Annotated in this window: 56 protein-coding genes (1 of these 56 cut by a window edge); 43 read left to right on the forward strand and 13 right to left on the reverse strand. The window is 64.3% G+C overall.

Annotated features, from left to right (window positions below):
* Window positions 1-159: 159 nt before the first annotated feature.
* Window positions 160-2,319: a phosphoribosylformylglycinamidine synthase subunit PurL gene (gene purL / locus ACXAG6_RS12405; RefSeq protein WP_475337963.1), complete on the reverse strand. Its 2,160-nt coding sequence runs from the start codon at window positions 2,317-2,319 to the stop codon at window positions 160-162.
* 263 nt (window positions 2,320-2,582) lie between these two features.
* Here purL and ACXAG6_RS12410 point away from each other — a divergent pair, with 263 nt between their 5' ends.
* Window positions 2,583-3,287 carry a hypothetical protein gene (locus ACXAG6_RS12410; RefSeq protein WP_475337964.1) on the forward strand — a complete coding sequence of 235 codons (705 nt, stop codon included), beginning with the start codon at window positions 2,583-2,585 and terminating at the stop codon, window positions 3,285-3,287.
* A 362-nt stretch (window positions 3,288-3,649) separates the two neighbouring features.
* On the opposite strand, the gene ACXAG6_RS12415 is transcribed toward ACXAG6_RS12410, so the two are convergent.
* Window positions 3,650-4,555, reverse strand: a complete 906-nt coding sequence (locus ACXAG6_RS12415; protein ID WP_475337966.1) for a LysR family transcriptional regulator — start codon at window positions 4,553-4,555, stop codon at window positions 3,650-3,652.
* Window positions 4,556-4,712: 157 nt separating this feature from the next.
* On the opposite strand from ACXAG6_RS12415, the gene ACXAG6_RS12420 reads away from it, so the two are divergent.
* The 5 genes from ACXAG6_RS12420 (at window position 4,713) to ccmE (ending at window position 11,512) form a co-directional block, all read left to right on the forward strand.
* Window positions 4,713-8,111: an indolepyruvate ferredoxin oxidoreductase family protein gene (locus ACXAG6_RS12420; RefSeq protein ID WP_475337967.1), complete on the forward strand. Its 3,399-nt coding sequence runs from the start codon at window positions 4,713-4,715 to the stop codon at window positions 8,109-8,111.
* Between the two features lie 169 nt (window positions 8,112-8,280).
* A complete protein-coding gene (locus tag ACXAG6_RS12425) occupies window positions 8,281-9,159 on the forward strand; it encodes a lysophospholipid acyltransferase family protein (RefSeq protein ID WP_475337968.1) in 879 nt (292 codons plus the stop codon).
* 6 nt (window positions 9,160-9,165) lie between these two features.
* The gene (murI, locus tag ACXAG6_RS12430) at window positions 9,166-9,978 is read left to right on the forward strand and encodes a glutamate racemase (protein WP_475337970.1); all 813 of its coding nucleotides are present in this window, start codon (window positions 9,166-9,168) and stop codon (window positions 9,976-9,978) included.
* A 36-nt stretch (window positions 9,979-10,014) separates the two neighbouring features.
* Window positions 10,015-11,043: an N-acetyl-gamma-glutamyl-phosphate reductase gene (argC, locus tag ACXAG6_RS12435; protein ID WP_475337971.1), complete on the forward strand. Its 1,029-nt coding sequence runs from the start codon at window positions 10,015-10,017 to the stop codon at window positions 11,041-11,043.
* A gap of 10 nt (window positions 11,044-11,053) precedes the next feature.
* Window positions 11,054-11,512 carry a cytochrome c maturation protein CcmE gene (gene ccmE / locus ACXAG6_RS12440; RefSeq protein ID WP_475337972.1) on the forward strand — a complete coding sequence of 153 codons (459 nt, stop codon included), beginning with the start codon at window positions 11,054-11,056 and terminating at the stop codon, window positions 11,510-11,512.
* Window positions 11,513-11,581: 69 nt separating this feature from the next.
* Here ccmE and ACXAG6_RS12445 read toward each other — a convergent pair whose 3' ends face one another.
* From ACXAG6_RS12445 to ACXAG6_RS12455, 3 genes are read right to left on the reverse strand one after another with little or no spacing between them, the layout of a single operon-like run.
* Window positions 11,582-12,664: a hypothetical protein gene (locus ACXAG6_RS12445; RefSeq protein ID WP_475337974.1), complete on the reverse strand. Its 1,083-nt coding sequence runs from the start codon at window positions 12,662-12,664 to the stop codon at window positions 11,582-11,584.
* On the reverse strand, window positions 12,661-13,161 hold the full coding sequence (locus ACXAG6_RS12450) for a GNAT family N-acetyltransferase (RefSeq protein ID WP_475337975.1): 501 nt from the start codon (window positions 13,159-13,161) through the stop codon (window positions 12,661-12,663). The genes ACXAG6_RS12445 and ACXAG6_RS12450 overlap by 4 nt, the downstream gene beginning before the upstream one ends.
* Window positions 13,158-14,162 (reverse strand): GlxA family transcriptional regulator, encoded by a 1,005-nt coding sequence (locus ACXAG6_RS12455; RefSeq protein WP_475339056.1) that lies wholly within the window; start codon window positions 14,160-14,162, stop codon window positions 13,158-13,160. The genes ACXAG6_RS12450 and ACXAG6_RS12455 overlap by 4 nt, the downstream gene beginning before the upstream one ends.
* Before the next feature lie 189 nt (window positions 14,163-14,351).
* Here ACXAG6_RS12455 and ACXAG6_RS12460 point away from each other — a divergent pair, with 189 nt between their 5' ends.
* A complete protein-coding gene (locus tag ACXAG6_RS12460) occupies window positions 14,352-15,719 on the forward strand; it encodes a class II 3-deoxy-7-phosphoheptulonate synthase (protein WP_140014387.1) in 1,368 nt (455 codons plus the stop codon).
* A 94-nt stretch (window positions 15,720-15,813) separates the two neighbouring features.
* On the opposite strand, the gene ACXAG6_RS12465 is transcribed toward ACXAG6_RS12460, so the two are convergent.
* Together ACXAG6_RS12465 and ACXAG6_RS12470 are read right to left on the reverse strand one after the other, a co-directional pair.
* Window positions 15,814-16,875, reverse strand: a complete 1,062-nt coding sequence (locus ACXAG6_RS12465; RefSeq protein ID WP_475337977.1) for an ATP-grasp fold amidoligase family protein — start codon at window positions 16,873-16,875, stop codon at window positions 15,814-15,816.
* Window positions 16,876-17,033: 158 nt separating this feature from the next.
* Window positions 17,034-17,810 carry a PAS domain-containing protein gene (locus ACXAG6_RS12470; RefSeq protein WP_475337978.1) on the reverse strand — a complete coding sequence of 259 codons (777 nt, stop codon included), beginning with the start codon at window positions 17,808-17,810 and terminating at the stop codon, window positions 17,034-17,036.
* A gap of 145 nt (window positions 17,811-17,955) precedes the next feature.
* Between ACXAG6_RS12470 and ACXAG6_RS12475 the strand changes: the two genes are divergently transcribed.
* The 11 genes from ACXAG6_RS12475 (at window position 17,956) to phoB (ending at window position 27,965) form a co-directional block, all read left to right on the forward strand.
* On the forward strand, window positions 17,956-18,840 hold the full coding sequence (locus ACXAG6_RS12475; protein WP_475337979.1) for a YicC/YloC family endoribonuclease: 885 nt from the start codon (window positions 17,956-17,958) through the stop codon (window positions 18,838-18,840).
* Between the two features lie 14 nt (window positions 18,841-18,854).
* The gene (gene gmk / locus ACXAG6_RS12480; protein ID WP_475337981.1) at window positions 18,855-19,499 is read left to right on the forward strand and encodes a guanylate kinase; all 645 of its coding nucleotides are present in this window, start codon (window positions 18,855-18,857) and stop codon (window positions 19,497-19,499) included.
* A complete protein-coding gene (locus tag ACXAG6_RS12485) occupies window positions 19,496-20,020 on the forward strand; it encodes a gamma carbonic anhydrase family protein (RefSeq protein WP_475337982.1) in 525 nt (174 codons plus the stop codon). Before gmk ends, ACXAG6_RS12485 begins: the two co-directional genes overlap by 4 nt.
* Window positions 20,021-20,069: 49 nt before the next feature.
* Window positions 20,070-21,065: a sensor histidine kinase gene (locus ACXAG6_RS12490; RefSeq protein WP_475339057.1), complete on the forward strand. Its 996-nt coding sequence runs from the start codon at window positions 20,070-20,072 to the stop codon at window positions 21,063-21,065.
* Window positions 21,066-21,206: 141 nt separating this feature from the next.
* Entirely contained in the window at window positions 21,207-21,536 is a 330-nt protein-coding gene (locus ACXAG6_RS12495) for a nuclear transport factor 2 family protein (protein WP_475337983.1), read from the forward strand.
* A 245-nt stretch (window positions 21,537-21,781) separates the two neighbouring features.
* Window positions 21,782-22,822: a substrate-binding domain-containing protein gene (locus ACXAG6_RS12500; RefSeq protein ID WP_475337985.1), complete on the forward strand. Its 1,041-nt coding sequence runs from the start codon at window positions 21,782-21,784 to the stop codon at window positions 22,820-22,822.
* Window positions 22,823-22,940: 118 nt separating this feature from the next.
* Window positions 22,941-24,404, forward strand: coding sequence for a phosphate ABC transporter permease subunit PstC (gene pstC, locus ACXAG6_RS12505; protein WP_475337987.1), 1,464 nt, complete (start codon window positions 22,941-22,943; stop codon window positions 24,402-24,404).
* Window positions 24,404-25,732 carry a phosphate ABC transporter permease PstA gene (pstA, locus tag ACXAG6_RS12510; RefSeq protein ID WP_475337988.1) on the forward strand — a complete coding sequence of 443 codons (1,329 nt, stop codon included), beginning with the start codon at window positions 24,404-24,406 and terminating at the stop codon, window positions 25,730-25,732. Before pstC ends, pstA begins: the two co-directional genes overlap by 1 nt.
* Before the next feature lie 14 nt (window positions 25,733-25,746).
* Window positions 25,747-26,544, forward strand: a complete 798-nt coding sequence (gene pstB, locus ACXAG6_RS12515) for a phosphate ABC transporter ATP-binding protein PstB (RefSeq protein ID WP_475337990.1) — start codon at window positions 25,747-25,749, stop codon at window positions 26,542-26,544.
* 4 nt (window positions 26,545-26,548) lie between these two features.
* Window positions 26,549-27,271: a phosphate signaling complex protein PhoU gene (phoU, locus tag ACXAG6_RS12520; RefSeq protein WP_140014377.1), complete on the forward strand. Its 723-nt coding sequence runs from the start codon at window positions 26,549-26,551 to the stop codon at window positions 27,269-27,271.
* A gap of 1 nt (window position 27,272) precedes the next feature.
* A complete protein-coding gene (gene phoB, locus ACXAG6_RS12525) occupies window positions 27,273-27,965 on the forward strand; it encodes a phosphate regulon transcriptional regulator PhoB (RefSeq protein WP_140014376.1) in 693 nt (230 codons plus the stop codon).
* 113 nt (window positions 27,966-28,078) lie between these two features.
* Here the strand turns inward: phoB and ACXAG6_RS12530 are convergent, their stop codons facing one another.
* The gene (locus ACXAG6_RS12530) at window positions 28,079-28,288 is read right to left on the reverse strand and encodes a hypothetical protein (RefSeq protein ID WP_140014375.1); all 210 of its coding nucleotides are present in this window, start codon (window positions 28,286-28,288) and stop codon (window positions 28,079-28,081) included.
* Between the two features lie 268 nt (window positions 28,289-28,556).
* Here ACXAG6_RS12530 and ACXAG6_RS12535 point away from each other — a divergent pair, with 268 nt between their 5' ends.
* From ACXAG6_RS12535 to ACXAG6_RS12595, 13 genes are all read left to right on the forward strand, one after another.
* Window positions 28,557-29,501 (forward strand): AAA family ATPase, encoded by a 945-nt coding sequence (locus ACXAG6_RS12535; protein ID WP_475337991.1) that lies wholly within the window; start codon window positions 28,557-28,559, stop codon window positions 29,499-29,501.
* Entirely contained in the window at window positions 29,498-30,397 is a 900-nt protein-coding gene (locus ACXAG6_RS12540) for a DUF58 domain-containing protein (protein ID WP_475337992.1), read from the forward strand. The genes ACXAG6_RS12535 and ACXAG6_RS12540 overlap by 4 nt, the downstream gene beginning before the upstream one ends.
* A gap of 4 nt (window positions 30,398-30,401) precedes the next feature.
* Window positions 30,402-30,785 (forward strand): hypothetical protein, encoded by a 384-nt coding sequence (locus ACXAG6_RS12545; protein WP_475337993.1) that lies wholly within the window; start codon window positions 30,402-30,404, stop codon window positions 30,783-30,785.
* Window positions 30,778-31,728, forward strand: a complete 951-nt coding sequence (locus ACXAG6_RS12550) for a VWA domain-containing protein (RefSeq protein WP_475337995.1) — start codon at window positions 30,778-30,780, stop codon at window positions 31,726-31,728. Before ACXAG6_RS12545 ends, ACXAG6_RS12550 begins: the two co-directional genes overlap by 8 nt.
* Complete coding sequence (locus ACXAG6_RS12555) at window positions 31,725-32,615, forward strand: vWA domain-containing protein (RefSeq protein ID WP_475337996.1); 891 nt, start codon at window positions 31,725-31,727, stop codon at window positions 32,613-32,615. Before ACXAG6_RS12550 ends, ACXAG6_RS12555 begins: the two co-directional genes overlap by 4 nt.
* Complete coding sequence (locus ACXAG6_RS12560; RefSeq protein ID WP_475337997.1) at window positions 32,612-33,286, forward strand: hypothetical protein; 675 nt, start codon at window positions 32,612-32,614, stop codon at window positions 33,284-33,286. The genes ACXAG6_RS12555 and ACXAG6_RS12560 overlap by 4 nt, the downstream gene beginning before the upstream one ends.
* A 20-nt stretch (window positions 33,287-33,306) precedes the next feature.
* The gene (locus ACXAG6_RS12565; protein WP_475339058.1) at window positions 33,307-34,458 is read left to right on the forward strand and encodes a hypothetical protein; all 1,152 of its coding nucleotides are present in this window, start codon (window positions 33,307-33,309) and stop codon (window positions 34,456-34,458) included.
* Window positions 34,459-34,554: 96 nt separating this feature from the next.
* Entirely contained in the window at window positions 34,555-34,785 is a 231-nt protein-coding gene (locus tag ACXAG6_RS12570) for a hypothetical protein (protein WP_475337999.1), read from the forward strand.
* A 175-nt stretch (window positions 34,786-34,960) separates the two neighbouring features.
* Entirely contained in the window at window positions 34,961-35,686 is a 726-nt protein-coding gene (locus ACXAG6_RS12575; protein WP_475338000.1) for a response regulator, read from the forward strand.
* Window positions 35,687-35,690: 4 nt separating this feature from the next.
* The gene (locus ACXAG6_RS12580; RefSeq protein WP_475338001.1) at window positions 35,691-36,854 is read left to right on the forward strand and encodes an FIST N-terminal domain-containing protein; all 1,164 of its coding nucleotides are present in this window, start codon (window positions 35,691-35,693) and stop codon (window positions 36,852-36,854) included.
* The gene (locus tag ACXAG6_RS12585) at window positions 36,854-39,133 is read left to right on the forward strand and encodes a PAS domain-containing hybrid sensor histidine kinase/response regulator (RefSeq protein ID WP_475338002.1); all 2,280 of its coding nucleotides are present in this window, start codon (window positions 36,854-36,856) and stop codon (window positions 39,131-39,133) included. Before ACXAG6_RS12580 ends, ACXAG6_RS12585 begins: the two co-directional genes overlap by 1 nt.
* Window positions 39,134-39,161: 28 nt before the next feature.
* Window positions 39,162-39,791, forward strand: coding sequence for a hypothetical protein (locus ACXAG6_RS12590; RefSeq protein ID WP_475338004.1), 630 nt, complete (start codon window positions 39,162-39,164; stop codon window positions 39,789-39,791).
* Window positions 39,788-40,129: a hypothetical protein gene (locus ACXAG6_RS12595; RefSeq protein WP_140014363.1), complete on the forward strand. Its 342-nt coding sequence runs from the start codon at window positions 39,788-39,790 to the stop codon at window positions 40,127-40,129. The genes ACXAG6_RS12590 and ACXAG6_RS12595 overlap by 4 nt, the downstream gene beginning before the upstream one ends.
* A gap of 1 nt (window position 40,130) precedes the next feature.
* On the opposite strand, the gene ACXAG6_RS12600 is transcribed toward ACXAG6_RS12595, so the two are convergent.
* Window positions 40,131-40,934: a quinoprotein dehydrogenase-associated SoxYZ-like carrier gene (locus ACXAG6_RS12600; RefSeq protein WP_475338005.1), complete on the reverse strand. Its 804-nt coding sequence runs from the start codon at window positions 40,932-40,934 to the stop codon at window positions 40,131-40,133.
* Window positions 40,935-41,046: 112 nt separating this feature from the next.
* Between ACXAG6_RS12600 and ACXAG6_RS12605 the strand changes: the two genes are divergently transcribed.
* Entirely contained in the window at window positions 41,047-42,063 is a 1,017-nt protein-coding gene (locus ACXAG6_RS12605; RefSeq protein WP_475338006.1) for a quinoprotein relay system zinc metallohydrolase 2, read from the forward strand.
* Between the two features lie 3 nt (window positions 42,064-42,066).
* On the opposite strand, the gene ACXAG6_RS12610 is transcribed toward ACXAG6_RS12605, so the two are convergent.
* Window positions 42,067-42,675 (reverse strand): hypothetical protein, encoded by a 609-nt coding sequence (locus ACXAG6_RS12610; protein ID WP_475338008.1) that lies wholly within the window; start codon window positions 42,673-42,675, stop codon window positions 42,067-42,069.
* A 144-nt stretch (window positions 42,676-42,819) separates the two neighbouring features.
* Between ACXAG6_RS12610 and ACXAG6_RS12615 the strand changes: the two genes are divergently transcribed.
* The 7 genes from ACXAG6_RS12615 (at window position 42,820) to ACXAG6_RS12645 (ending at window position 49,148) form a co-directional block, all read left to right on the forward strand.
* Window positions 42,820-43,947, forward strand: coding sequence for an S-(hydroxymethyl)glutathione dehydrogenase/class III alcohol dehydrogenase (locus ACXAG6_RS12615; protein ID WP_475338009.1), 1,128 nt, complete (start codon window positions 42,820-42,822; stop codon window positions 43,945-43,947).
* Window positions 43,947-44,780, forward strand: a complete 834-nt coding sequence (gene fghA, locus ACXAG6_RS12620; RefSeq protein ID WP_371706927.1) for an S-formylglutathione hydrolase — start codon at window positions 43,947-43,949, stop codon at window positions 44,778-44,780. The genes ACXAG6_RS12615 and fghA overlap by 1 nt, the downstream gene beginning before the upstream one ends.
* 34 nt (window positions 44,781-44,814) lie before the next feature.
* On the forward strand, window positions 44,815-45,234 hold the full coding sequence (locus ACXAG6_RS12625; protein ID WP_475338010.1) for a c-type cytochrome: 420 nt from the start codon (window positions 44,815-44,817) through the stop codon (window positions 45,232-45,234).
* 115 nt (window positions 45,235-45,349) lie between these two features.
* Window positions 45,350-47,146, forward strand: a complete 1,797-nt coding sequence (locus ACXAG6_RS12630) for a methanol/ethanol family PQQ-dependent dehydrogenase (protein ID WP_475338012.1) — start codon at window positions 45,350-45,352, stop codon at window positions 47,144-47,146.
* A gap of 127 nt (window positions 47,147-47,273) precedes the next feature.
* Complete coding sequence (locus ACXAG6_RS12635; protein ID WP_475338013.1) at window positions 47,274-47,801, forward strand: c-type cytochrome, methanol metabolism-related; 528 nt, start codon at window positions 47,274-47,276, stop codon at window positions 47,799-47,801.
* Window positions 47,782-48,618 (forward strand): substrate-binding domain-containing protein, encoded by an 837-nt coding sequence (locus ACXAG6_RS12640; RefSeq protein ID WP_475338014.1) that lies wholly within the window; start codon window positions 47,782-47,784, stop codon window positions 48,616-48,618. The genes ACXAG6_RS12635 and ACXAG6_RS12640 overlap by 20 nt, the downstream gene beginning before the upstream one ends.
* The gene (locus tag ACXAG6_RS12645; RefSeq protein WP_475338015.1) at window positions 48,615-49,148 is read left to right on the forward strand and encodes a PQQ-dependent catabolism-associated CXXCW motif protein; all 534 of its coding nucleotides are present in this window, start codon (window positions 48,615-48,617) and stop codon (window positions 49,146-49,148) included. Before ACXAG6_RS12640 ends, ACXAG6_RS12645 begins: the two co-directional genes overlap by 4 nt.
* Before the next feature lie 53 nt (window positions 49,149-49,201).
* On the opposite strand, the gene ACXAG6_RS12650 is transcribed toward ACXAG6_RS12645, so the two are convergent.
* Genes ACXAG6_RS12650 through ACXAG6_RS12660 form a run of 3 tightly spaced genes read right to left on the reverse strand, consistent with a single transcriptional unit; the run spans window position 49,202 to window position 51,433 of the window.
* The gene (locus ACXAG6_RS12650) at window positions 49,202-50,008 is read right to left on the reverse strand and encodes a quinoprotein dehydrogenase-associated SoxYZ-like carrier (protein WP_475338017.1); all 807 of its coding nucleotides are present in this window, start codon (window positions 50,006-50,008) and stop codon (window positions 49,202-49,204) included.
* On the reverse strand, window positions 50,005-50,964 hold the full coding sequence (locus ACXAG6_RS12655; protein ID WP_475338018.1) for a YncE family protein: 960 nt from the start codon (window positions 50,962-50,964) through the stop codon (window positions 50,005-50,007). The genes ACXAG6_RS12650 and ACXAG6_RS12655 overlap by 4 nt, the downstream gene beginning before the upstream one ends.
* A complete protein-coding gene (locus ACXAG6_RS12660) occupies window positions 50,930-51,433 on the reverse strand; it encodes an SRPBCC family protein (RefSeq protein WP_475339059.1) in 504 nt (167 codons plus the stop codon). The genes ACXAG6_RS12655 and ACXAG6_RS12660 overlap by 35 nt, the downstream gene beginning before the upstream one ends.
* A 311-nt stretch (window positions 51,434-51,744) precedes the next feature.
* Between ACXAG6_RS12660 and ACXAG6_RS12665 the strand changes: the two genes are divergently transcribed.
* The 4 genes in view from ACXAG6_RS12665 to ACXAG6_RS12680 are tightly spaced (at most 13 nt apart) and all read left to right on the forward strand, a layout consistent with a single transcriptional unit that may run on beyond the window.
* Complete coding sequence (locus ACXAG6_RS12665) at window positions 51,745-52,914, forward strand: ABC transporter substrate-binding protein (RefSeq protein ID WP_475338019.1); 1,170 nt, start codon at window positions 51,745-51,747, stop codon at window positions 52,912-52,914.
* Window positions 52,911-53,885 (forward strand): YVTN family beta-propeller repeat protein, encoded by a 975-nt coding sequence (locus tag ACXAG6_RS12670; RefSeq protein ID WP_475338020.1) that lies wholly within the window; start codon window positions 52,911-52,913, stop codon window positions 53,883-53,885. The genes ACXAG6_RS12665 and ACXAG6_RS12670 overlap by 4 nt, the downstream gene beginning before the upstream one ends.
* A gap of 11 nt (window positions 53,886-53,896) precedes the next feature.
* A complete protein-coding gene (locus ACXAG6_RS12675; protein ID WP_475338022.1) occupies window positions 53,897-54,337 on the forward strand; it encodes a cupredoxin domain-containing protein in 441 nt (146 codons plus the stop codon).
* 13 nt (window positions 54,338-54,350) lie between these two features.
* Window positions 54,351-54,616, forward strand: partial view of a PepSY domain-containing protein gene (locus ACXAG6_RS12680; RefSeq protein WP_475338023.1) — the 5' portion only. 1 nt of this gene lie beyond the right edge of the window; only the first 266 of its 267 coding nucleotides appear in the window; it begins with the start codon at window positions 54,351-54,353; its stop codon straddles the right edge of the window (only 2 of its three bases are visible, at window positions 54,615-54,616).

Below are 54,616 nucleotides of genomic sequence, written 5' to 3' on the forward strand. Positions count from 1 at the left end.
CGCGTCTCCACCGGCAACACAATGGCCTCTACCGTTGTGATCGGCGAGCGCATGGCCGACATTCTTATCGGCTAAGGCGCGCGGGCGCGGGGGGGGGGGGGGGGGGGGGCCCCCCCCCCCCCACCCCCGGGAGTATTTGCGGCAAGAAAATAGGGCGGGTCACGCGAAACTTGCAGCGAAGGTGCTGCGATAGGTTTCGGAGAGTTCGGAGAGCGGGGCAGAACTGCCGCCGAGGCTTACCGTATCGCCACCGAACTTGCCGACGGTGGTTAGCGGCACGCCAGCCTGACCTGCGGCGACCATGAGCGCCTCGGCCTTGTCGAAGGAGCAGGCGATGAGGTAGCGGGCCTGATCCTCGCCGAAGAGGGGGCCGTTGCCCGCTGCGTCGATCTGCACGCCCACGCCTGCGGCTTCGGCCATTTCGAAGGCGGCAAGGGCAAGGCCGCCATCGGCGAGGTCGGTGCATGCGTCGATGTTGGCGGCATTTGCGCGGATGAAATCGCCGTGCAGCTTTTCGGCGGCGAGGTCGACATGGGGGGCGTCGCCGTCTTCGCGGCTGAAGGCTTCAGCCAGCAGGGCGGTTTGGCCGAGGTGCGCGCCCTCGGGGCCGATCAGCAAGGCAACGTGGCCCGCACGGGCGGTGCCGTCGATCAGCTGGTCGAGCGTGTCGAGCAGGCCCACAGCGCCGATGGTGGGGGTGGGCAGGATGCCTTGGCCATCGGTCTCGTTGTAGAGCGAGACATTGCCGGAGACGATGGGGGTGTTCAGCGCCTCGCAGGCTTCGCCGATGCCCTTCAGCGCGCCGACGAATTGGCCCATGATCTCGGGCTTTTCGGGGTTGCCGAAGTTGAGGTTGTCGGTCGTTGCCAGCGGCAGGGCACCCTTGGCGGTGAGGTTGCGATAGGCCTCGGCCACCGCCTGCTTGCCGCCCTCGTAGGGGTTTGCCTTCACGTAGCGGGGGGTGACATCGGAGGTGAAGGCGAGGGCCTTCTCGGTGCCGTGGACGCGCACCACGCCGGAGCCCGCGCCGGGGGCGACGACCGTATCGGCCATGACCATGGTGTCATATTGCTCCCAGACCCATGCCTTGTGGGCGTAGTTCGGGGAGGCGAGGAGGCTTTTGAGGCCGTCGATGGCGTCGATCTCCGGCACCGGGTCCATCTCAGCGGCCGGGGGCGTTTCAACCCAGGGGCGGTCATACTCGGGGGCGGAGCCGGAGAGCGTGGCCAGCGGCAGATCGGCCTTGGTTTCGTTGCCGTGGAGCACGAGGAAGCGGTCTTCGGCAATGGTTTCGCCGACGATGGCAAAGTCGAGATCCCATTTTTCGAAGACGGCGCGGGCCTCGGCCTCTTTCTCGGGGTTCAGCACCATGAGCATGCGCTCCTGGCTTTCCGAGAGCATCATCTCATAGGCGGTCATGTTGGTTTCGCGCTGGGGAACGGCATCGAGGTTGAGCTTGATGCCGAGGCCGCCCTTGTCGCCCATCTCGACGGCGGAGCAGGTGAGGCCGGCGGCGCCCATGTCTTGAATCGAGATCACCGCGCCGGTTTGCATCAGCTCCAGCGTGGCTTCCATAAGGCGCTTCTCGGTGAAGGGGTCGCCGACCTGCACGGTGGGGCGCTTCTCTTCGATGGTGTCGTCGAACTCTGCCGAGGCCATGGTGGCGCCGCCAACGCCATCGCGGCCGGTTTTTGCGCCGAGGTAGACCACGGGCATGCCGATGCCACTCGCTGCCGAGTAGAAGATGGCGTCGGTGTCGGCCAGACCGGCGGCGAAGGCGTTGACGAGGCAGTTGCCGTTGTAGGCGGGGTGAAACCGGACCTCGCCGCCCACGGTGGGCACGCCGAAGCAGTTGCCGTAGCCGCCGATGCCCTCGACCACGCCGTTGACCAGCTGGCGGGTTTTGGGGTGGGACGGCTCGCCGAAGGACAGCGCGTTCATCGCCGCGATGGGGCGCGCACCCATGGTGAAGACATCGCGCAGGATGCCGCCAACGCCGGTGGCCGCGCCTTGGTGGGGTTCGATGTAGGAGGGGTGATTGTGGCTCTCCATCTTGAAGACCACGCATTGACCATCACCGATATCGACGATGCCAGCATTTTCGCCGGGGCCGCATATGACTTGCGGGCCCTCGGTGGGCAACTTGCGCAGGTGGAGCTTGGAGGACTTGTAGGAACAGTGCTCGTTCCACATGGCAGAAAAGATGCCCAGCTCGGTGAAGGTGGGCTCGCGGCCGATGATTTCGAGGATGCGCTCGTATTCGTCGGGCTTCAGGCCGTGGGCTTCGATCAACTCGGGCGTGATGGCGGGTTCGGTCATGGAGGCTCCCCTGATGCTCATGCGCCTTTTAGGAAAAGGGCCGTGGGAGGGAAAGGCGCAATTTTGGGTGGGGCAGGGCGGGGCGGGACTCAGATTGGGCTGGCAAGATTATGACTTAGTTTTTTGTAACTGTCGCGGGGTTGGGAACAATCAGGCGCAAACGCGGCAAATGTGTCTAAAATTTTCAATGAATGGACGCAATTAGGACCGAATGCTGTCTCAGGGTTGAGTTGGGTGGAACAGACCTCACGAAAGGTAGAAGCATGACTTACTCGAGCAAGACTGGACTGAAGGGCGGAACGGCAATTATTGCAGCGGCCCTTTGCTTTGCACTTCCTAACTCCGCTGAGGCGCTTGGCCTTGGCGGCGGCGGTGGCGGCGGTGGCGGCATTGGCGTGGATGCCGATGTGTCGATCGGCGGCGGCGGCGGCATTAGTGCTGATGTGGATGTGTCGATTGGCGGCGGCGGAGGCATTGGTGCCGATGCGGACGTGAATATTGGCGGCGGCAGCGGCGTTGATGTTGACGCAGATGTCGCAGTTGGCGGCGGCAGCGGCACTGGTGGCACGGGTGGCGCAGATGTTGAGGTGGATGTTTCAATCGGTGGCGGCGGGACGACCGGAACCAACCCCGATGCACCTGAGGTTACGGCAGGTGTGCCGGGTGCCAGAACTGGCCTTTCCGCGGAAGAGCAGGCTGCACTTAAAAGGTTGCAGCTCGCCAAGAAGCTGGCTGCTTACAAAGGCACCGCGCTGCTCTCTTCCGATGGCCAAATTCTGGGCCGGGTGATTTCTGTCAGCTACTCCGGAAAAGGAGTGACGATCGTGGCGCAGCTTTCGGGGCCTGTGGTTGGCCGCCATGCGGGCAAGACCGTTCGTCTGACGTCTGATCCGCGGGCGCTGAACGACAAGAGCGTGAGACTGCGCCTAAGCGAGCGTCGTTTCCTTAAGGGGCTGCGCAACCTTTAAGGTGCTGAAAGTAAGAACAAGGGCACTGTGGCTTTTCCGGCTGCGGTGCCCGTTTCTATTTTGGAAACGGACTGTTTGGGGAAGCGAAAGCGAAGGCTTGCAAGACGATTTGATTCGGTGCACGCTCCGCGCAATTCGGCCCCCGCCCGGGCCCCTCACATCGCTGGATCACCAGACCGTTGGACAAAAAAAGAGGCCGAGACAAGCTCGGCCTAAGTCCAACAGGGAGGTAAAAGACGCGCTGGCCTGAGCCGGTGCGCCTGATGTCTTCACATATGGTGACGCAGCGCTTTCGTTCAAGCCAAAAAATGCCGCATCAGCGAATGGCAGCCATGACTGTGGCGCATGGCACACAGGGTGAGCTATTCGGCAGCAGCCTCTCGCACAGCCCTGCGTTGTGCTTGAATTTCGCTGGTCACGAAGTCGCGGAATGCGGCTATCCGCTTGGATTGACGCAATTCTTCGGGGTAGGCGAGGAAAACCGGAACCTCGGAACTTTCCTCCTCGGTGAGCACCCGGACCAACCCAGGCGTGTCGAGGGCGACATAATCGGGCAACAGGCCGATACCAAGGTCGTTGATCACCGCTTGCAGCACACCGAAGTAGTTGTTGACGGTGAGTCGCTTGGTCACGTCATGGGTGAGCAGGGCCTGAATCATCTCGGCACCGGCCCGCACCTGGGTGGAATGTGAGGCCTGAGAGATCAGCCGGTGCTGGGAAAGATCGTCCAGATCCTTTGGCACGCCGTTCCGCGCCACATAGCCTTCGGACGCATAGAGACGCATGCGCACGCCCATCAGGCGGCGGCGGATCAGGTCGGCTTGGGAGGGTTCTTTCATGCGGATGGCAACATCGGCCTCGCGCATCGGCAGGTCCAGCACGCGCTCTTCAAGATTGAGGTCAATCGAAAGATCTGGGTAGCGCTCGTAGAGCGCGGGCAGGCGAGGCGTGAGCCAGAGAGTGCCGAAGCCGGTGGTGGCTGTGACCCTGAGTTCGCCAAACACCTCTTCTTCGCTGTCACGAATACGCGCGGCCGCGGTATCAAGCCGGCGGTTCATCACCTGCGTGGCGTCAAACAGCAGCTCGCCTTGCTCGGTGAGAATCAGCCCGCGGGCGTGGCGGTGAAACAGGGTGGCGTTCAGGCTCTCTTCAAGAGCGCGAATCTGCCGGGAGACCGCCGATTGCGACAGCCCCAGCGTCTCACCCGCGTGGGTAAGTGACCCGGCATCAGCCACGGCGTGAAATATTCTAAGCTTGTCCCAATCCATTGGTAAAGGTTCACTATGTTCAAAGCGGTTGCGGCGCAGCATCCTTATGCACGTCATCAGCCTATGCGCAAATCATTAACGAGCACAGAATTGTGTTTGTAGGTCAGAGATTATGACCTAATATCACATTATGCCCGCTACTGGGAGGAAGCGCGTAATGACTAGGCAAGATGTAAGTCTCACCGACCGTTTCGATCTGGAAAAATCGCCGGTTCTGCTCAATGGCACGCAAGCGTTGGTGCGCTTGATGCTGATGCAGAAGGCGCGTGACAGGGCCGCCGGGTTGAATACGGCGGGCTATTGCACCGGATATCGCGGCTCGCCGCTGGGGGGAGTCGATCAGTGGATGACCCGTGCGGGCAAGCTGCTGGCCGAGAATGATGTGCGCTTCGAGCCGGGGTTGAACGAAGACCTCGCGGCCACCGCGCTTTGGGGCAGCCAGAATGCCGAGCTGCGGGGCGAGGGGCGCTATGATGGCGTGTATGGCCTTTGGTACGGCAAGGGGCCTGGGGTGGACCGCTCAGGCGATGTGATGCGCCATGCCAATATGGCGGGCACCAGCCCGCATGGCGGCGTGCTGATGGCCATGGGCGATGACCATACCGGAGAAAGCTCGACCGTTTGCCACCAGTCCGACTGGGCGCTGGTGGATGTGCATATGCCGGTGCTGAGCCCCGCGGGCGTGCAGGAGATCCTTGATTACGGGCTCTATGGCTGGGCGCTGAGCCGCTATGCGGGCGTTTGGGTGGGCCTGAAGGTGATGAAGGACACCGTTGAGGCGACGAGCGTGGTGGATGGCCGGGCGGACCGGCTGAACTTTGTGACGCCCGAGTTTGCGCTGCCGGAAGGCGGGCTGAACATTCGGCTGGGCGATCATTGGATTGCGCAGGAAGAGCGGCTGTTGGCGCACAAGAGGTTTGCCGCTGAAGCCTTTGCGAACGCGAATAAAATAGACCATCGGATGCATGGCAAGCCGGGCGCGAAGATTGGCTTTGTTGCGGCTGGGAAGAACTGGCTCGACCTCTGCCATGCGTTGGAGCTTTTGGGCATTGACGCGGATGAAGCCGAACGGCTTGGAGTGACGACCTACAAGGTGGGCCAGGTCTGGCCGCTGGATATGAAGGGCTTCCACGATTGGGCCGAAGGGCTGGATGTGATCGTGGTGGTCGAAGAGAAGCGCAAGCTGATTGAGGTGCAGGTGAAGGAGGCGATCTTTGATGATCGCCGGGGGCGGCGTGTGTATGGCGGGATGAAGAATGGCGAGGTGCTGTTTCCGACCCATTTTGCGCTTGATCCCAATGACATAGCGCTCGAACTTGGGCAAATTCTGATCGAGGAAGATTGCGGCACCGACCGGATCAAGGCGGGGATGGCGCGGATTGAAAGCGCGCGGCTGGCCGACAATGCGCCTGATATCGCGGCCCGGTTGCCCTATTTCTGCGCCGGGTGCCCGCATAACTCCTCCACCAAGCTGCCCGAGGGCTCCGAGGCGGGGGCGGGCATTGGCTGCCACTTCATGGCCCGCTGGATGGACCGCTCGACCGACCGTTTCACCCATATGGGCGCGGAAGGGGCGAACTGGATGGGCGAGGCGCCGTTTTCCAAGCGCGAGCACCTGTTCCAGAACCTCGGGGACGGCACCTACAACCACTCCGGCACTCTGGCCATTCGGGCCGCCCTGGCGGCGGGCACCAACATTACCTTCAAGATCCTGTTCAACGACGCGGTTGCAATGACCGGGGGGCAGCCGAATGAAGGCGGCCTGTCACCCCAGCAGATCGCCCGTGAAGTGCTGGCGATGGGGGTTAAGGAGGTGGCGCTTGTCTTCGATGAAAAGGAGGATGTTAATCTTGAGGCCTTTCCGGCGCAGGTGACGCGGCACGAGCGTGCCGAGCTTGAGGGCGTGCAGGAGAAGTTTCGCAAGATCAAAGGTGTATCGGCCATTATTTATGTGCAGACCTGCGCGGCGGAAAAGCGGCGGCGGCGCAAGCGCGGCACCTTCCCCGATATCGACAAGCGGGTGTTTATCAACACCGAGGTCTGCGAGGGCTGCGGCGATTGCGGGGTCCAGAGCAACTGCGTGGCGATCCTGCCGAAAGAGACCGAACTGGGCCGCAAGCGCGAGATCGACCAAAGCGCCTGCAACAAGGATTTCTCTTGCCTCAACGGGTTTTGCCCCAGTTTTGTGACGATTCAAGGCGCGAAGGTAAAGAAGGCACCCGAAAAGGCGGTGGATCTGCCTGACCTGCCGGAGCCGGTGCTGCCTGCAATCGAGGGCACCCATAACATGGTGATTACGGGCGTTGGCGGCACCGGGGTGGTGACCGTAGGCGCGGTGCTGGCCCAGGCTGCGCATATCGACGGCAAGGGCGTTGGCATGATCGAGATGGCCGGGCTGGCGCAGAAGGGCGGCGCGGTTCACATCCACATGCGGATTGCCGAGAAGCCGGAACTGATCAACGCAATCCGCGTGGGCACCGGCGAGGCCAATGCGGTGATTGGCGGCGATCTGGTGACCACGGCAGGCTCCAAGACCTTGGGGCTGATGCGCGAGGGGCAGACCGGGGCGGTGGTGAACGGGGCGGATATCATCACCGGGCATTTCACCCGCGACATCAACTTCAAGCTGCCCCATGACCGGATGGTGCTGGCGCTACAGGCGCGCCTGAAGAATGGCCTGCAAGTATTTGACGCACAGGCGCTTTCTCGCGTGCTTCTGGGCGACAGCATCTATTCCAACATGATGATACTCGGCGCCGCGTGGCAGGCCGGGTTGGTGCCGGTGAGCTATGCGGCGCTGATGCGTGCCGTCGAGTTGAACGGGCAGGCCGTGGAGGGCAACAGGCGGGCCTTCGAGATCGGGCGATGGGCGGTGGTTGAGCCTGAGGCGGCTGCGGGGATGCTTGCGCCCGAGGCGGCGCAGGAGAAGACCCTGGCCGAGCGGATTGACTATCGCGCGCGCCACTTGGAGGCCTGGGGCAATGCCGAAACCGCCCGCCGTTACAGGGCGCTGGTGGACCGCGCCCCGGATGACGCAATGAAGCTGGCGATTGCCAAGGGCTACCACAAGCTGATCGCTTATAAGGACGAATACGAGACCGCTCGGCTGCTGCTGGAGACCGAGGCCAAGGCGGCGGAGGTCTTTGAAGGCGAGATGCGCTTCAGCTACCACCTCGCCCCGCCGATCTTTGGCACCAAAGGGCCCGGCGGGCGCCCGAAAAAGCGGGCCTTCGGGCCTTGGATGCGGCAGGGCTTCAAGCTGCTGGCGGCGATGAAGCCCCTGCGCGGCACTCTATTTGACCCGTTCCGCTTCGCCCATGAACGCAAGCTTGAACGTGCCCTGATCGTGCAATACGAGACCGACATGGCCGATATCCTCGCCGGCCTGAACGACCACAACCGCGCCCCGGCGCTGGCGCTCGCCGAACTCCCGCTGACCATCCGCGGATTCGGCCCGGTAAAGCTCGCCAACGCCGAAAAGGCCGCCAAACGACGCGAAGAACTGCTCGAAGCCTTCCGCAACCCCGAAGCGCCCATGCGCCAGGCTGCGGAATAACCTGTTCATTTTCTTGCTGAAAATATCTCCGGGGGGGTGCGGGGGGCTGGCCCCCCGCTGCGCAACGCTCCCAAAAGGGTGTCACACAGGCTTTACGCACCCGTCATAAAGCCTTCCCAGATCGGCCACCGCGCCCTATCTGAGCGCCATTAAAAAGAGGACGCGCCCCATGGATCAACGCCACCAGGTCGCCCGTGATATCACCTACGCCAATTCGGTGCGCTCCAAGCCGGGCCGTGCCTTTGTGAAGCTGCTGGAAAACGCCACGGGGCGGATCGGGCTGATCAAGCGGGCCGACGGCTACGAGAGCGACGTGGCGCAGGGCGAGGACTTTTGGGATGTGATCCGCCGCCGTTATGGGCTGAGCCTTCGCGTTACCCGGGGCAGCCTTGAAAACATCCCCGCGACCGGCCCGCTGGTGCTGGTGGCCAACCATCCCTACGGCATCCTCGACGGCCTGATGATGGGCCATATCCTGAGCGAAACGCGGGGCGATTTTCGGATTCTGGCGCATCAGGTCTTCAAGCGGTCCGAAGAGCTGAACCGGATCATCCTGCCGATCGACTTTGACGGCACGCGCGAGGCGCAGGCCACCAATCTGGCCACCCGCAAGGCTTCGCTCGATTATCTGGGGCAGGGCGGGGCGATTGGCGTGTTTCCGGGCGGCACGGTGAGCACCTCGGCGCGCCTTCTTTCGCGCCCGCTCGATCCGGGCTGGCGGCGCTTTACCGCCAAGATGATCGCCAAATCGGGGGCAACGGTGGTTCCGGTGTTCTTTGAGGGCGCCAACAGCCGGTTGTTCCAGATGGCCAGCCATATTCACTCGACCCTGCGGATTGCGCTGCTGATCAAGGAGTTCCGCGCCCGCATCGACGAGCCGGTGGATGTGGCCATTGGCCAGCCGATCCCGCGGCATGAAATCGACAGTCGCGCCCGCGATCCCAAAGCTCTGATGGATTTCTTGCGCGAGGCCACGTATAGCCTGTCGAACACGCCTGTTCGTGCACGCGAATACGGCAAGGAATTTGAGGATTTTCACAAGGCGTAACCTGCCATGGCGGTTGGTATTTTCGACTCAGGGATCGGCGGGCTCACCGTGCTGGACGCGGTGCAAAAGCGGCTGCCCGACCAGGCGTTTGTCTACTATGGCGACCACGCCCACAGCCCTTACGGCGTGCGCGATGCCGACAATATCCATGACCTGACCCGCGGCGCGGTGGAGCGGCTCTGGGCCGAGGGCTGCGACTTGGTGGTTCTGGCCTGCAATACGGCGAGCGCGGCGGCCTTGCGGCGGATGCAGGAGGCCGGTGTGCCCGAGGGCAAACGGGTGCTTGGTGTGTTCGTGCCGCTGATCGAGGCGCTGACCGAGCGGCAGTGGGGCGACAACTCGCCCCCGCGCGAGGTGGCGGTGAAGCATGTGGCGCTGTTTGCCACGCCCGCCACGGTGGCCTCCCGCGCATTTCAGCGCGAGCTGGCCTTCCGGGCCATCGGCGTGGATGTCGAGGCGCAGGCCTGCGGCGGGGTGGTGGATGCCATCGAGGATGGCGACATGATCTTGGCCGAGGCGCTGGTGCACAGCCATGTGGACGCGCTCAAGCGCAAGATGCCCAAGCCTGAGGCCGCCATTCTGGGCTGCACTCATTATCCGATCATGGAAGAGGCCTTTCAGGAGGCGCTTGGCCCCGAGGTCAGCGTTTATTCGCAAGCCACGATCGTGGCGGAGTCTCTGGCCGATTATCTCACCCGCCATCCCGACAAGCTGGGCAGCGGGGAGGAGACGAAATTTCTGACCACGGGCGATCCGCGCAAGGTGACGGATCAGGCCACACGCTTCTTGCGACGAAAAGTTGAATTTCAGCCTGCCTGACTTCAGCTTACACATCGCAAGACCAAGGAAAGACCAATGACCGCAAAGATCGCCATTCTGGGCGCCTCCGGCTATACCGGCGCCGAACTCGTGAGGATTATTGCCACCCATCCGGGCATGGAGGTGGCCGCGCTGGCTGCCGAGCGCAAGGCAGGCATGGAGATGCGCGACGTGTTCCCGCATCTGGCCCATCTTGACCTGCCCAAGCTGGTGAAGATTGACGAGATCGATTTTTCCGCCATCGACCTCTGCTTTTGCGCCTTGCCGCATGTGACCAGCCAGCAGGTGATCCCCGGTTTGCCCGAGGGGTTGAAGGTGGTGGACCTCTCCGCCGACTTCCGGCTGCGCGATCCGGCGGAATATGAAAAGTGGTATGGCCAGCCGCATCAGGCGGTGCAGTTGCAAGAGCAGGCGGTTTACGGGCTCACCGAGTTTTATCGCGACGAGATCAAGGGTGCCCGGTTTGTGGCGGGCACGGGCTGCAATGCGGCGACCGGGCTGTTCAGCCTGCTGCCGCTGTTCAAGGGCGGTCTGATCGACCCTGACTCGGTGATCATCGACATGAAGGTTGGGGTTTCTGGCGCTGGACGGGCGTTGAAGGAGAACCTGCTGCATGCCGAGCTGAGTGAAGGCTGGATGCCCTACGCGGCGGGCGGCAAGCACCGGCATTTGGGCGAGTTCGACCAAGAGTTTTCCAAGGCGGCGGGGCGCGAGGTGCGGGTGCAGTTTACCCCCACGCTGATCCCGGCGAACCGGGGCATTCTCTCGGCGGCTTACGTGCAGGGGGACGCCAAGGCGATTCACGCGGCGCTGGTTGAGGCATATCAAGACGAGCCGTTCTGCCATGTGCTACCCATGGGGCAGGTGCCTTCGACCCGCTCGGTTCGGGGCAGCAACATGGTGCATCTCGGTGTGGCCGCAGAGCGGGCCGAGGGCCGGGCGACGGTGTTTGCCGCGCTTGATAACCTGACCAAGGGCTCCAGCGGGCAGGCGGTGCAGAACGCCAACCTGATGCTGGGGCTGGAAGAAACCGAGGGGCTGATGATGGCCCCGTTGTTCCCGTAGGGAGGGGCTGATGGCCGGTCTTAAGGGGCTGAAAAAGAAGCGTCGGGTGCAGGTGATCTTCGTCGCCATTGCAGCACTGGCACTTTCTGCCGGGCTGATCGGCTATGGCTTTCGCGATGGGATCAACTTTTTCCGCTCCCCCAGCCAGGTAATGGAGAGCCCGCCCGCGCCCAATGAAGTGTTCCGCATCGGCGGGCTGGTGGAAGAGGGCTCCATCGTCCGCGGCGAGGGTGAGACGGTGCGGTTTTCGGTGACGGATGGCGGCGCGGTGGTGCCGGTGGAGTTTACCGGCATCCTGCCTGACCTCTTTGCCGAGGGGCAGGGCATGGTGGGAACCGGCAGCTATGACGGGAAGGTCTTTGTGGCCAGCGAGATTCTGGCCAAGCACGACGAGACCTATATGCCCAAAGAAGTCGTGGACGCGCTGAAAGAGCAGGGCGTTTACGTGGAGCCTGAGCCGGACTCTTGATTTTGGCGCGCGCAGGCAAGCATAGGCCTTGCGCACCCTAGGCGTTTCTTCTGCAGAACGATCCGAGCGCTAGTCGGCGCGCGGCGCGATGTGGCGCACGCGGGTGGTGTAGGGCTGCGTTTCGGCCAGATGGGTTGCCCTGTCTGCGAGATCTTCCGGTGATGGAATGAGAAAGCCGGGCCCCTGCGACGGGTCGCGGGGGCTGCCGGCGGGCCTGTTGCCCGTATGTTGGGGCACGGGCGCGGCCAGCGCCGTGGCCAGCGCTTCGGCAGGGCGCCACGGGGCGAGCTCAGCGGCGAGATCGAGCCCATCGAGGCGGGCGCAATGCTTCGGCGCGCAAGAGACTTCAACATAGGGCGCGTAGAGATAGAGCCCGTTCAGGACGGCGGTGCCGTTATCCGCCCGGATGAAGGAGCCATAGACTAATTCGGCGTGGTCTGGATGGTTGAAGGATGCGTAGCTTAGCCGATCGTTGAAGACATGGGCCTGATGCGGCGCACCGTCCATCGTTGCGCGGATCGCGCCGATGATGGCGGGGACCACCGCGCCATCGTCGGCCCAGAGCATGGGCGGGCGCAGGGCGCGATAGTGGGTAAAGGCCAAGGGCTTGGGCGGCACATCGACGAAGCGGCGGGTCGGGTCGGCGGCGATCTGGGTGCGGAGGGCGGTCAGCTCAGCTTCGGTCATTTCCGCGTCGGTTAGGGTGACGGGGGTGGCGTGGGGCAGGAGCGGGGCGAAATCCATCCGCGAGACATTGCAATAGGCCATGGCGGCCACCTCCTGCCCGTCGCGGACGGCCCAGATGATCTTGGCGTCCGTGTCGCCCTCGCAGTAGTTGGGCGACGGGCCGGTGTTGGTGAGTTGGCCGAGGAAGCGGGGGCCGTAGAAGCCTATTTCGGTGTCGTTTAGTGGCGCGGGATCGTCGACGAGATACCATCCGCGCGGGCCGTCGTGGAAAACGAGAAAATCGACCGCGGTCAGATCTTCGGAGAGCACGCGGGAAAGGGGTGCCTTCGGCAGGTTTGACGTGTCTTCGCGGCCCCAATTGGAAAAGGCGGTGGCGATGCCCCAGAGGATCGCAGCGCCCCAGAGGGCGAAGCCGGCGGTGGCGAGGCCGAGGATAAGGCCGATGATGACAGGCAGGCGCTTCATGGGGCGGGGCGATCCAGCCGGTAGTAGGTGCTGTCAGACCATTCGCCATTGATGCAAAAGGTGTTCTTGGCGTGGTGGGTGACGGTGAAGCCGACCTTCTCCAGCACCCGGCCTGAGCCGATGTTGCGCGGGTCGATATCGGCAGTGAGAGCGTCACAGGCGGGGTGGCGGGCGAAGGCTTCGACGGTAACGGCTTGCAGCGCCTCGGAGGCAAAGCCCTGGCCCCATGCCGCGCGGGAGAGGATGTAGCCGACCTCCCATTTGCGCCAGAGGCCGACGCGCCCGATGAGTGTGCCTTGGTGGAGGATCATCCACTCCGGCCCAAGTTCGCGCTCGCCGCGCATGAAGCCTTCAAGCCGGTCGGCGGTGGCGTCGATGGTTTCATCCGGCGGGGTGGACCAATGGCGCATCACGTCCGGGTCGGAAAAAATGGCGTGGAGCGCGGGCAAGTCGCAGGGCTCGGCCGGGCGCAGGATGAGCCGCGCAGTCTGGATCATACCGAGAGGCGCGCGCCGTGGGAGCCGCGCTCGCGGTAGGGGGTGGTTTGATATTGCGCGCGGTAGCACTTGGAGAAATGCGAGGGCGAGGTGAAGCCGCAGGCCAGCGCCACGTTGATGACCGACATATTGGTTTGCATCAGCAGGTTGCGGGCCTTCTGGAGCCGGAGTTCCATGTAGTAGCGCTTGGGGGAGCGGTTGAGGTAGCGGCGGAACAGGCGCTCAAGCTGGCGGGTGGACAGAACGACATCTTCGGCCAGTTTGGCGGGCGAGATGGGCTCTTCGAGGTTTTGCTCCATGATCTGGATCACGCGGCTCAGCTTGGGGTGGCGCACGCCGATGCGTGTGGGGATGGAGAGGCGCTGGGTGTCCTGATCGGTGCGGATCGAGGAATAGATCAGCTGGTCGGCCACGGTGTTGGCCAGCTCCTCGCCATAGTCTTCGGCGATGATCTGTAGCGCGAGGTCGATGGAGGCGGTGCCGCCCGCCGTCGTCATTCGGTTGCCGTCATGGACGAAGACGGTCTTGGTCAGGCGCACCTCTTCGAACTCTTCGGTGAAGCTGTCGGCGTTTTCCCAATGGATCGTCGCGCGCTTGCCGTCGAGCAGCCCGGCGCGGGCGAGCAGGTAGCCTGCGGTGCACAGTCCGCCGATGGCGAGCCCGCGACGGGCCTGTTTGCGCAGCCATGCGAGGATCTTGGGGCTGGCCTTGTCTTCCACGTCGAGCCCGGCGCAGGCGAGGATCACCTCTTCGCGGTTGAGGTCGTCTAGCCCGCCGTTGACCTGAAAGACCGAGCCGCAGGAGGCCTGGACCGGCACAGCGCCTTCGGAGATCAGCTGCCAGTCGTAGAGCTGGTTGCCAGAGGTGCGGTTGGCCAGCCGGAAGGCGTCGATCGCGCCAGCAAAGCTGAGAAGCGAGAAATCGGGGACGAGAAGGAAGGCAAAGCGCTTCGGCTTGGCCGGCACCTCGACCACCAGAGTTTGCGCTTCGGGCCGCCGCATCATTCTGGCTCCATGCTGGAAATTGTCCCCGCCGGGGAGGCAAGCAGGATTTGACATAGGGCGCAAGAGCATTGGGTGCAGAAAATCGCGCGATGACCGCGCGCGGGGCTAGAGGTTTTGCTGCTCTGGCCCTATAAGGGCGGCCTTACCCGCGCGGGGAGGCGCGGGAGCGATGAAGGACATGAGACGATGAGCACTTGGACCAAAGCCGACTGGCGTTCGAAGCCTCGGGTGCAGATGCCCGACTATCCTGATGCGGCAGCACTGAATGCCGTTGAGGCGCAGCTTGCGAAGTATCCGCCGCTGGTGTTTGCCGGTGAGGCCCGCCGTTTGCGCGATGAGCTTGGCAAGGCGGCGCGTGGCGAGGCGTTTTTGCTTCAGGGCGGCGATTGTGCCGAGAGCTTTGCAGAATTCAGCGGCGACAACATCCGCGACACCTTCAAGGTGATGCTGCAGATGGCCATCGTGCTGACCTACGGTGCCAAGGTGCCGGTGGTGAAGGTGGGCCGGATGGCCGGGCAGTTTGCCAAGCCGCGCTCCGCGCCGATGGAGGTGAAGGGTGATGTGGAGTTGCCGAGCTACCGCGGTGACATCATCAACGAGCTTGATTTCACCCCCGAGGCCCGCATTCCGGACCCGAAGAAGATGCTTCAGGCCTACACCCAGGCGGCGGCCACGCTGAACCTGCTGCGCGCCTTCTCGCAGGGTGGTTTTGCCGATATTCACCGGGTTCACGCCTGGACGACGGGCTTCGCGGATGAGGACCGCGCGGCACGCTACAGAGACCTCAGCAACCGGATTCAGGATGCGCTGGACTTTATGTCTGCCGCCGGGATCGACGCCGACTCGGTGCATGCCATGCAGTCGGTGGATTTCTACACCAGCCATGAGGCGCTGCTGCTGGAATACGAAGAGGCGCTGACCCGCGTGGACAGCACCACCGGGCAGACCGTGGCCGGATCGGGCCACATGGTGTGGATCGGCGACCGTACCCGCCAGCCCGACGGCGCGCATGTGGAGTTCTGCAAGGGGATCATCAACCCCATTGGCCTGAAGGCCGGGCCGACGATGGAAAGCGACGACCTGAAGCGGCTGATGGCGGATCTCAACCCGAAGAACGAGGCCGGGCGGCTGACGCTGATCACCCGGTTTGGCGCAGGCAAAGTTGAAGAGCACCTGCCGCGGCTGATCGACGTGGTGAAGAGCGAGGGCGCCAATGTGGTGTGGGTCTGCGATGCGATGCATGGCAACACCATCAAGAGCGACAGCGGCTTCAAGACCCGGCCCTTCGAGCGGGTGCTGGGCGAGGTGCGCGAGTTCTTTGGCGTGCACCGTGCAGCGGGCACCGTGCCCGGCGGCGTGCATTTCGAGATGACCGGTCAGGATGTGACCGAGTGCACCGGCGGCGTGCGGGCTGTGACCGACGAAGACCTCGGCTCGCGCTACCACACCGCCTGCGACCCGCGCCTGAACGCCAGCCAATCGCTGGAGCTCGCCTTCCTCGTGGCCGAGGAGCTTGAGCGGCGCGGGGTTGATGCGCGGCGCGATGCTGTCTGACCCGTTGAGGGCATGACCGAGAGACATTGAAACGGCGCGAAGAGGTTCGCGCCGTTTTGCATGTGTAGGGCTGTCTGTGGGCTCTCGCCTCGCCTCAGGCGGCTTTGCTCGCCGTGGCCTGCACCTTGGCCACCCGTTTGACGGTGGGCATGGGATCCCAGAAGCTGCAGAGGTAGTTATCGATATAGGCCGAGCGGACCGGACGCCGCCCGGCATTGGGCAGGAACGTGAGCTCGCCCAAGAACAGATCGTCACCGCGCACATAGATATCGACCCGGATGTAGGGGAAGGGCTTTGAGATTGCCTGCGCGATGTCGCGGGCTTCCTGCGTGACGGCGGGCAGGGGCACTTCGGCCCGATTGGGGCGGAGGAAGGGCTTGGCGATGTAGTTGAGATCCTTGTCGTAAATCGCATTGTTGCGCTGGCTCGTGCCAAGCCCGACATCGACCTGCAACAGCGCGGCGGTGCCATTGATGCAGTGAAAGCGGAAGTCTGGCACGATCTCGTCTTCGGCGCGGGCGATGGAGCGCTCGAGGAATACTTTGCGGTCGATCAACCTATACCACCATTGCGAAGAGGCGGTGCCATAGGGTTCGTCGAACCACTTGGGCAGCTTCTCGTCGATCTTTGCGCTGGTCTCGTCATCGAGCGCGCCGGAGAGATCGCAGCGGATATTCTGGCTGCTGCCGTGGTTGGTTTTCAGAAAATAGGTGCCCTCGGGCACGCTGGAGAGGTCAAACTCGGCTTGGTTTTCGAAGACCTTTTCGACCGGGCAGGGCTGGATCCGCTCGCGCAGATGCTCGGGAATATAGTGGCCGACGTTCAGCTTGTCGGCGGCGTTGAGGCGCGGCATCGGAGAGATCAGGCTGTTGAGCAGCATCATCTCGGTGAAACGGCGAGGCTGGGAAAAGTCGGGAAAGAGCCCGGTGGAGCGATAGTAGGCGCCGATGCCACGCTTTGCGACTGCGCGGGTTTCCTTGAGGCCCAGCTCGGAGAGGCAGGTCATCCATTGGTCGCCGGGGACTTTGGGGGCGTCTTTGAGGTTGTCGCGGAACCAGTCCCAATAGTCGCGCAGGTATTCGCGCACGAAGCCATCGCCCATGCTTTCGCGATCCCGCTTGTTGTAGAATGCCTGCTCGTGGAATTCGCGTGCCATTTGCCCGTTACCTAACCCGTTCCACCTGTGTTTGATTTTGAGGAGACCACACCAAGGGGGGATGGTCAAACCTGCTGAGTGAGGTGACGGGGGACAGTGACATCTGCGTTCCTGTCATGTGGCGGCGGCTCGTTTTGGCAAGCGTGAGGGCCTGCTTATCACCCCTTTGCGTCGACCTCTTCGCCGTCCGAGCGCACGAGGCGCAGGCGGGGTTTGTCGCCGGGCGCGGGGGGGGACGGGGGCGCGGGGGTGAAGCCGGGGGCGGGTTCGGCGAAGCCTTGCGGGGAGGCCTCGGTCGTGGTCTCGGCCTTTGCTTTGGCGATGGCCTTGCGAGCTTTCAGCCGCTCTTCGCGGGTCATGGGGGTGCCCAGATCTTCCGCGCCAGCGGTGACGCGGACCGGGCGGATGATTTCATCCTTCACGGTAAAGCGGCGCGGGGAGCGGCCGATGGGGCCGATGGTGCAGAGGCAACCCAGCGCCCGGGTTACATCGCCGAAGTCGGAGGTGAGCGGCAGCAGCAGCATTTGCCCGTCCATCGGCGGGCGGCCCACGCCGCGCTCGCCAGCAAGGGTGAGCAGGGCGGTGGAGGGGCCGGCGAAGACCTCTTCTAGCGCGCGGCTCAGGGTGGCGCGGTGCTCGGGCATGAACATGGAGGTGCAGGGCATACCACGCACTTCCATACCCATCAGATCATTCAGGTGCATCCCCGCAAGGCGGAAGCGGCCCACACCGGGCGCGATCCGCTCGAGGATGAAGGCATATTCCAGCGTTTCCTCGATTGCGCGAGGATCAACCTCGGCGCGCGAAGGCACTTGGCGCGGGCCGCGCAGCTCATCCCAGTAGCGGCGCAGTGTGTGGATGGCGGGGAATCGAATGTCGTTGTTATACTTCATCAGCGAAACCACCCCACGGCCTCTATCCTCTTGATGTTCCACGTCACCGCCCTCGCTAGAATTCCCGCTGGCTTTATTGTCCAAGAGCATCTGGTCTGTTAACCCATGGACAAGAAAGATTACCTATCCGTTAATAGCACAGAGCCCGACGAATTTCCGGGGGGAAAATTCATAAATGGTTAACTCCATGACAGGATTCGCCGCCCGTACCCAGCAGGGCAGCGACTTTACCTGGAGCTGGGAAATGCGGGGCGTGAACGGCAAGGGGCTGGACCTGCGTTTGCGGTTGCCCGAATGGATCAGCGGGCTTGAACAGGGGCTTCGCACGGAGCTGAACCGCTCGCTGGTGCGGGGCAATGTGTCTCTCACGCTTCGGGTCCAACGGAGCCGCACGAGCGGGGCGATGAAGCTGGATGGCTCGCAACTGGCGCAGGTTTTGGCGGCGCTCAGCGAGATCACCCGAGAGGCGGAGCGGGCCGGGGTAGAGCTGAAGGCACCGACCACTGCCGAGATCCTTGCGATGAAGGGCATTGCCGACGATCCGCAGCAGCTGAGCGAAGGCGAGATGGCGGCCCTGCGCGGCAAGCTGATGGCCGATTTTCCGCCCTTGTTGGATTCATTCTTGGAAATGCGGGCCACCGAGGGGGCGGCGCTGCATGCCGTCATGCTGGCTCATCTCGACCAGGTGGCCAAGCTGGTGCGCGAGGCCCGCCCCGTGGCCGAGGAGCGTAAGGCCGAGATGGCTGAGAGCCTGAAGGAAAACCTCACCCGCGTGCTGGAAAACGCAAAGGGCCTCGATCAGGACCGGGTGGCGCAGGAGGTGGCGCTGCTGGCGCTGAAGAGCGACGTGACCGAAGAGCTCGACCGGCTGGAGGCGCATGTAACCGCCAGCCGCGAGTTGCTGGCCAGTGAAGACGCCGTGGGCCGCAAGCTGGATTTTCTCTGTCAGGAGTTCAACCGCGAGGCCAACACGCTTTGCTCCAAGGCGCAGGCGGTGGAACTGACCCGCATCGGACTTGACCTCAAGGCCGCCATCGACCAGATGCGGGAGCAGGTTCAGAACATCGAGTGAGGGGGAGCCCAGCCTTGGCCAGACGCGGATTACTCATCATCCTGTCGTCGCCCTCCGGGGCGGGTAAGACAACCCTTGCACGCCGGTTGATGGCCTGGGACAGTGATCTGCGCTTTTCCATCAGCGCCACCACCCGCAAGCCGCGGCCGGGCGAGGAGGATGGGGTGCACTATCACTTCCTCACCGAAGATGCCTTTCGCCAGCAGGTGGCCGAGGAGCAGATGTTGGAGCACGCCCATGTGTTTGGCAATCACTACGGCAGCCCCGCCGGCCCGGTGCGCGAGGCGATCAACGCGGGCCGTGATGTGCTGTTTGATGTGGACTGGCAGGGCGCGCAGCAGATTCGCAACTCCGAGCTTGGCCGGCACACGCTCTCGATCTTCATCCTGCCGCCCTCGATCGACGAGCTGCGGCGCCGGTTGATCGAGCGCGGGCAGGACGAGGAAGAGACGATTGCCAAGCGGATGCAAAAGAGCTGGGACGAGATCAGCCACTGGGACAGCTATGACTATGTGCTGGTGAACGACGATCTGGACGACAGCGAAACGCACCTGCGCACCATAGTCAGCGCCGAGCGGATGCGGCGGGCGCAGCAGCCTGATCTGGCTTCCCATGTGCGCATGCTTCATGAGCAGTTTCGGGTGAAGGAAGGTCGATGATTTACGAGCTGGACGGGCTTGCGCCGCAGTTTCCGGGTGATGGCGACTATTGGGTGGCCCCCGATGCCAACCTGATTGGCAATGTGGTGCTGGAGAGCGGGGCCTCGGTTTGGTTTGGCTGCACGCTGCGGGGTGACAACGAGGAAATCCGCGTGGGCGCGGGGGCGAACGTTCAGGAGAACACGGTGTGCCACACCGACCCGGGCTGCCCGCTTACAATCGGGGCGGGGGTGACGGTGGGCCACAAGGCCATGCTGCACGGCTGCACCATTGGAGAGAATTCGCTGATCGGGATGGGGGCAACGGTGCTCAACCGGGCCGTCATCGGCAAGAACTGCCTGATCGGGGCGGGGGCGCTGATTACCGAGGGCAAGGAAATTCCTGACGGCTCATTGGTGATGGGCGCGCCGGGCAAGGTGGTGCGCCAGCTTGACGAGGCGGCCATCGAGGGGCTGCGGCGCTCGGCGTTGCACTACCAAGAGAACATGCGGCGGTTTCGCACCGGCCTGAAGGCGATCTGAGCCGGTGGATACTCCGGGCGGAATCGAGGGTTTTCTCGACGCGGTGCCGATGCCGCTGATCACCATTGGGGCGGATGCGCGGATCGAGGCGATCAACGCGCCCGCCGCCGCGCTCTTTGGCCGTGTGGGGCAGGGGCGGCATTATAGCTTGCAACTGCGTCAGCCTGCCGTTGCTCAACTGATCGAAAACGCTCTGGATGGCGGCCATTCGGGGCAGGCGCGGGTGCGACGGGTCGAGGGCGAAGGTGAGCAGATCTTTCAGGTGAAGGCGACGCTGGTGAAGGGGCGGGTGGTGCTGGCCTTCGAGGATTTGAGCCAGACCGAGGCGGCCAACCAGATTCGACGGGATTTTGTGGCCAATGTCAGCCATGAGCTGAAAACGCCGCTGACCGCGCTGACCGGCTTTATCGAAACCCTGCGGGGCCCGGCGAAGAACGACGAGGCGGCGCGGGAGCGGTTTTTGGGCATCATGGAGCGCGAGACGGCGCGGATGAACCGGCTGGTGAACGACCTGCTCTCGCTCAGCCGGGTGGAGGCGGTGGCGATGCAGCGGCCCTCCTCGCTGGTGGACGTGGGCCAGCTTCTGGCCTCGGCGGCCAATGCGTTGAAGCCGCTGGCCGAGGAGGCCCGGCTGGAGCTGGTGCGGCACTTCCCGCCGGACCTGCCAAAGGTGCCGGGCGATGCCGACCAACTGACGCAGGTTTTCACCAACCTTATCGAGAACGCGCTGAAATATGGCGGCGGAGGCGGGAAGATCGAGATTTCGGTGGTGGCGGAAGAGCGCGTGGTGGCCCTGCGCGGCCCGGCGCTGCGGTGCGCGGTGCGGGACTTCGGCGACGGGATCGACCCCCGACATATTCCGCGGCTGACGGAGAGGTTTTACCGGGTGGATTCGCACCGTTCGCGGGAGATGGGCGGCACCGGGCTGGGGCTGGCGATTGCCAAGCATATCGTGGCGCGGCACCGGGGGCGGTTTGTGATTGAGAGTGAGGTGGGCGAGGGGGCGTGTTTTACGGTGTTTTTGCCTTTGGGGATTGGGGGCTAGCGGGCGGCTTTGTGGGACGAACGGGCCATTCGACGGTCGCCTTGATATGTCTGCATTCATCTACGAGCTTTGTGTAAGAAACCTTCGGGGTCGAGAGGTCGGGTGACTTTAACATTGGAAGATAGACACGCTTTGAAAGCGTTGGAAGAAACGCTGTGGCGGGCCGAAACACGTTTTGATCCGGTCCTGATGGATCAGACGTTTTGCTCAGATTTCGTAGAGTTTGGCAGGTCGGGGCGCAGATATGAACGAGAAGAGATGCTTTTCGAACCCGATCAACATGCTGAAATAAAAGCGGAACTACCTCTGCCCGATTACTCAGTTCAGCTCATCGCTGCTGATGTGGCCCTCGCGACCTACATCAGCAAGGTAAGGTATGGCGATCAGATCGAAGTCGGACGTCGCTCGTCGCTGTGGGTTAAAGATGGCGGGCGCTGGCAGCTAAAGTTTCATCAAGGAACACCTTGCTAAAGCGTCTTCACGGCACAACGCTCAGTCTTGATAGCCGACATTCGTGCGATCTGCAGCATCCAGAAATTCGGGCTCGCAACCAACACTGAATGCATCTCTTCGAAGGCCAGTCCTGCCTTCCCCCACGGCATGTCATAAAACTGTTACACACCTGTCACAAAAGCCTAACACGCGACGCTCAGAAGGGCACCGCGAACGCCCCTCATGAGCAGATGGGGCGAGCCTGACATGCAACGGAGTTCCAGATGTCTTTCACCAAGCTCACAGTTTCCACCCTCGCGCTGACCGCGCTGGCCGCCGGCACCGCTGCCGCCCGTGACCAAGTGCAGGTTGCCGGGTCGTCCACCGTGCTGCCCTATGCCTCCATCGTTGCCGAAGCCTTCGGCGAAAACACCGACTTCCCGACCCCGGTCGTGGAATCGGGCGGCTCCTCGGCTGGCCTCAAGCGCTTCTGCGAAGGCGTGGGCGAGAACACCATCGACGTGGCCAACGCCTCGCGCGCCATCCGCGAAAAAGAGATCAAGGCCTGTGCCGATGCCGGCGTGACCGACATCATCGAAGTGCGCATCGGCTATGATGGCATCGTGTTTGCCTCCCAGCAGTCCGGCCCGGCCTTCACCGCCTTCCAGCCGGCCGACATCTTCAACGCCCTGGCCCCGAAAGTGGTTGTGGACGGTCAGCTGGTCGACAACCCCTACACCAAGTGGAACGAGTTCAACGCCGATCTGCCCGACGCTGAAATCGCCGCTTTCATCCCCGGCACCAAGCACGGCACCCGCGAAGTCTTCGAAGAGAAGGTGATGGCGGCTGGTTGTGAAGTCACCGGCGCCATGGAAGCCATGGTTGCAGGCGGCATGTCCGAGGACGACGCTGAAGACGCCTGCCTCGCAGTGCGCACCGACGGCAAGTCGGTCGACATCGACGGCGACTACACCGAGACCCTCGCCCGCATCGACTCCAACCCCAACGGCATCGGCGTGTTCGGTCTGGCGTTCTACGAGAACAACCAGGACAAGCTGAAGGTTGCCACCATGGGCGGCGTTGAGCCCAAGACCGAGACCATCGCCTCGGGTGAATACCCGGTGTCGCGTCCGCTCTACTTCTACATCAAGAAGGCCCACATCGGCGTGATCCCCGGCCTGAAAGAGTATGCCCAGTTCTTCATCTCCGATGACCTTGCTGGCCCGACCGGCCCGCTGGCCAACTACGGCCTCGTCTCCGACCCGGAACTGGCCAAGACCCAGGCCATGGTGAACGAAGAGCAGACCATGGGCGAAGGCATGTAAGCCTTTTCGCTGATCGGGGGCGGTGCCGCTGTGGTGCCGCCCCCTTTTTTGCTTGTGATGATGCCAGTGACAGCCCCGAGTTGACGGGGCACAGAATTCAGACCCCGGGGGACGGCACATGCCGGTTTTGTGGATCATCCTGATCGTTCTTGGCCTTGGCGTGGTGGGCTATGTGGTAGCCCGCAGCCGTGCGCTGGCCACTGCGGGCAACGACCCGCGGCACCTGCACTCGCTGCCCAGCTATTACGGCTACATGGGCTTTTTGTTCGCCGTGGCGCCGGCCGTTCTGCTGCTGATCGTCTGGCTCATCGCTTCTCCCATCGTGATCGAGAAGCGGGTGGCCGGACAATTGCCTGCCGATGTGGTGGAGCAGGCGGCCTCGACGAACCTGCTGATGGCCGAAGTGCGGCGGGTTTCCGATGGCCTCGATAACGCAGTTTCGATGGGGGTGATGAGCGAAGACACCGCCGCCAACGCCCGCGCCGATTTTACCGATATGACCGCCCGGCTGAAGGACGCCGGTCAGGTGATTACCCAGAACGTCACCGCGCCGGTGCTGCGGGCCGCGCAGGAGATGCGGCTGGCCAATCGCGCCTCGCGCCTGTGGATGACTGTTGCGGTGATTGCGATTGCCCTCGCCGGTGCCGCGCTGGCGGTGATGCGGGCGCAAAAGGACTATCGCGCCCGCAATGTGGTGGAGCGGGGCGTGCGCTGGCTGCTGGTCGGCGCGGCCTCGATTGCCATTCTGACAACGGTCGGCATTGTGTTGAGCCTGCTGTTCAACACCATCGAGTTCTTCCGGATCTACCCGGCCAGCGAGTTCTTTGGTTCGCTCACATGGGCACCCTCCTTTGGCGGCGGCTCGGAGCTGGGCATTTGGCCGCTGCTCTGGGGCACGCTCTACATTTCGGTCATCGCACTGGCGGTGGCGGTGCCGATTGGCCTCTTCGCGGCGATCTACCTTAGCGAATACGCCTCTAACCGGGTGCGCTCGGTGGCCAAGCCGCTGCTGGAGATCCTTGCCGGTATCCCGACCATTGTTTACGGCCTCTTCGCGCTGCTCACCGTTGGCCCGCTGCTGATGGCGGTCTTTGGCGGCGAAGGGCTTGGCTGGATGCAATCGGGCACGGCGGTGATGACCGCCGGGCTGGTGATGGGGATCATGCTCATTCCCTTCGTCTCCTCGCTCTCTGATGACATCATCAACGCGGTGCCCCAGGCGATGCGCGATGGCTCTTACGGCCTTGGCGCGACCCAGTCGGAGACGATCCGGCAGGTGGTTCTGCCCGCCGCGCTGCCCGGCATCGTCGGTGCGGTGCTGCTCGCGGCCTCGCGCGCCATTGGTGAGACCATGATTGTGGTGCTCGGCGCGGGTGCTGCGGCGCGGCTCAGCCTCAACCCGTTTGAAGCGATGACCACGATCACCGCAAAGATCGTAAGCCAGCTGACCGGCGATGCAGACTTTGCCTCGCCTGAGGCTCTGGTGGCCTTTGCCCTTGGGATGACGCTCTTCGTCATCACCCTCGGGCTCAACGTTTTCGCGCTCTACATCGTGCGCAAATATCAGGAGCAATACGACTGATGGCCGATGCAACTGCAAATGCCGCTCCGGCTCGGCGCCACGGCTCGCTTGCCACGCTGGACCCGCGCACAAAGCGCCGCAATGCCGCCGAGAGCCGCTTCAAGGCCTATGGGATTGCCGCGATTGCGCTGGGGCTGTTCTTTCTGGTGGTGCTCGCGGTTTCGATCCTGCGCTCGGGCATTCCGGCCTTCACCACCACGGTGGTGACGCTGGAGATGAACGTGAGCCAGGCCGAGATCGACGAGGCCGAAAGCGGGATGCTGAAGACCGCTGCCTATACCAAGCTCTTCATCGCGCAGCTCGGCAACCAGCTGCGCGAGGCCGGGATTGGCGACGATGTGCAGGATGACGCGATTGAGCGGATCATGGGCAAGGTGGGCAGCGATCTGCGGGTGTTCTTTCAGGAGAACCCGGAGAGCATCGGCGCGCCTGTGAGCTTTACGCTCAATGCCTCCAGCCGGGTGGATGGCTACTTCAAGGGACGGGTCAACCGCGAGACGCTGGTCGACAGCCGCTTCATGGTGGTGAGTGACCTTGATGTGGTGGATGCGCTGACCGAGGCGGGGATCATCACCCGGCAGTTCGACTGGGGCTTCATCACCGGCAAGGATGCGGGCGTGGACAACCCCGGCGGCGCAGGCATTGGCGCCTCGGTGCTGGGCTCGTTCTTCATGATGCTGGTGGTGCTGGCGCTCAGCCTGCCGATCGGCGTGGCCGCCTCGATCTATCTTGAAGAGTTTGCCCCCAAGAACCGCTGGACGGATATCATCGAGGTGAACATCTCCAACCTCGCCGCCGTGCCCTCCATCGTGTTTGGTATCCTCGGCCTTGCCGTCTTCATCCAGTTTGCCGGGCTGCCGCAATCGGCCCCGATCGTGGGTGGACTTGTGCTGACACTGATGACCCTGCCGACGATCATCATCTCGACCCGCGCCAGCCTGAAGGCCGTGCCGCCCAGCATCCGCGATGCGGCGCTTGGAGTAGGTGCGAGCAAGATGCAGGCCGTGTTTCACCACGTGTTGCCGCTGGCTGCGCCCGGCATTCTGACCGGCACGATCATCGGCCTGGCCCAAGCGCTGGGAGAGACCGCACCGCTGCTGCTGATCGGGATGGTGGGCTTTGTTGCCCGCGAATACCCGGGCGGATTTATCGAGGGGTTCGTTGAGCCGAACTCGGCAATGCCCGCACAAATCTACACCTGGGCCGCCCGTTCGGACGCGGCCTTCTATGAAAAGGCCTGGGGCGGTATCATCGTGCTGCTCGTGTTCTTGCTGATCATGAACGCCATTGCCATCGTGCTGCGCCGGCGCTTTGAACGGCGCTGGTAAGGGGAGCCATCGAAATGAATGACATGCGACCGCTGGAGAGAATAGTGGACACTGACAATATCAAGATCTCGGCCAAAAGCTGTCAGGTCTATTATGGCGACACGCACGCGATCCGGGATGTAGACGTTCAGATCGAAGACAAGACCGTGACGGCCTTCATCGGACCTTCGGGCTGCGGCAAATCCACCTTCCTGCGCTGCCTTAACCGGATGAACGACACGATCGACATCTGCCGGGTCGAGGGCGAAATCCTGCTCGACGGCGAAAACATCTATGACAAGAAGGTCGATCCGGTGCAGCTGCGCGCCAAGGTGGGCATGGTCTTTCAAAAGCCCAACCCTTTTCCGAAGTCGATCTATGACAACATCGCCTATGGCCCGCGAATCCACGGACTTGCCAAGACCAAGGCCGATCTGGATGTGATCGTGGAAAAGAGCCTCCGGCGTGGGGCGATCTGGGATGAGGTGAAGGACCGGCTGGATGCTCCGGGCACCGGGCTTTCGGGCGGGCAGCAGCAGCGCCTGTGCATCGCCCGCGCAGTGGCCACGGAGCCCGAGGTGCTGCTGATGGACGAGCCCTGCTCGGCGCTCGATCCGATTGCCACCAGCCAGGTGGAAGAGCTGATCGACGAGCTCAGGGCGCAATATTCGGTGGTGATCGTGACCCACTCGATGCAGCAGGCCGCCCGGGTGAGCCAGAAGACGGCGTTCTTCCACCTTGGCAATCTGGTGGAGTTTGGCGAGACCGGCACGATCTTTACCAACCCGCAAGACCCGCGCACCGAATCCTACATCTCTGGCAAGATTGGCTGATAACATGTCTGCACTTCCCCCGAACGAACAGCATATCGCCTCGGCCTTCGACCGTGATCTGGAGGCCATTCAGGCGATGATCATGAAGATGGGCGGCATGGTGGAGACCGCCATCACCGAGGCCGCCGCCTCGCTGGATGCCCGTGACGAAGAGACCGCCGAGCGCGTGCGCAAGAACGACAAGGCCATCGACGGGCTTGAAGAGCAGGTGGCCGAAGAGGTTGCCCGGCTTATCGCGCTGCGCGCCCCCGTGGGCACCGACCTTCGCACCGCGCTTTCGGTGATGAAAATCTCGGGCAACCTTGAGCGGGTTGGCGACTATGCCAAGAACATGGCCAAGCGCACTGGCGTGCTGGTGCAGTTGGACCCGATTGAAGGGGCAACCACCTCGATTCGCCGGATGTGCCGCGCGGTGGAGGGGATGCTGAAGGACGCGCTGGACGCCTATGTGCAGCGCGATGCGGAGCTGGCTGCTGATGTGCGGATGCGCGATCAGGAGGTGGACCAGATGTATAACGCGCTGTTCCGCGAGTTCCTGACCTACATGATGGAAGATCCGCGCAACATCACCGCCTGCATGCATCTGCATTTCATCGCCAAGAACACCGAGCGGATGGGCGACCATGTGACCTCGATTGCCGAGCAGGTGATTTATCTGGTCACTGGCGAGATGCCCGAGGAAAGCCGCCCGAAAGACACCGCGCTGGCCTATGAGGTGGAACGCTGAGATGAGCCGCACTGCACAACCTCTGGTGCTGGTTGTCGAAGATGAGCCAGCGCAACGCGAGGTCTTGAGCTACAACCTTGAGGCGGAAGGGTTTGACCTTGTTTCGGCGGATAATGGCGAGGATGCCATTTTGCTGGTCGAAGAGGAGCGTCCCGACCTGATCGTGCTGGACTGGATGCTGCCGAATCTTTCGGGCATCGAGGTGTGCCGCCGCCTGAAGCTGAAGAACGACACGCGCGCGATCCCGATCATCATGCTCTCGGCACGTGCCGAGGAGGTTGACCGCGTGCGCGGGCTGGAGACCGGGGCCGATGACTACGTGGTGAAGCCCTACAGCGTGATCGAGCTGATGGCCCGCATCCGCGCCCAGCTGCGCCGCACCCGGCCTGCCACGGTGGGTGCACGGCTGGAGTATGAAGACATCATGCTGGATGCCGAGACCCACAAGGTTGAGCGCAGCGGGCGTGAGCTGAAGCTGGGGCCAAAGGAGTTTCGGCTGCTCTCTACCTTCATGGAAAAGCCCGGCCGGGTCTGGAGCCGCGAGCAACTGCTCGACAGGGTCTGGGGCCGGGATATCTATGTCGATACCCGCACGGTCGACGTGCATATCGGGCGGCTGCGCAAGGCGCTCGGCGCCCATGGGGGGGACGACCTGCTGCGCACGGTGCGCGGCGCGGGCTACGCGCTGGGGTAAAGCACAGAGTCCGGGAAGGTGGGCAGATTGCCCACCCTACAGGTGGCGCAGGTTGCTGCGCGTCTCTGCGTCCGGGTTCTGGCAATTCTCCCAAAACGCCCGGGCCGTTAGGCTCAGATGTCAACCGGGCCTTCACCGGCCTCGAAGGCGCGGCACTTCCAGCGCGCGACAGTCCAGTTGGGGTGTTCGTTTGCCCATTTTGCCAGTTGCGAAGGTGCCATCCTCATGCAGGTTGTGGGCGTGCCATCCTGAAAAAGCAGGCTGCGGTTTTCGCAATCGGTGGGGCTGGCGGCGAGGCAGGTGACAAAGGCAAGTTCGATCATCGCGGGCGCTTTCCGGTTGAGGAGCGTGCTTGCACTGTGGCCAGACACCACGCGCATGCCATCATTTTCCGGACACAGGGTAAACGTGCCTTCATGCGGGCGCAAATTTAAGCGCCTCGGGGCTACAACGCGCTAAGCTGAGGCCGCTCCCATGCCCCGACGGGCTCAACCTTGCATCGCTTTCCCGAGCTGAGAACCAAGACTTTGGGCTGTGTTTCCGCTTCCGGCGGGCAGGGTCTAGGCTGGGGCTGCGAACTGGGAGGATTGCATGGACACCGAAACCGGCACCCGCGGGCTGGCCGCTCTCTCTGCGCATCTTGGGCAGGTGCTGGTTGGCCATGAGCGGCTGATAGAGCGGTTGCTCACCGGCATCCTCGCAGGAGGGCACCTGCTGGTGGAGGGTGCGCCCGGCCTTGCCAAGACACGCGCGGTCAAGAGCTTGGCTTCGGCTCTCAGCGGCTCCTTTGCCCGGATCCAGTGCACGCCCGACCTGCTGCCCTCGGACCTCACCGGCACCCCCGTCTTCCGGCCGCAGACCGGAGATTTCGAGTTTGTGCCCGGCCCGATCTTTCACAATCTCGTTCTGGTCGATGAGATCAACCGCGCCCCGCCCAAGGTGCAGTCGGCCCTGCTGGAGGCGATGGGCGAGGGGCAGGTGACGAGCGGCAATGCCACCCACGGGCTTCCAGACCCGTTTTTGGTGGTGGCCACGCAGAACCCGATTGAGCATGAGGGCACCTTTCCGCTTCCCGAAGCGCAGCTGGACCGTTTTTTGCTGCATGTGATGCTGGAGCTGCCCGATGCCGCGATGGAGCGGCGGATCCTTGATTTGGTCGAAGCCGAGGGGCAGGGCGAGGCCGGGGCCTTGCCCGAGGTTGAGGACATTCGCGAGGCGCGGGTGGCGGCGATGGGCACCCATCTTTCAGGCCCGGTGCGCGACTATATCGTGCGGCTTGTCACCGCCACACGCGCCGCGCCCTTTGCCGATGAACTGGCCCATCCTGCCAGCCCGCGCGGCAGCCTTGCGCTGGCGGCGGCGGCCAAGGCGCGGGCATGGCTGCGGGGCCGCGACCATGTGCTGCCGGAGGATGTTGAGGTGCTGGCTGAAGACGCGCTGGCCCATCGGCTGGTGCTGACGTGGCAGGCGCAGTCGGAGGGGCGCAGCGCGCGGGCGCTGGTGGCCGATGTGCTGGCTGCCACCGAGCCGCTGTGAGCCGCCCGGTGGAGCCCTTGCTCTCTATCCGCGGCGTGGCGCTTGATGCCGAGCGGCTGATAGCCTTGCGCGAGATGGCCGTTGAGCGCGAGCTCACGGCGCCGCCTGCCGCCATTCCGGGTGGTTTTTTGAGCAAGCGGCGGGGCAGCGGGCAGGAGATTGCGGACACGCGAGAATATGTGGCGGGCGATGACATTCGCCATCTCGACAGGGGCAGCACGGCACGCACCGGGGTGCTGCATATCCGGCGGTTTCAGGAAGAGCGCGACCGGGTGAGCTTTTTGGTGCTGGATCTGCGCCCCTCGATGCTTTGGGGCACGGGGCGGGCGTTTCGCTCGGTGGCCGCAGCCGAGGCGTTGGCGCTGATCGGGTGGCGTGCGGTGGAGGAGGGCGGGCGCGTTGGGCTTGTGACCTTTGGCGCGGGCGGGCCGGAGATTGTGGGCGCGCGGGGCCGGACGCGGGGGATGCTCGGCGTGATCGGCGGCATGGTGCGCGCGCATCGCGCGGCCCTTCATGCTGCCATGGCCAGCGGCGAAGACGAGGAGGAGCCGGAGCTGGCCGCACAGCTGCTTTCGCTGGAGCGGATCGCGCCGCGCGGGGCCGAGGTGCTGATTGCCAGCGGGTTTGACAGTTCGGGTTCCGGGCTGGCCGCGCGGCTGGGCGAGCTGGCCCAAAGGCGCCATCCGTTCTTGCTGGAGGTCGCCGACAGGGGGCCCGGCGGCTTGCCGGAGGGGCGTTACCCGGTGCGGTTGCGCAGCGGCGTGGTGCGGATGCTGCGGGTTTCGGGCAGCAGCCCGGGCCCGGCGGCGCCGGAGGGCTTTCCGCATGTGATAATCGAGGCCGCCGCGCCGCTGGAGCAGACGGCCCGGCAGCTTCATGCGGCATGGGGGCGGTGAGGCGATGGCAGACGGGCAGGCGCTGACGGAAGAGGCGGTGCAGGCCGGGCTGCTGGATATTCGACTGCCAAGTGAGGCCGCCGGGGGCGGGCTGGCCGAGGTGGCCGCCGGGGCCGGGATTGGCCTTGCCCTTGCGCTCTGCCTTGCCGCGCTGCTGCGGCCCATGTTGCATCGGCGGCAAAGGCCCGCGCGCCTGCCGAGCTTTGCCGAACGGCTGGCGGCAGCAGAGGCGATGCCTGAGGCCGAGCGGGAAATTGCCCTGCTGCGGCTCTGGCGCGAGGCGGACCCGGCGGGCTACGCCGCCCGCCGCGCCACGCTCTACACGCAGGATGGGCTGCCGGAGGGGCTGGGCGATAGGCTCGGTGAGAGGCTGGGGGCCAATGGCTGAATTTGCGCAGCCTTGGTGGTTTTTGCTGTTGCCCGTGCCGCTCCTCGCTTGGGCCTTGCTGCCCGCAACGAGCGGGGGCGGGGCGGCGCTGCGGATGCCAGAGCGGGTGGCCGCGGGCTTTTTGCCGGCGGGCGCGGGTGGCGGGCGGCGGGAAGTGCCGTGGATGGCGGCGCTGGCATGGTGCCTTCTGGTGGTGGCACTGGCCGGGCCAAGGGTGCTCGCCCCGGTTTCGGCGTTGCGGGTGACCGGGCGCGACCTTGCGATTGCGATTGACCTTTCGGGCTCGATGGTGCGCGAGGATTTTGCGCTCGACGGGCAAGCAATTTCGCGGCTTGAGGCGGTGCAGCGGGTGGGGGCGGAATTTGCCCGCCGCCGCGCCGGGGACCGGGTGGCGCTGATCTTTTTCGGCTCGGAGGCCTATTACGCGGCGCCCTTCACCTTCGACACCGAGGCGGTGGCGCGGCGGATCGAAGAGGCGCAGATCGGCATTTCGGGGCGGGCAACCAACATGGCCGATGCGGTGGGCCTTGCGTTGAAGCGGATGGCGCGGAGCGAGGCGGCGACGAAGGTGGTGATCCTGCTGTCGGACGGGGCGAACAACGCGGGCGCGACCAACCCGCGCGGTGTGGCCAGCCTTGCCGCCGAGATGGGCGTGCGGGTCCACACCATCGCCATGGGGCCGAAGGCTCTGGACGAGGCCGAGGAGGGCGTGCGCGGCGTGGTGGATGCGGCGACCCTGAGGGCGGTGGCGAGCCTGAGCAGGGGAGAGACATTTCGGGTGCGCACAACGGAAGACCTTGTGGCGGTGGGCGAGGCGCTTGACCGGCTGGAGGCAACGGCGGGTGATGGTTTGTCAGCGGAGGTCTGGCGGGAGTTCTGGGTTTGGCCTGCGGGGGTGGCGTTGATGCTGTGCCTCGGGCTGGCGTGGCGGGGGCAGGGATGAGCGGGCTTGTGCTGCTGCGCCCGTGGTGGCTGCTCGCATTGCCGGTGCTGGCGGTGGTGGCGGTGCTGCTCTGGCAGCGCCGCGCACGGCTGGGTGATTGGGAGCGCGTGGTGCGCCCCGAGATGATGGAGGCCCTGCGGCGGCTGGGGCATGTGCAGAGCGGGCGGCGGGGGCTGCGCGGGCTGGGCGCGCTGGCCGCCGCTGCGCTGGTGGTGCTGGCGTTGACCGGCCCGGCAACCACCCGCCGCGAGGCGGCGGCCTTTCGCAACCTTGATGGGGTCATCTTTGTACTCGATGCCTCGCCGTCGATGACCGGGGCAGAGGGGTGGGGCCAGATGCAAACCACGGGCCGGGCCGCGATGGCCGGGCTGGGCGCGCGGCCTGCGGCGCTGGTGGTGGTGGCCGGAGATGCCTATCACGCAGCGGATTTGACCAGCGATCACAGGGAGTTGGCCCAGACGTGGCAATTGGTGGAGGCCAAGACCGTGCCTGACAGGGGCAGCCGTCCCTGGCTGGGGCTGGGCAAGGCGAGCGAGGTTTTGGCTGAGGCGCGGCTGGTGAGCGCGGATGTGGTGCTGTTCAGCGATGGTGGCGGCCTCGGGCCGGAGACGGCGGAGGCGGCGGCGCGATTGGCCGGGCAGGGCGCGCGGCTTTCGGTGGTGGCGCCGGAGGGCGTGGCCTCGGCGGAGGTGCTGACGCGCGCGGGGGGCGGCAAGCTGTTTTCGCCGCTGGAGGGCCCTGCGCTGGCAGCGTTTCTGACCGAGGGCGGGCGGGCACGATTGGAGCGGGCGGAGTATCCGCTGTTGTTTCTGGCCGATCACGGGCGGTTGGTGCTGCTGTTTGCGCTGTTCCCACTGCTGCTTGCCTTTCGGCGGAGGCTGGTATGAGGGGGGCGGCGATCCTTGCCGTGGCGTTGCTTGCGCTGGCCCTGCTGATGGGCGGGCTGGCGCCTTTTGGCCGGGCGCTGATGGCCGCCGGGGTGCCGATACCTGCGCTCTTCTCCGATCCCGGTTGGCGCGGGGTGGCGCTTTATCACGCGGGGCGCTTTGACGAGGCGGCAGAGGCGTTTGGCGTGGCGGGGCAGCCGTTCAACCGAGGCAATGCCCTGGCGCGCGCCGGGCACTATGCTGCGGCGCTGGAGGCCTATGACCTTGCCCGCGCGGGCGATGACAGCGCGGCGGGGGCCAATTTTGACCTTGTGGCGGCCTATTACGCAGGGCTCGCGCTTGAGGCCGGCTCGGTTGTGGAGTGGTTCTCGGAGCGCGATCAGAGCCAGGAGGCGGTGGAGAGCTTTGAGGCGCGGGGAAATGCGCGGGCGGCGGGGACCGGCACGGAGGTGACGAACGTGGGTGCGCTCGTCGGCCTGCCGGAGGTTGTGACCAATGGCGCGCGTGAGGTGCGCAAGGTGTTTGATGACAAATACATCACTGCCGATGAGCGCTGGCTGGAGACGTTGGAGGACGTGCCCGGCGCCTTCCTCGCGGCGCGCATCCGGCATGAGGCCAAGCGGCGGGCACAGGCCGGTGAGGCGCAGCCCGAGGCGGAGGATCCAGAGTGAGGGCGGTGCTGATCTGGATCATGCTGGCGGGGGCGGCGCTGGGGCAGAGCGCGGAGGTGCGCCCCGGAGAGGTTGAGCTGACCGTTACGGTGGAGGATGTGGGCACCTTTCCCGAGGCGGGGCCGCTCACTGGCGAGATGGTGCTGGTGACGATTCACGGCGTCTACCGCCGCCACATTGCCCGTGAGCGGCTGGAGCAGCCGGAACTGGAGGGGTTTGCGTGGATGCAGCTGGGGCAGGACCACTGGTATGAAACCCGCGAACGGGGCCAGCCGGTCAAGAACTTCCGGCGGCGGATGGCGCTGTTTGCCGAGCAGCCCGGCCCGGTGGAGATTGGCGCCTTCACCCATCACCTGACCCTGATCGACGAAAACGATGACTGGTTTGACCATGATCTCACCTCCGAGCCGGTGACGGTGGAGGTGGCCGAAGCGCCGGTAGGGTCGGCATGGTGGTTTCCGGTGCGGCGCCTTGTGGTGAGTGACAGCTGGTCGAACGCGCCCGACCAGCTTGCACCGGGGGCAGGGGTGCTGCGGATCGTGCGGGTGGCCGCCACGGGCGCCGCACCGCAGATGATCCCGCCGATGCCGGACCTGCGCTCGCCCACGGGGCTGGTGTTTGCGCATCCCGAGCAACGGCTGGTGGAACTTTCGCCGGAAGGGCCTGTCTCTGTTGCCTTCTGGCGCTGGACGATCCAGCCGGGCAACGGGGTGTCGGCGATCACCGAGCCGATGGAGTTTGACTGGTACGACACGGCGGAACGGCAGTCGAGGCGGGTGCGCATTGGGGCGCAACGCGTGGCCTATGCCGCGCCGCTCGCCGCTGTGCCCGCGCCGGGCGAGGCCGGAACGGTGCGGGCGGGGCTATCGCGAGGCGCATTCGGCGCGGCGCTTGCGGTGGGGCTGGTGGCGCTGCTCTGGGGCCGGCAGTGGGCAAGGCCCGGCTTTGCCGATCCGCTGCGCTGGCAGGTGCGGCGGGCCGCGCGGGCGGGTGACCTTGCGGCGCTGAGGCGGGCGGGGGCGGCGCTGGCGCGGCAGGGGCGCAGCAGCCCGGCGTCGCAAAGGGCGATGGCCGAGCTTGACGCTGCGCTCTTCGGCAAGGGCGCTGCGCGGCCCGATCCGCGCGCGCTGGCCCATGCGCTGCTGGCCCGGCCCACCGATACTCATGGCTAAATTGCCAGATGCACTGCGGCGCGGCACCATCCCGCCACTATTGCCGAGGCTGCGAGGGGAGCGCTCAGCGGCAGACCCAACAGAGAGGGACGTTCCATGAGGCTGTGGCCTCAGCACTTTGGTGGCAGTCAGGAGGAACTTGCCACGGGCCACGTTGCGATGCACCCGGCGGTCGACGGGGGCGGGGCAAACCCGGAACGGATGTGCGGCATTCGCGCCCGGCTGAGAGAATTGACACCGGCGCTCAATGATCGCGTCTCACCGCCACTGATGGATGCGATTGCGACACATGTGGCCAAGGCGAACGGGGTGCTTGAACCGGCCTGACCGCAGGCCCCGAGCGGGCAAGCGCACGAAACAGACAGCCGGAGGCGGGCGATGGCCCGGCTCCGGGCAGAGCGTTGCATCCTGAGGCGAAAAACAGCCAAGCTGTTCAACTTGTGCGACATTGTTGCACAGGCGGAATTTTTCCTGTTAGCCTCCCGCCTAGGGAGGACGAACCATGAGACATGAGGCGCTTGGCCGACAAGCCGGCCCGGTTCGATCGGTGTTGGTGATCGACGATCACCCGCTTTATGGCGCGGCGCTGGAAACCGCGCTGCGGCACGTGTTCGAGGGCTGCGAGATTGTTACCGCGACCACCTTGGGCGATGGTTTGAAGGCGCTGAGCAAAGCGTTTTCGCCCGATATGGTGCTGCTTGATCTCAAGCTGCCGGATGTGACCGGGATCAGCGGCTTTTTGCGGCTGCGGGCCGAATTGCCGGATGTGCCGGTGGTGGTGATTTCGTCGCTCACCTCCGATGAGGTGATTCAGGCGGTGCTGGATGCGGGCGCGGCGGGCTTTGTGCCCAAGGATGCGCCGATGGCAGACCTGCGGGCCGCGCTTTGCGATGTGCGCAGCGGAATGACCTACCTGCCCAAGGGCTTTACCCGGGTGCGCCGTGCACCAGAGCACCATCGCGACAGCCACGATATTGCCCGCCGCATTGCCGAACTCACCCCGCAGCAGACCCGGATCATGAAGCTGATCTGCGTAGGCAAGCCCAACAAGCAGATTGCCTATGAGATGGATCTCGCGGAGGCCACGGTGAAGGCGCATATCACCGCGCTGCTTCGTCGCCTTGGGGTGCAAAACCGCACCCAGGCTGCCGTGCTGGTCGAGAGTGCCAGCCTTGACGGGGCCGGGGTGGGCGAGCAGAGCGATGCGCAGGCGTTCTTGAGCAACTGAGGTGATGAACGCACCAACAGGGGGAGAGCCGGACACGCTTGTTGGCGTTGCCGTATCACATGCGCTCGATGGCGCGACAGCGGTGGCTGAGGTTGCGGCGGCGCTGAGCCCGCGCGATGCCTGTTTTATCCTGCTTTTCGTACCCGAGGCGCTGGACCTTGCAGAAATCGAGGCCGGGTTGGCCGCGCATTTGCCGGGCAGCCCGGTGTTTGGCTGCACCACGGCGGGCCAGATCACACCGGAGGGCTATGAGAACGACGCGTTGCTGGCGCTCTCCTTTCCGCGCAGCCATTTTCGCTGTGCCTCCCAGCTCATCGCGCCGCTCAAGCCGCTCTCGATCCAGCGGATCACCACAGAAGCCCGCGCCCTTGCGGCGCGCTTTCAGCACACCGCCCATTGGAACCGGCTTGCCCTGACCATCAGCGACGGGCTTTCCAAGCAGGAAGACATGCTGGTGGCTGCGCTGGAGGCCGGGCTGGATGACATGCCTATCTTCGGCGGATCGGCGGCCAACGGATTGAATTTCAAGCAAACCTCGGTTTTGCATGGCGGCAAGTTCCACACCAATGCCGCGCTGCTCCTGGTGCTGGAAACCGATCTGGAGTTCTCCGGCATCGGATTTGACCACTTTCTGCCCACGGGCCACCAGATGGTGGTAACCGGTGCCGAGCCGGAAGAGCGGGTGGTCTATGAGATCAACGGCGCACCGGCGGCGGATGAATACGCGCGGCTTGTCGGGGTGTCGCGCGAGGCGCTGTCGCCCGAGGTCTTTGCCGAAAACCCGGTGCTGGTGCGCAACTCGGCGCTCTACCATGTGCGCGCGATACAGGAGGTCCACGCGGGCGGGGCGCTCTCGTTTCTAAGCGCGATTGACGAGGGGCTGCTGCTGACGCTGGGCAAGGGCCAGGAGATTGTGAAGACGATGGCGCAGGAGCTTGATCTGCGCGACGGTCGCGGACGGGCGCCGGAATTTATCCTCGGGTTCGATTGCGTGCTGAGGCGCATCGAGATTGACCACAAGCAGCTCACCGGCCCGGCCTCGGAGGTGCTGCGGCAGCGAAAAGTGCTGGGCTTCAACACCTATGGCGAGCAGCATTGCGGCGTACATGTGAACCAGACCTTCGTGGGCGTTGCCTTCTTTGAGCCGAAGGCGCGGGCGTTGCACTGATGATCGACCCGAATGATCCGCTTGAAGTGCAGGTCGAGAAACAGGCCAAGATCATCGCTGCGCTGGTGCGCCGGGCGGGGCGGCAGAACGAGGTGGGCAATCAGGCCTATTCGGCGTTTCAGTCCGCCATCGCCCTGCAGGGGCAGGTCTGGGACAAGACCCGTGATCTGGAGCGCGCCTCCAGCGAGCTGAGCCAGCTCAGACATGACCGCGAGCGCAGCCAGAAGAACCTGAGCGATGCACTTTCAGTGATGGAAGGAGGCTTTGCGCTGTTCGAGGAGGGGCGGCTGCGGATTTGCAACGAGCTGTTCCGCACGCTGCTGCCCGATATCTCCGAACGCATCCTGCCGGGGCTGACGCTGGATGACTACTTTGATGCAATGGAACATTCCGGCCACCTTGAGCCTGATGAGGAGCAGGTTGCCCCGCCGTTGCGCACGCACCGCGAGGAGCGCACGGGCACGGCCCTTTCGTCTTTCGTGATCGCGCTGAAGGGCGACAGGTGGTTTCAGATTTCCCAGCAGGGCACGGGCGGGGAGACGGTGATTGTTCTGCAAACCGAGATCACCGATATCGTCCGCAAGAACCGCTCGGAGAAGGCGCAGCTGATCGACCTTCAGGCGCATTACCTGCAGGCGGCGATCGACCATATGAGCCTTGGTCTGTGCACGGTCAGCGCGGAGGGCACGATTACGCTGCACAATGACCGGTTTCATGACCTGCTGGGCCTGCCCTACACGATTGTGCAATCGGGCACCCTGTTTACCGAGGTGGTGGAATTTATCCGCGCCAACTATTTGATCGACCTTGAAAACCTAGCGCTGTTCGATGGCTGGATGGAGCGGGCGGGCAATGATGGGCGGTTGCGGCAGACCCTGCGGCACGCCTCTGGCCGGGTGCTCGACATGCACACCCACGCGCTGCCCGACCGGGGCTTTCTCGTCGATATCAAGGATGTGACGCTGGAGTATCGCGCCACGGAGCTGTTGGAAAAGCGGGTGAAGGAGCGCACCGCCGAACTGACCCGCGCAAATGATCGGCTCACCGCGCAGTTTCAAGAGCTGGCCCGGGTGCAAGAGGCGCTGCGGCTGGCCAAGGAGGAGGCGGAGGCGGCGAACTCCTCCAAAACGCGGTTTCTGGCCGCCGCCAGCCACGATTTGCTGCAACCGATCAACGCCGCCAAGCTGCTGATCTCGACGCTCTTTGACATGTCTCGCCAGACCGACATGGCCGACACCGTTGAGCGGCTGGAGGGAGCGTTTACCTCGATGGAGCAGCTTCTGCACGCGTTGCTCGACATCTCGCGCCTCGAAAGCTCGACCGGCAACCTCAACCCGACCGAATTTTCGCTCTCCTCGGTGATGCAGACGGTCACGCAGGACCAGCAGGCCTTTGCCGACCGCAAGGGGGTGCGCCTCAGTGCGGTGCCCTCCAGCGTGTGGGTGCGCTCTGATCAGCGCTACCTGTTCCGCTCGATCCAGAACCTCGTGGTGAACGCGATCCAATACACCGAGAGCGGGCGGGTGCTGGTGGGCTGCCGCCGTAAACCGGGCGGCAAGGTGGAGCTTCAGGTTTGGGATACGGGCATCGGGATTTCGCGCAAGGATCAGCGGCGCATCTTTGAGGAGTTCACCCGGGCCGACAATGTGCCGCCGGGCAGTGGCATGGGGCTTGGCCTTTCAATCGTGGATCGCACCTGCCGCCACTTGGGCCATCGGGTTGGCGTGCGCTCGAAGCCGGGCGTGGGCTCGGTATTTTCTATCGAGATGGACGCCGTGGAGGCACAGGCCCCGGTGGCGGAGGCGGTGATGAGCCAGGGGGCAGGGGACTTCCCCGAGATGGACCTGATCGTGCTGGTGGTCGAAAACGACACCACGGTGCTGGATGCAACCACCCGCAAGCTGGAGCGCTGGGGGGCCTCGGTGCTGGGCGCGCGCGGCACCGGGGAAGCGCTGGCGATGGTGCGGGAGCTGGGCCTGCCGCCGGATATCATGCTGGCGGACTATCACCTCGATGGCGACGAGCTCGGCACCGATGCAATCCGGGCCATCCGCGCAGCGAGCGGGGCGCATGTGCCGGCCATCATGATCACCGCCAACCGTTCGCCCGAACTGGCGCAGGCCGGGGTTGAGGAGGATTTCACGGTGATGACCAAGCCTGTGGAACTGTCGCGCCTGCGCCCGTTGATGCATTGGAAGGCCCGAGCGGGAGCGCAGGAGGGGGACGACGGGGCGCGTAGGGCACCGACAAAAGTATCCGGTGACCTCGGCTCGACGTGAGATAGGCTCAGGCCGGGAGGATTGACGGATGAACAAGGTGATTTCGGCGCTGGCCGCCGGGTTGATGGCTCTGGGGAGCGCGGCGCAGGCTGCGGACCCGGTGGATACGGCGGCCTATGATCTGCTCTTCAAGCAGGGCACGCTCGACGGATTTGAGACGGGCGATGTGCTGGATTACCGCCGCGAGGTGAGCAACGCGCTGGTGCCCGCCGCCGCTGCACGTGACACCGGCGAGATTGAGCTGACGCTGGAAGGCGGCACACCGCCGGTGGCCAGGCTGGAGTTTCGTCAGGATGAAAAGCACCGCTCGCTGGGCAACTTCCCGGCCAGCGTGGGCAACCCGGTGATCATGTATTTCGTTGAGACGGTGGTGCGCGACATGGCCGAAAGCGCCGGTGGCAGCCCGTTTTACATTCGCAACCGGGTAAAAGAGGCGCTGGTGCGCCCGGCTGATATTACTGAAGCCGAAGACGGCACGGTGACGGTGGTGATGCACCCCTTTGAGGATGATCCGAACGTCGCGCGGATGCAGGGCTTTGGCGATCTTGCGCTGACGGTGGAAATGTCGCCCGAGGTGCCGGGTTGGTATAGCAGCCTCTCGGCCGAGGCCGGTGAGGTCTATCGCTCGACGGTGGTGTTTGAAGGGGTGGCCGAATGAGGTGGCTTGCCGCATTGGCCCTGCTCGCCGCGCCGCTGCAGGCCCAGAGCGTGGCCGAGCGGCTGAACGACTATCCCACGGCGGCGCGGGCGGACTACGTGTTTGCCTGCATGCAGACAAACGGCCAGAGCCGCGACGTGATGATAAAATGCGCCTGCTCGATCGACGTGGTCGCCTCGATCCTGCCCTATGAGGATTACGTAGAGGCCGAAACCGTGCTTTCTATGCGGCAGGTGGGCGGTGAACGCATGGCGATCTTCCGCAGCGCCGCCAGCGCAGAGGCCATCGTGGCCGAGCTGCGCCGGGCGCAGGCGGAAGCGGAGATTTTGTGCTTCTAGCTCAGGAGGCCTCATCCTTGGGCAGGCGCTGCTCAAAGCTGTTGCCCTCGGTGTCGGTCGCCTTCACCACGATCTCGGGTGCGCCGTTGTCATTGTAGCTGAAGCGAAACACCGGGTTTTCGGAAATCGAGATGCCGCCCTCCATGGTGAACAGGAGCTCGTCGCCCTGATGCACTTCGAGCGTGTCGATGAAGTGGGCCGGCACAAAGAGCTGGGTGATCTGGTCGCGTTGGAGGCCGGAGTAATTGGGGTGGCGGATCATGATCTGGGCTTCGCGGCGCGGGGTGCTCATCTGCGGCTGGGTCCCGAAGCTGCGCAGGCGCATTTCGCCCATCCCCGCCAGCGCCGCTTCCGGATCGGAGGTGGCCGGGGCCGAGCAGCCGCCCGAGGCCTTCACGAAGCGACCGGCCATAACGAGGCTGTCTGCCGTTTGGGCGATCACGCGGACGTTGGAATATTGGTTTACCCGCACGCGGATCTCCAGATCGAGCGGATGCATCCCCGCGCCGAAGGTGAAGGTGCCTGCGACCGGGGCGGGGTTTTCGTCGATCACCACGATGGCCGTGTTGATCGTTGCCGCCTCGTCGGTTTGCACGATATGCACCGGCACGGTGGCCGCATCATTGGCGCGGTAGGGCGCATCAACGGTGAAGAGCGTGCCGCCTTCGGTGGGGGTGGCCTCGCCCAGCACGTCATATTGCAGCGCGTCCCAGCTTTCGCTGGCGGTGAGCGGGTTATCCTCTGCCGCGTGAGCGGGCAGGGCGACGAGCGCCGCGGCGATGGCGGTGCGGATAAACGGCGTCATTGGGTCTCCTCCCGTGGTCGCGCGTTGCGCGAGCATAGCAGATTGCGCCGCGTCGCGCACCGATCCGTTTGTCGGCATGGTGTGCGGGCACGTGCGGGGCGCAGGCTGGGGCATGTTTGAAGCGCTCGTGACCCTCTGCCTCTTGTCCGATCCGGGCCTGTGCCGCGACGCTTTGGTGGTGGGAGGCGAGGCAGAAACGCGGGCGGGATGCGAGGCAAAGCTGGCGCAGGTGGTGGTGCCGCAGGGGCGCTGGAGCACGGGCCAGCCCTTTTGCGCGCCACGCGGGGCGGCGCTGGCGTTTGAGGAAGTTGCGCCGGGGGTGTTTGTGCACAGCGGCGCGGTGGCGGAGCCGGATGAGGCCAACCGGGGGGATGTTTCCAACATCGCTTTCGTCGTGGGCCGCGATGCGGTGGCGGTGGTTGACAGCGGGTCGGCCCGGTGGATTGGCGAGGCAACGTGGCGGGCCGTGCGCGAGGTAACGGACCTGCCGGTGAGCCATCTGGTGCTGACCCATATGCACCCCGATCACGTGTTCGGCGCTACGGCGTTCGAGGGGGCGCAGGTGGTGAGCCATGCGGCACTGGCCCGTGCGCTGGCGGACCGGGCCGAAAACTACAGCGAAAACCTTGAAGGGCTGATCGGGGCGGAGGCATTTTTGGGCACCGCCGCGCCTGATGTGACCGTGGAGGTGACGGAGCGGGTGGAAATTGACCTTGGTCATATTTTGCTGGAGCTGGAGTCTTGGCCACGGGCGCATAGCGGCACCGATCTGACCGTGAAGGTGGGCGATGTGGTGATTGCCGGCGATCTTGTGTTCGACAAGCACACGCCCGCGCTCGACGGCTCGGTGCTGGGCTGGCTCGCGGCGCTGGATCGGCTGGAGGGGCAGGGCGGACGGGTGGTGCCGGGGCACGGCAGGCCGGTTCTGCCCATGACGGAGGCGCTTGCGCCAATGCGGCGCTACCTCGAGGTCTTGCGTGATGACACCCGGGCCGCGATCGCGGCGGGCGAGCGGCTTGGGGAGGCTGTGGAACATGTGGCCGCTGGGGAGGCAGCGCATTGGGCGCTCTTCGAGGCCTACAACAAGCGCAACGCGACGGTGGCCTTTACAGAATTGGAGTGGGAGTAGGCCCTATTGGGGCGGCGCGCCCTGCAACATCTGGGCGATGGCGTAGAGGCGCTTTTCCAGCAGAACCGGGGTTTCGCAAACGTAGGTGAGGCTTTGGCGGCGATCGGTGTAGATGCGTTCATCCCAGTCGATCTGCTCTTCCAACTCATCCACCCGGTCGTAATCGGGGGCCTCCTTGGCCATTTCGCTGCCCATCTCCACGCGGGCGGCGTCGATCCGGGCGGCGAGGTCGATCTGGCCGAGGGAGTATTCGCCGATACCGGTGATGATGCGGCTGCGCAGGTTGTTGAGCTGGTCGAAGGCGCGGGTGAAGACATGGCCGAGCAGGGCCGGGTCGTTTCCATGCGCTTGAGTGAAGGCGGTGAGGCGGGGCTCCACCTCTTCCAGCGGCAGGCGGCGCAGAGTGAGGTAGCCCACCAGCTCGGCAACGGCGGCCTCGGTTTTCTCGGTGAGTTCGGGCTCTTCCAACGCCACGGGCCACATCAGGCCGGGGGACAGGGCCTCTACCTTGCGCTGGACGCAAGGCCATGTCGGATCGGAGAAATCGGCGGCCAGCGCGGGGGTGGCCGGGGTGAGCGCCAAAAGCAGTGCGAGCAGAGCCCTTGTTTTCATGATGTTCCTCCCGTTTGCCACTCTATCCGCGGGTGCACCGTTGTCTACAGCGCCCAATACCACCTTTGGTCTGCATTGTTCCGTATCGGCTCTGCTCCTAGCCTCATCGGAAACAGAAGTGCCTATAAGTCTGGGAGGAATTTGATGCGGACACGTGCCGCCGTGGCCCTTGAGGCCGGCAAACCGCTTGAGATCATGGAGGTCAACCTCGAGGGCCCGAAGGCGGGCGAGGTTTTGGTGGAGATCAAGGCCACCGGGATTTGCCATACCGACGAGTTCACCCGCTCGGGGGCGGACCCTGAGGGGCTTTTCCCGTCGATTCTGGGCCATGAGGGCGCGGGCGTGGTGATGGAGGTGGGCGAGGGCGTGACAACGCTGAAGCCGGGCGACCATGTCATCCCGCTTTACACGCCGGAATGCCGGCAATGCGCCTCCTGCCTCAGCGGCAAAACCAACCTCTGCACCGCGATCCGCAACACGCAGGGGCAGGGCCTGATGCCCGATGGCACGACCCGCTTTTCCATGCTCGATGGCACGCCGATCTATCACTACATGGGCTGTTCCACCTTTGCGAACCACACGGTGATGCCCGAAATCGCGCTCGCCAAGGTGCGCGAAGACGCCCCTTTCGACAAGATTTGCTACATTGGCTGCGGCGTGACCACCGGCATCGGCGCGGTGATTAACACGGCAGGTGTTGAGATTGGGTCAACGGCGGCGGTTTTTGGCCTCGGCGGGATTGGCCTGAACGTGATCCAGGGCCTGCGGATGGCCGGTGCCGACAAGATCATCGGCGTGGATCTCAATGATTCCAAACGGGAAATGGCCGAGAAATTCGGCATGACACATTTTGTTAACCCCTCGAAGGTAGAGAATACCGTGGCGGAGATCGTGCAGATCACCCAGACGGAGTTCGACCAGATCGGCGGGGTCGACTATTCGTTTGACGCGACGGGCAACGTGAAGGTGATGCGCGACGCGCTGGAGTGCTCGCACCGCGGCTGGGGCTGCTCGGTGATCATCGGCGTGGCACCTGCAGGGGCCGAGATCAGCACGCGCCCGTTCCAGCTGGTGACGGGCCGGGTGTGGAAAGGCACGGCCTTCGGCGGCGCCAAGGGCCGCACGGATGTGCCCAAATTCGTCGACTGGTACATGGACGGGAAGATCGAGATCGACCCGATGATTACCCACACCCTCAAGCTCGACGACATCAACGAAGGCTTCGACCTGATGCACGAGGGCAAATCCATCCGCGCGGTGGTGGAGTATTGATGGCGATGGAGGTGATCTCCGAGACGGCCTGCTATGGCGGGCGGCAGATTGTGGCCAAGCACCCCAGCAACGCCTGCGGTTGCGAGATGACCTTTGCCGTCTACCTGCCGCCACAGGCCGAAGACGGGCCGGTGCCGGTACTTTGGTACTTGTCCGGGCTCACCTGCACACATGAGAACGCCATGACCAAGGGCGGGTTTCAGGAACATGCCGCCGAGCACGGGCTGGCGGTGATCTTCCCCGACACCTCGCCGCGCGGCGAGGCGGTGGCGGATGACGAGGCCTATGACCTCGGGCAGGGCGCGGGGTTTTACGTGAACGCCACACGCGAGCCGTGGTCGCCGCATTTCAGCATGTATGATTACATCACCGGCGAGTTGCGCGGGCTGGTGATGGAGAACTTCCCGCTGCAAGACCGCCACGGCATCACCGGCCACTCGATGGGCGGGCATGGGGCGCTGACGATCGCCATGCGCAACGCCGAGATGTTCGACAGCCTCTCGGCCTTTGCGCCCATCGCCAACCCCACCCGCTCGGATTGGGGCCGCAAACAGCTCAGCGCCTATCTGGGCGATGACGAGAGCTCTTGGGCCGATCATGACGCCACCATCCTTCTGGAGGAGAAGGGCTGGAAGGGCGAGATCCTTGTGGATCAGGGGGCCAGTGATCAATTCCTTGATCTGCTGAAGCCCGAGGCGCTGGCCGAAGCCATGGTGAAGCGCCGCCAACCCGGCGCGATCCGGATGCAGCCGGGGTATGACCACTCATATTTTTTCGTCACGACCTTCGCCCGGGACCACGTGGCCTGGCATGCGGAGCGACTTTGCGGCTGAGGCGCCGCGACCAAAACAGGGAGAGAGACCAACAATGATCGCAAGACTGCTCGCCGCCGCCAGCCTGACGCTTGCCGCCTCCGTTGCCGGAGCTCAGGACATGGCCGGCGACCCCGCCAAGGGAGAGAGGGTGTTCAAGAAATGTCAGGCCTGCCACATGGTTGGCGCTGACGCCAAGGTCAAGACAGGCCCGGTGCTCAACGGCATCATTGGGCGTGCCGCTGCCAGTTACGAAGACTTCAAGTATTCCGACGCGATGCAGGAGGCCGCCGCGGGTGGCCTTGAGTGGACCGAGGAAAACCTCGCCGCTTTCCTGACCAAGCCGAAGGAATTCATGGATGGCACCAAGATGACGTTCGCGGGGCTTCGCAAGGAGAAGGACGTGGCCAATGTGCTCGCCTATCTGGCGACCTTTGGCGAAGACGGCGCGGCAGCAGAAGGGGAGGGTTCCTGACCAGAGATTCTGCCCGGCGCTAGGAGGACACGTGAAGCCGGGTCAAACCGCCAGCCAGTGAAATGGGCCCGGGGCACCGGGCTTTGGCGGCACCAACCAAATGGGAGAGAAGACAATGAAAAAGCTACTTGCTTTGACTTCCGTCGCAGCGATGTGCGCAACCGGCGCACTGGCCAACGACGGGCTGATCGCGGAGATGGAGAAGCCCGAACAATGGGCCATCCAGACCGGCGACTACAAGAACCAGCGATACTCTGCGCTTGACCAGATCACCGCCGACAACGTGGGCGACCTGCAAGCCAACTGGACGTTCTCGACCGGCGTTCTGCGCGGCCACGAGGGCAGCCCGCTGGTGATTGGCGACGTGATGTATGTGCACACGCCCTTCCCCAACATCGTCTATGCGCTCGACCTGACCCAGGATGGCAAGATCATCTGGAAGTACGAGCCCAAGCAGGATCCGAACGTGATCCCGGTGATGTGCTGTGACACGGTGAACCGTGGCGTTGCCTATGCCAACGGCAAGATCTACCTGCACCAGGCCGACACCAAGATTGTCGCGCTTGATGCGATGACCGGCGAAGAGGTTTGGTCGGCGGTCAACGGTGATCCTTCGAAGGGTGAAACCAACACCGCAACGGTTCTGCCGGTGAAAGACAAGCTCATCGTGGGTATCTCTGGCGGCGAATTCGGCGTTCAGGGCCATGTAACCGCCTATGACCTCGACAGCGGCGAGCAGCTTTGGCGCGCCTATTCGGTGGGGCCGGACGATCAGATCCTGTTCAACGAAGAAACCACCGAACTCGGCAAGCCGGTTGGTGCCGACAGCTCGATCAACTCCTGGGAAGGTGACCAGTGGATGATCGGTGGCGGCACCACATGGGGCTGGTATGCGGCTGATATGGAAGAGAATCTCTTCTACTACGGCTCGGGCAACCCCAGCACGTGGAACCCCGCCCAGCGCCCGGGTGACAACAAGTGGTCGATGACCATCTTCGCCCGTGACATCGACACCGGCGAGGCCAAGTGGGTTTACCAGATGACGCCCCATGATGAATGGGACTTTGACGGCGTCAACGAGATGATCCTCACCGAGCAGGAGATCGACGGCGAGGAGCGCAAGCTGCTCACCCACTTCGACCGCAACGGTCTGGCCTACACGATGGACCGTGTCAGCGGCGAGCTTCTGGTGGCCGAGAAGTATGACCCGGCGGTGAATTGGACGACCGGCGTGGACATGGACCCGGAGTCGGACACCTACGGTCGTCCCGCAGTGGTGGCGCAATACTCCACCGAGCAGAACGGCGAGGACGTGAACTCGACCGGTATCTGCCCGGCGGCGCTTGGCACCAAAGACCAACAGCCGGCGGCATACAGCCCGAAGACCGAGCTGATGTATGTGCCCACCAACCACGTGTGCATGGACTATGAGCCGTTCCGTGTGAGCTACACCGCAGGCCAGCCCTACGTGGGTGCCACCCTGTCGATGTATCCTGCGCCGGACAGCCATGGCGGCATGGGCAACTTCATCGCGTGGGACAACACCACAGGTGAGATCAAGTGGTCGCTGCCCGAGCAGTTCTCGGTGTGGTCGGGTGCTTTGGCAACCGCGGGTGACGTGGTGTTCTACGGCACGCTGGAAGGTTATCTGAAGGCGGTGCATGCCGAGACGGGCGAAGAGCTTTACAAGTTCAAAACCCCATCGGGCATCATCGGCAACGTGATGACCTATGAGCATGGCGGCAAGCAGCACATCGCTGTGCTCTCGGGCATCGGCGGCTGGGCGGGCATCGGCCTTGCGGCTGGCCTCACCAACCCGAATGACGGCCTTGGCGCCGTGGGTGGCTATGCGGCCCTGAGCGATTACACCGCCCTTGGTGGCCAGCTCACCGTGTTCTCCCTGCCGGACTGATACCCCGGCCTCCGGCATCGCTGCCACTCCCCGGTGGCGGTGCCGACAAGCAATACAAGCGATCGGCACGGGCAGGCCCTCAGAGGCCCGGCCCGTGCCGCACCGCCTAACCACTCCGAGGACATACATGCAACTGACGCGCACCCTTGTCGCCTCCGCCCTCTTCGCCGCTCTGGCCGCGCCGCTGGCCGCGCAAGAGGAAGAAGAGTTCGACAACATCTCCGTCGCCTACGAGGAGGACGGACGCTATTACACTGAAGACGACATCCCCACCTACAACGTCACTGAAGACGGGGCGAAGGTGGACTGGCTGACCTATTCGGGCTTCCGCCGCTATCACTCCGAATGCCACGTGTGCCACGGGCCCGAGGGCATGGGCTCTACCTACGCCCCGGCCCTGAAGGACTCGGCCATCAACATGGATTACTACGATTTCGTGGACGTGGTGGTGAACGGGCGCCAGAAGATCAACGCCGCCGAAAATTCGGTGATGCCCGCCTTCGGCGATAACCCCAATGTCATGTGCTATCTCGACGACATCTATGTTTACCTCAAGGCGCGCGGCACCGAGGCTGTGCCCCGTGGTCGCCCCGGCGGCCGGGAGGACAAGACCGAGGCGATCCGCGAGGCGGAGAATGCCTGCCTTGGCCTGTAGGGCGCTCACATGGGCGGCGGGGCTGGTGATGCTGGCCTCCGCCGCCGCCGCGCAAACATCCGACCTCGTCAGCAAGACGGCGTTCAGGGTCTGCGCCGATCCGGCCAATGCGCCGATGTCGGTGCAGGACGGTAGCGGCTATGAAAACACGCTGGCCGAGTTGATCGCCAGAAAGCTGGAACTGCCGGTGGAATACACCTGGTTTCCGATGGCGACCGGTTTCATCCGCCAGACGCTGCGCGCCAACCGCTGCGATGTGGTGATGGGTTATGCTCAGGGCCACGAGCTGGTGCTGAACACCAACCACTACATGACCTCGGTTTACGTGCTGATCCTGCCTGAAGGCACCGGGTTGGAGGGGGTGACGCGCCTCTCTGACCCGGCGCTGAAGGGCAAGCGGATTGGGGTGATTGCGGGCTCGCCGCCTGCCACGCATATGGCCCGCAACGGGCTGATCGGGAAGGCAAAACCCTACAACCTTATGGTTGATCGGCGGGTAGAATCTCCGACCGAAGATATGCTGAACGACCTTGAGGCGGGCGAGATCGACGCCGCCATTCTCTGGGGGCCGATCGGCGGGCCACTGGTGAAGCAGGATCATCTGGGCATGACGGTGGTGCCCCTGATTGCCGAAGAGCTTCCGCCGCGGCTGTTCTTCCGCATCACCATGGGCGTTCGGCTGGGGGACAAGGTGTGGCAGCGCAAGCTGAACTCGCTTATCCGGCGGCATCAGGATGAGATCAACGCGATCCTGACCGAGGCCGGTGTGCCGCTGGTGGCGGACATGGGCGACAGGATGCTGGACGCGGAGAAATGAGGGCCGCGTGGCTGGCGCTGGTGCTGCTGGCCACTCCCGCGCTCGCCCAGGTGAGCGAGCCGGAAGCCTACCGCATGGACCACTACCGCGCGCCGGTGCCCGAAACGTTGGAGGGCGGCACGGTGCTTGGCCCGGAAGACGCCCATGCGCGCTGGGAGGCTGGCGGCATGGCCTTTATCGACGTGCTGCCGCGCGCGCCCAAACCGAAGAATCTGCCCATAGGCACGATCTGGCGCGAGAAGCCACGCGAGAGCATCCCCGGTGCGATCTGGCTGCCCAACGTCGGCTATGGCGCGATTGCTGAGGAGACGGCGGCCTATTTCCGGGCCGGGCTGGAGAAGGCCACTGCGGGCGATAAGGCGCATCCGGTGACGATCTTTTGCCTCGATGAGTGCTGGATGAGCTGGAACGCCGCGAAGCGGGCGTTGGAATGGGGGTATTCTGACGTGTATTGGCTGCCCGAAGGCACTGATGGTTGGACGTTTTTTGACTACCCGACCGAGGTGGTGGCGCCGGAGCCGGGCGGCTAGGGGCTGCTCTTCAAGCCCTTCGGCCATTCATCGCATCTGCTCAGCAGGCCGGTTCAATAGTCGGCCAGCGCCCGCTCGGCGTGGGTGGTGGTGCCTTCGGTGTCGGTCATGGTGACGCCAAGATGGGCTGCGGAGCGGGGCACCGAGAGGGAGACGCTCGGGTTTTCGCTGAGCGAGATCGAGCCGGTGATGTCGACATATCCTGCCCCATCAAGCTCCACATCAAGGCTCTCGACATAGCGCATTGGGATGAAGAGCAGCGTGATCTGATCCATCTGCATGCCCGAATGGCTGGGGTGGCTGACGTCGATATCCACCTGCTTTTCACCGTTGGCCAGCGCCCCGAGCCGGTCCAGTGCGGAGCCGGACGGGCCGGGCGCCAGCGCGATCTCCATGTTGCCCAGCGTGGCCAAGGCCTCTTCCGGATCGGTGCCCGGCGGCGCGGCGCAGGCACCCTGGCCGGAGGTTTTGACAAAGGTTTCCACCATCCAAAGTGCGCCATCGGTGGTTTCGGCGACCATATGCATCGGCGTCGGGCCATTGACCCGGAAGGTGGCCTCGAAGTTGAAGCGGGGCAGGGGCTGCCGGAAGTTGAACACCGCGGAAACCGGCATTGGGTTTTCATCGAGGATGACGGTGACAGAGGAAAGCAGCCGCCCCTCGGGCGCAGCGACCTGCGCGGCAATGAGGGTGCGGGCATCGTCATAGGTGCGGTAGGGGGCGTCGATGGCGATGACGTCATCGCCGGGCAGGAGCGTGCGGCCCTCATAGAGCGCGGCTTCAAGATCGGGCCAGGCGGGCTCCAGCGCGAAGGCGGGGCTGGCGAGCGCGAGGAGCGCGGGCAGGAGCAGGGCTTTCATTTGTCCTCCATCACGAAGCGGCCAAAGGCGCGGGGGCCGTCGCCGGTGGGGATTTCGGCCAAGGTTTCAAGGCTTCGCGCGTCGATCACGGTGAGCGTGTTGGAGAACCAGCCCGCGACCACCACCTGCGCACCGCCCTCGGCCACGTCGATCCCCTCCGGGTATTCGCCCGCGTCAAGGGTGGCGACGGGGGCGAGGCTGGCCAAGTCTATCACGGAAACCGTGTCGGCGTATTGGTTTGTCACGAAGGCGCGGCCCTGGGCGAAGGCGATGCCATAGGGGCGCTCGCCCACGGGGAGGGTGGTGATGACGCTGGGGGCCTCCGGGTCGATCACCGTCACGTCGTTGGTGCCGACATTGCCGACCCAGAGGCGGCCTGACGGGTCGAACCCGAGGCCGTAGGGACGGGTGCCAGTGGGGACGGTGGCGTGGGGGGTGAGGGTTTGCGAGTCGAAGAGGGCGACCTCGTGGGCATCGCGGGCGGCTGCGGCGAGCCAGCGGCCATCGGGGGAGATTTCGAGTCCAGCGGGGGCGGCGCCGGTGGCCAACTCCGACAGAGGCGCGAGGCTCATGGCGTCCAGCACCCAGATGCGGGCGTTGAACCAGTCGGAGATGAACAGGCGATTGCGGGTGGCGTCCAGCGCCACGCCGGTTGGGCCACCATCAAGCGTGGTTTCGGCTTCGACGCTGCCTTCGGGGGAGAGGCGGCGGACGGTTTTGGTTTCGGGCGCGACGACCCAAACCATGCCGCCATGGGCCACCACCCCGGCGGGCTGGCCGGGCACGGGGATGCGGGCGCGTTCGGTCCGGGTTGCGAGGTCGATCACCGAGAGATCAGAGGAGCTCTGGTTGGTGACGAAGGCCAGATCCCCCGCCGCAAGCTGGCTTGCGACGAGGGTGGGGAGGATGAGGCAGAGGAGGCTAGTTGGAGCCGGCAAAGCGCTCGGCCAGCGCATCCAGCCCGGCCTGATACACAGCGGAGACGGCGGCAATGGCGGCCTCGTCGTTGAGCTCGGGGGGCGGGTCGTTGTTGGGGTAGCCCCGGTAGAAGGCCCCGCGCCATTCGATGATCGAGCCGCCGTTAGCGCCCGGTTTCACGGTGAGGTGCGAGGAGTAGTTGGTGACAGGCAACGTTTCGACCGCGACTTCGGTGATGCGGTAGGAATAACTCATCTTCTCGTCGGAGAACTTGTAGAGCACCTCGTCAATCGTCGGGCCGCCTTCTTGGCCCAGCGTCAGCAGGCGCGTGGCGTCAATCTCGTTGCCGCCTTCACCCTCCGTCGAAAACACGGCGGGGTGCCAGCTCATATCCTGAAAATTGCCGACCACCGCCCAAACTTCTGCGGGCGGGGCGGGCACTTCGGTTGTGAGCGTAATCTTCTGACGGGTCGGCCCATGCGCGGCGGCGGGAAGCGCGGCGATCATGGGGGCGGTGAGCGCAGCAAGAAGTAGCGCGCGGCGGGTGCGGTTTGGCACGGGGTCTGATCCTCCCTTGGACGCTGTGCCTGCGCGCTTTCTCGCCGCCCCGCTCCTCCGCAGGATCTGGCAAAAAATGCCGGAAAAACAAGGCCCCGGCCCGCAACTGCGGCACAATCTTGGGAAGAATGCTAAGGGGTATACCATGGTGCGCAATTGCGCCAAAGGTATCGGTTTGGTGACGGCTGGGGCTGTGGCAGGCTGAGGCCAAGCGCCGCATGTGACGGTGCAGGGAGGACAATTTGCGAAACTTTGCCATCATGCTGGTACTCGGCATGTGCGGGCTGCTCGTCGCCGCGCCTGCGGCGGCTGTTGAGATGCGCTCTGCCGTGTTCCGGATCGACTATCCAACGCTTGCGCCGATTTCTCGCTTTGACGATGTGCCCGAAGACTTGGGCTTTGCGGGCGCGGTGCTTGCGACCGAAGACAACATGACCACGGGCAGCTTTCTGGGCCATACCTACGAGGTAGAGACCGTCGCCGCCCCGCCCGAAGAGGCCGACGCTGCCTTTCAGGCGCTGCTCGATGCGGGCCATGAGATCATTGTAGTACTGGCCGAGGGAGATGACTTGCTGCGCCTTGCCGATATGGCGGGCGAGGGGGTGCTGCTGCTCAATGCGCTGGCCGGGGACGTGGCCCTGCGCGACGGCGAATGCCGTGCCAACCTGCTGCATATCGCGCCGTCCATGGCCCAGAGGGCCGATGGAGTGGCGCAATTCGCCGTATGGAAAAAATGGACGCAGTGGATGCTGATCCACGGCTCCAACCCCGCCGATCTGGCGCAGGCAGAGGCCTACCGGCGGGCCGCGGCGAAGTTTGGCGCGCAGATCGTGGAGGAGCGCGAGTTTGAAGACACCGGCGGCGCAAGGCGCACGGATTCGGGGCACGTGCTTGTGCAACGCCAGATCCCCGTCGCCACGCAGGGGGCCGAAGAGCATGACATCGTCATTGCCGCCGACGCCTCCGACTACTTCGCACCCTACCTTCCGTTTCACCTCTGGACGCCCGCACCGGTGATGGGGGCGGCGGGGCTGCGGCCCGTTACCTTCCACGGATCGCAAGAGGCCTGGGGCGCGACCCAGTTTCAGACCCGCTTTGAAGAACTCGCCGGGCGCTACGTGCGCGAGGAGGATTACAACACATGGCTCGCCCTACGGGTCATCGGGGAGGCAGTGACGCGGGCCAGCACCGGTGAGGTAGCGGCCTTGCGCGACTACCTCTTGAGCGACGATTTCGAAGTGGCTGCCTTCAAGGGGGTGCCGGTCACATTCCGCCCGTGGAACGGGCAATTGCGCCAGCCGATCTTGCTTTTTGACGGGCGGATCACAGCCAGCGTTTCACCGCAGGACGGCTTTTTGCATCAGGTCTCACCGCTCGACACGCTCGGGCTGGACCGGCCCGAAAGCGCCTGCACCGCATTTGGAGGATGAGTATGAGAGGATTGGCCCTGGCCGCTTTGCTGGCCACAACGGCGCTGCCCGCGATGGCGGAGAAGGTGTTTGTTTCCAACGAGCGGGGCAACACCGTCACAGTGCTGGACGCCGCAAGCTGGGAGGTGCTGGAAGAGTTTTCCGCAGGGAACCGCCCGCGCGGCATTACCATCAGCCCGGATGGCAAGCTGCTCTATGTCTGCGCCAGCGATGATGATCTGGTCCGGGTGTTCGACACGGAGACCTATGAGGAACTATATTCGCTGCCCAGCGGCCCGGACCCGGAGCTGTTTGTGCTGCATCCCTCCGGCAACCCGCTCTACATTGCCAATGAGGACGATAACCTTGTGACGGTGGTGGACACCGAGAGCCATACCGTGCTGGCCGAGGTGCCCGTGGGCGTGGAGCCGGAAGGCATGGGGATTTCGGCAGACAGCAAGTGGGTGGTGAACACCTCTGAAACCACTAATATGGCGCATTTCATCGACACGTCGGACTATTCGATCAAGCATAACATCCTTGTCGATCAGCGCCCGCGCTATGCGGAGTTTACCGCCGATGGCAAATGGCTCTTCGTCACCTCCGAGATCGGCGGCACGGTGAGCGTGATCGACATGACGGGCGAGGCCCCGAACCTGACGCAGAAGATCGGCTTCAAGGTGGCGGGCGTGCAGCCCGAGTGGCTGCAACCCGTGGGCGCGAAGGCCACCAGCGATGGCAATTGGCTGTTCGTCGCACTAGGCCCGGCCAACCGGGTCGCGGTGGTCAATATCAACACGATGGAAGTGGAAAAATACATTCTGGTCGGGCAACGCGTGTGGCAACTGGCCTTTACACCCGGCGAGGAGTTTCTGGTGACGACGAATGGCAACTCCAACGATGTGACGATCATCGACGTGGAAGCGCAGGAGGCGATCAAATCGGTGCAGGTGGGGCAACAGCCCTGGGGTGCCGTGGCGACGCCGGAATGATGGGAGGAATAATGAAATACCTGACACTGGCGCTCACCGCGCTCATGGCGGCCCCTGCTGCGGCAGCTCCGCTTTGCGATGACCTTGGCTTTGCCGGGCTGCTGGCAAGCTGTAACCGGGGCGACCCGATCGAACTGACGCTGGCCTCGGGCCAGCCGCTTTCGGCCGAGGGCACCTACACCCTGCAATCGGGCGCCTACTACAAGCTGATGATTACCGCCGATGGATCGGCAGAACTGGCGATCAGCGGGCCGGACTTCTTCAGGGCGATCTGGATGAACGAGATCGTCATCAACCAGATCGAGATCCGGCCGATGGCGGTTGAGAGCCTCGAATTCGACGCAGCGGGAACGGCGGAAATCTCCTTTGTGGCGATCAAGCCGGGCAGCCACGTGCTGCGCATCCCCGGAAGCACTGGCGAAACGCAGATGGTCACTTTCAACATCCAATAGGGAGGAAACCCGGATGAAATACGCGATTACAACCCTTGCTGCCACCCTGATGCTAGGCGGTGCCGCCTTTGCCGAAGCCCATGGCGACGGGCCCGATGCCGAGACGGTCGAGAAGATCATGATGAAGCTGACGGAAATGAAGTGCCAGATGGACGAAGATGACATCGAGATGGAAGATGACGGTGGCTACGATCTGGATGACGTGATTTGCGAGGGCGGTCAGCAATATGACATCACGCTCGACGCGGAGCTGAACGAAACCGGGCGGCGCGCCGAGTA

The organism is Vannielia sp. ABF1_015 (assembly GCF_056160745.1).

Excerpts from the sequence above, each read along its gene's own strand:
- ccmE (WP_475337972.1), top strand. The coding sequence starts at position 11,054 with ATGGCCGGTCTTAAGGGGCTGAAAAAGAAGCGTCGGGTGCAGGTGATC.
- ACXAG6_RS12415 (WP_475337966.1), bottom strand. The coding sequence starts at position 4,555 with ATGGATTGGGACAAGCTTAGAATATTTCACGCCGTGGCTGATGCCGGG.
- ACXAG6_RS12445 (WP_475337974.1), bottom strand. The coding sequence starts at position 12,664 with ATGAAGCGCCTGCCTGTCATCATCGGCCTTATCCTCGGCCTCGCCACC.
- ACXAG6_RS12610 (WP_475338008.1), bottom strand. The coding sequence starts at position 42,675 with ATGAAAACAAGGGCTCTGCTCGCACTGCTTTTGGCGCTCACCCCGGCC.
- ACXAG6_RS12605 (WP_475338006.1), top strand. The coding sequence starts at position 41,047 with ATGTTTGAAGCGCTCGTGACCCTCTGCCTCTTGTCCGATCCGGGCCTG.
- ACXAG6_RS12475 (WP_475337979.1), top strand. The coding sequence starts at position 17,956 with ATGACAGGATTCGCCGCCCGTACCCAGCAGGGCAGCGACTTTACCTGG.
- ACXAG6_RS12450 (WP_475337975.1), bottom strand. The coding sequence starts at position 13,161 with ATGATCCAGACTGCGCGGCTCATCCTGCGCCCGGCCGAGCCCTGCGAC.
- ACXAG6_RS12575 (WP_475338000.1), top strand. The coding sequence starts at position 34,961 with ATGAGACATGAGGCGCTTGGCCGACAAGCCGGCCCGGTTCGATCGGTG.
- ACXAG6_RS12650 (WP_475338017.1), bottom strand. The coding sequence starts at position 50,008 with ATGAAAGCCCTGCTCCTGCCCGCGCTCCTCGCGCTCGCCAGCCCCGCC.
- ACXAG6_RS12645 (WP_475338015.1), top strand. The coding sequence starts at position 48,615 with ATGAGGGCCGCGTGGCTGGCGCTGGTGCTGCTGGCCACTCCCGCGCTC.
- fghA (WP_371706927.1), top strand. The coding sequence starts at position 43,947 with ATGGCGATGGAGGTGATCTCCGAGACGGCCTGCTATGGCGGGCGGCAG.
- ACXAG6_RS12600 (WP_475338005.1), bottom strand. The coding sequence starts at position 40,934 with ATGACGCCGTTTATCCGCACCGCCATCGCCGCGGCGCTCGTCGCCCTG.
- pstB (WP_475337990.1), top strand. The coding sequence starts at position 25,747 with ATGAATGACATGCGACCGCTGGAGAGAATAGTGGACACTGACAATATC.
- ACXAG6_RS12630 (WP_475338012.1), top strand. The coding sequence starts at position 45,350 with ATGAAAAAGCTACTTGCTTTGACTTCCGTCGCAGCGATGTGCGCAACC.
- pstC (WP_475337987.1), top strand. The coding sequence starts at position 22,941 with ATGCCGGTTTTGTGGATCATCCTGATCGTTCTTGGCCTTGGCGTGGTG.
- ACXAG6_RS12570 (WP_475337999.1), top strand. The coding sequence starts at position 34,555 with ATGAGGCTGTGGCCTCAGCACTTTGGTGGCAGTCAGGAGGAACTTGCC.
- ACXAG6_RS12545 (WP_475337993.1), top strand. The coding sequence starts at position 30,402 with ATGGCAGACGGGCAGGCGCTGACGGAAGAGGCGGTGCAGGCCGGGCTG.
- ACXAG6_RS12530 (WP_140014375.1), bottom strand. The coding sequence starts at position 28,288 with ATGATCGAACTTGCCTTTGTCACCTGCCTCGCCGCCAGCCCCACCGAT.
- ACXAG6_RS12490 (WP_475339057.1), top strand. The coding sequence starts at position 20,070 with ATGCCGCTGATCACCATTGGGGCGGATGCGCGGATCGAGGCGATCAAC.
- ACXAG6_RS12425 (WP_475337968.1), top strand. The coding sequence starts at position 8,281 with ATGGATCAACGCCACCAGGTCGCCCGTGATATCACCTACGCCAATTCG.
- ACXAG6_RS12585 (WP_475338002.1), top strand. The coding sequence starts at position 36,854 with ATGATCGACCCGAATGATCCGCTTGAAGTGCAGGTCGAGAAACAGGCC.
- ACXAG6_RS12465 (WP_475337977.1), bottom strand. The coding sequence starts at position 16,875 with ATGGCACGCGAATTCCACGAGCAGGCATTCTACAACAAGCGGGATCGC.
- ACXAG6_RS12420 (WP_475337967.1), top strand. The coding sequence starts at position 4,713 with ATGACTAGGCAAGATGTAAGTCTCACCGACCGTTTCGATCTGGAAAAA.
- ACXAG6_RS12580 (WP_475338001.1), top strand. The coding sequence starts at position 35,691 with ATGAACGCACCAACAGGGGGAGAGCCGGACACGCTTGTTGGCGTTGCC.
- phoU (WP_140014377.1), top strand. The coding sequence starts at position 26,549 with ATGTCTGCACTTCCCCCGAACGAACAGCATATCGCCTCGGCCTTCGAC.
- ACXAG6_RS12550 (WP_475337995.1), top strand. The coding sequence starts at position 30,778 with ATGGCTGAATTTGCGCAGCCTTGGTGGTTTTTGCTGTTGCCCGTGCCG.
- pstA (WP_475337988.1), top strand. The coding sequence starts at position 24,404 with ATGGCCGATGCAACTGCAAATGCCGCTCCGGCTCGGCGCCACGGCTCG.
- murI (WP_475337970.1), top strand. The coding sequence starts at position 9,166 with ATGGCGGTTGGTATTTTCGACTCAGGGATCGGCGGGCTCACCGTGCTG.
- ACXAG6_RS12560 (WP_475337997.1), top strand. The coding sequence starts at position 32,612 with ATGAGGGGGGCGGCGATCCTTGCCGTGGCGTTGCTTGCGCTGGCCCTG.
- ACXAG6_RS12460 (WP_140014387.1), top strand. The coding sequence starts at position 14,352 with ATGAGCACTTGGACCAAAGCCGACTGGCGTTCGAAGCCTCGGGTGCAG.
- ACXAG6_RS12485 (WP_475337982.1), top strand. The coding sequence starts at position 19,496 with ATGATTTACGAGCTGGACGGGCTTGCGCCGCAGTTTCCGGGTGATGGC.
- ACXAG6_RS12565 (WP_475339058.1), top strand. The coding sequence starts at position 33,307 with ATGCTGGCGGGGGCGGCGCTGGGGCAGAGCGCGGAGGTGCGCCCCGGA.
- ACXAG6_RS12595 (WP_140014363.1), top strand. The coding sequence starts at position 39,788 with ATGAGGTGGCTTGCCGCATTGGCCCTGCTCGCCGCGCCGCTGCAGGCC.
- ACXAG6_RS12665 (WP_475338019.1), top strand. The coding sequence starts at position 51,745 with ATGCTGGTACTCGGCATGTGCGGGCTGCTCGTCGCCGCGCCTGCGGCG.
- ACXAG6_RS12455 (WP_475339056.1), bottom strand. The coding sequence starts at position 14,162 with ATGCGGCGGCCCGAAGCGCAAACTCTGGTGGTCGAGGTGCCGGCCAAG.
- ACXAG6_RS12535 (WP_475337991.1), top strand. The coding sequence starts at position 28,557 with ATGGACACCGAAACCGGCACCCGCGGGCTGGCCGCTCTCTCTGCGCAT.
- ACXAG6_RS12555 (WP_475337996.1), top strand. The coding sequence starts at position 31,725 with ATGAGCGGGCTTGTGCTGCTGCGCCCGTGGTGGCTGCTCGCATTGCCG.
- ACXAG6_RS12675 (WP_475338022.1), top strand. The coding sequence starts at position 53,897 with ATGAAATACCTGACACTGGCGCTCACCGCGCTCATGGCGGCCCCTGCT.
- ACXAG6_RS12660 (WP_475339059.1), bottom strand. The coding sequence starts at position 51,433 with ATGATCGCCGCGCTTCCCGCCGCCGCGCATGGGCCGACCCGTCAGAAG.
- ACXAG6_RS12500 (WP_475337985.1), top strand. The coding sequence starts at position 21,782 with ATGTCTTTCACCAAGCTCACAGTTTCCACCCTCGCGCTGACCGCGCTG.
- ACXAG6_RS12670 (WP_475338020.1), top strand. The coding sequence starts at position 52,911 with ATGAGTATGAGAGGATTGGCCCTGGCCGCTTTGCTGGCCACAACGGCG.
- ACXAG6_RS12655 (WP_475338018.1), bottom strand. The coding sequence starts at position 50,964 with ATGCGCTGGCCGAGCGCTTTGCCGGCTCCAACTAGCCTCCTCTGCCTC.
- argC (WP_475337971.1), top strand. The coding sequence starts at position 10,015 with ATGACCGCAAAGATCGCCATTCTGGGCGCCTCCGGCTATACCGGCGCC.
- ACXAG6_RS12410 (WP_475337964.1), top strand. The coding sequence starts at position 2,583 with ATGACTTACTCGAGCAAGACTGGACTGAAGGGCGGAACGGCAATTATT.
- ACXAG6_RS12640 (WP_475338014.1), top strand. The coding sequence starts at position 47,782 with ATGCCTGCCTTGGCCTGTAGGGCGCTCACATGGGCGGCGGGGCTGGTG.
- ACXAG6_RS12625 (WP_475338010.1), top strand. The coding sequence starts at position 44,815 with ATGATCGCAAGACTGCTCGCCGCCGCCAGCCTGACGCTTGCCGCCTCC.
- ACXAG6_RS12635 (WP_475338013.1), top strand. The coding sequence starts at position 47,274 with ATGCAACTGACGCGCACCCTTGTCGCCTCCGCCCTCTTCGCCGCTCTG.
- phoB (WP_140014376.1), top strand. The coding sequence starts at position 27,273 with ATGAGCCGCACTGCACAACCTCTGGTGCTGGTTGTCGAAGATGAGCCA.
- ACXAG6_RS12615 (WP_475338009.1), top strand. The coding sequence starts at position 42,820 with ATGCGGACACGTGCCGCCGTGGCCCTTGAGGCCGGCAAACCGCTTGAG.
- ACXAG6_RS12590 (WP_475338004.1), top strand. The coding sequence starts at position 39,162 with ATGAACAAGGTGATTTCGGCGCTGGCCGCCGGGTTGATGGCTCTGGGG.
- purL (WP_475337963.1), bottom strand. The coding sequence starts at position 2,319 with ATGACCGAACCCGCCATCACGCCCGAGTTGATCGAAGCCCACGGCCTG.